Genomic DNA, 57671 nt, shown 5'->3' with positions numbered 1-57671 from the left:
TAGCCGTCATGAAATTGGTACTTATCAACAGTCACACAATTTTGGATTAGCTAAAACAAGCTAACATTTCGTCAAACTCCTATTTAATAGCAAAGATTATTAATAGTCATACACTTTATAGGAAAGTTTGATGGATGCTTTAAGTGAGTTGTAGGTGGACATCAATACTGCTTGTGCTATGCAGGCTAAATCCAGAGCAATTCCAGAAAGCTACTGTTTTCTCTAACCCCTGCACTTGAAATTTCCCAAAAGCCTCTGCTAAGATTATTGATAAATAATTGCAATATTCATCTTTCGTTATGGAAACAACTGCAAGTGAGTGCTTGCTAATGCGTGTATTCCATCTGTCAAAAGAGGGATGTATGAGGCGATGTCTTGAATAAGAAGAAAATTTGCCTCTAATTTAAAATCAGAAAAGTATCAAGAAATGTTGCTAGTTTGAAAAAAATTGTTATATTAATTTACATAGGGCAACAATCATTAGTAAATCGCGTTTGGAGTCCACCATGACAGACACAACAAAAATCTCTGCGCCTGTAGTTGAAGACCGTAATGCTTGGCGTTGGGGCTTTACTCCCCAAGCCGAAATCTGGAATGGTCGTTTAGCAATGATCGGTTTTTTGGCAGCTGTGTTAATTGAACTGCTCTCTGGTCAAGGTTTCTTGCACTTCTGGGGTGTTCTCTAATATCAACTGCACGTAATTTCAATAGATAAAGTATAGATAAATAGAAAACCTGGAAGATTAACTACCTTCCAGGTTTTTATAAGGTTTATTCAAGAGTCCAAAGTCCACAGTCAAATAGTTAGTTGGAGATTTGACTATTGACTATTGACTATTGACTACCGAATGTATTCTTTCAGCACGCTGTTACGGTTAGGGTGGCGTAACTTACGGAGTGCTTTGGCTTCGATTTGGCGAATCCGTTCGCGAGTGACGTTGAAAATTTGTCCGATTTCCTCTAAAGTCTTCATCCGTCCATCATCTAAGCCGTAGCGGAGTCTTAAGACATCGCGTTCACGGGGGCTGAGGCTATCAAGGACTTTTTCTAGGTCTTCCCGCAGCAAGTTTTTGGATACTTGATCTTCTGGGGTTTCACCATCGGATTCAATAAAGTCACCCAAGCGGGAATCTTCTTCTTTACCAATAGGAGTTTCTAAAGAAATTGGTAATTGAGCAGATTTCGCAATGAACCGCAATTTCTCGATGGTCATTTCCATACGAGTAGCGATTTCCTCTTCTGTGGGTTTGCGTCCCATTTCTTGAGAGAGTAACTTGGTAGTCTTCTTGATTCGGGAAATGGTCTCGTAAAGGTGGACTGGTAAACGGATGGTGCGGGATTGATCCGCGATCGCTCTGGTGATGGCTTGGCGAATCCACCATGTAGCGTAGGTGGAGAATTTGTAACCTTTCTCATGGTCGAATTTTTCCGCCGCCCGAATCAAACCCAGACTACCTTCTTGGATTAAATCTTGGAATGATAAACCGCGATTCATGTATTTTTTAGCAATAGAAACTACCAGACGGAGGTTCGATTGCACCATTTTGTCTTTTGCTCTGCGACCGATGTGCAGACGATAACGAAATGCTGATAGTGGTAGTTGGACTGCTTCTGCCCATTCTTTATATTCTGGTTCGCGTTCTAACTGGTCTTGCAAGCGATCGCGCACCCGTTCTAGCTCTAATAAATCGGCAATTTTCCGCGCTAATTCAATTTCTTCATCAGCACGCAATAGCCGAATTCGACCGATTTCTTGCAAGTAAAGACGAATCGAGTCCTCGGTGTAGTGCTTTTTCTTACTTTGTGTCCGACGACGCGATTTAGCGGCTTTTCCAGACTTTGCGTCGTCCTCATCAGACTGAGGCTCTAAAAAATCATCAATTTCGCCTTCATCGGTAAGCAGCAAGTCCTCCTCGTCATCAATTAAGAGGTCTTCTAACTCGATTTCTTCAGGCTGATTCATTATTTCTAGGTCAGGCTGATAAATGCTATCGAGTACGTTGTTAGCCTGGTTCATGCCGCGTTCCTCATGCTCCTTGCAGAATCAATTACTCAAGATTTGGTTACTGCTCTTTTTAAAATGAGCTAGTTAACAAAGAAAAAAATAGGGTTTTAGATGGATTTCCCTGATGTTTGAAAGGAAGTTTTGCTCTTCCATTACGAATGTGAATAGCTTTACTGGATAGTAGCTTACTCACTTCATGCGAAGCCAACATTTTTGCTGTTGTTGGCAACTTTATAACTGGCTTGTATCAAAAAAGACTTGTCTTGATAAAAAAATCTACCACTTCATAGAAATAAATTATGACTGTTGGCATATTTTCCTATAAAGACTGTTCCGATTGTAGCCTGTTTCACAAAAATTGCACTCTTTTTGTGTGTTAATCATGAAGTCATTAAGCAAGGTAAAGCCACTACTATCAAAAAGACATAAAACATGGTAGTGATGCACTTAAATTTTCTCTAAAGTTTTTGGGAATTGCAGTGGCATTATCTTTACATTCGCTGGAATTTAAAGCTGTCTTCACACAATTTCTGGTATTATGTAAAACATGAATCACTTAGAAATAGTGTATTTCATGTTAACTTAGTCCGGCAGCATTGAGTCACCCATTTTTACATTTCCTTCATAAAAGTGTTAGTCCGGAGAATTGGGTAAGACTTTCCACTAAATCAAGACACCAATCGGAGATAGCTCTTGTGTTGAAAGACTGAACTTTTTGTGTGTCAATCTCTTTTACTAGTGAGTAAGGGAGGTGGAAACTACCCTGGTGATAGTTAATTGAGATGTCAGGAATTCAGCCTTATTCACACATTAGCGCAATGCTGAGATTTCAAACCTCTGAATCTTGACAAACTTTGATTATTGTATCCAACGATATTTTAATCAATTCAAAAGAGATTTGACAGTTGAGATTCCGGATCTTTGCCAACTTAAAGCAAAACTTTATCGAATACAGATGAAATGTTAGCTCTCCCAAGTTAAAAAGAGAACATATTAGCCTGCTAGTAACAGACTGTTATTGTCTCTTTGCCTCAGAGAAGCAAAAGCTTGATTTTAGTCATCATATAGATTTGAAAGTGATTTTCTATGCGGTGGTTTGTTAAAAAACGGCAATAAATTCACCTGATTGCCAGGGAAATATTGTGATTTTGTCATCTTCGATGCTGAAGATACTGCACTAGTTAGATTATTTTAATTAATTGGTGGCTTTGCTATATCAGCTTAACAAATACTGTTTCTGATGGTAGCGTTAAACAGCTTAGTAGCCAAAAATTAATACTTTTTTGAATTACTCAAGCAATAAAAAATAATATTCAATCAATTTGATGAAAAACTCTTGACACAAAGTCATTTTTGTGCTTTTTGGCATTGGGAAAGCTAGCATTAAGGTTAATATTTTCTTAATGTATATTATCAAACAATTTTACCTAACGAATAATAAAAAATTCCCCGGAACAATTTTTGAGCAGATTTTCTGCATTCCGAGGATTTTTCGGTTTTGAGGGTATGAGGGTATGAGGGTGTGAGGGTGTGAGGGTGTGAGGGTGTAAGGGTGTAAGGGTGTAAGGGTGTAAGGGTGTAAGGGTGTAAATCAATATAGTTGCAGATAAGCTTTTTTATCTTTTACACGAGAACTTTCTTAACTGAACCGGATTGAGGTATAAATTATTTGAATTTTTACCCCTAAACCCCTAAACCCTTACACCCCTAAACCCTTACACCCCTAAACCCTACAGTTACCGAGGAGTGGTTGGGGTTGTTGTAGGTGCTGTGTTTAGACTATTGGAAAAATCTGGGGGTAGGATGACCTTATCTACTACATGAACGATACCGTTACTGGCGGGAATGTCTGCTTGAGTGACTTTAGCATCATTGACAGTAATAGTCTGATTGCTTGGGTCTACTTTAATAGTAACTGGTTTACCTTCTAGGGTTTTAACCTGCCCTGATTTGAGTTGTTGAGAGGTAAATCTTCCGGGGATGACGTGATACGCTAAAAGCTTAACTAATTGCTGTTTATTAGCTGACTGCAAAAGATTATCAAGTGTGGTTTTGGGTAACTGTGCAAAAGCTGCGTCAGTGGGTGCAAATACAGTGTAAGGCCCTGGTGTGGTTAATTGATCGCTTAAGCCTGCGGCTTGAACTGCTTTAAGTAATGTTTGAAATTGTCCTTGGTTGGCTGCTGCCGTTGCTAGTTCGGCTAAATTGCGATTAGATGTAGTGGTGCTGTTAGGAGTGGGCGAAGTTGGAGTAACGGTAGGAGTAGGCGATACAGGTGGAACGGTTGCTGTGTTTACAGGGGTTGAGGTAGCTTCTGGAAGGTTAGTTGTGGGAGTTTCTGTAGTTGGTTGGGCGCAGGCTGATAGGGTTATCAGACTACCCGCACCTAGAATATTAAACAATGCTTTAACTGCCAAACTGCTGTTTGCTGTCATGGCTTTGGTTTAATTTCATTGCGATAAAGATTTATTTACAATAGTCAATTTCTTTTTTTTAACCTTCCTCATCCCAATGGTGTAGTTTTTAGGGAGGAGGAGCATTTAAAAAGGACTTCCAATTAAAAAAATATACTATCGCGTTGATGGCAAGGGGGCATTGGGCATTGGGCATTGGGCATTGGGCATTGGGCATTGGGCATTGGGCATTGGAGTAGAAATCTACCTTGTCTACCTTGTCCCTAGTTCCCAGTCCCCAGTCCCCAGTCCCCAGTCCCCAGTGCCTAGATATCTAAATCTGTTAGGTTGAGTTTAGAACCATAGGTTTCGATAAATTCGCGTCTGGGTGCGACACGATCGCCCATTAAAATTGTAAAGATGCGATCGGCTTCGGCGGCATCTTCAATTTCTACTTGCTTGAGAGTGCGAGTTTGGGGATTCATGGTGGTGTCCCAAAGTTGTCCAGGCATCATTTCACCCAAACCTTTGAATCGTTGGATGGTATAGTTGGCGTTGGCTGGGAATTTGGCAATTATTTCTTGCAGTTCGCGATCGCTGTAACAATATTCATGATTGCGTCCTCGTTCTACTTTATATAGTGGGGGGCAAGCAATGTAAATAAAGCCTTGTTCGATGAGCGATCGCTGATATCTATAGAAGAATGTCAGCAGAAGTGTTCGGATGTGCGCCCCATCTACGTCCGCGTCGGTCATGATCACAATCCGATGATAACGTAGTTGGGAAGCGTCGAACTCTTCGCCTTTGACACCTAAACCCAAGGCTGTGATTAAGGCTTGGACTTCGTTGTTTTTATAGATTTTCGAGTCGTCAGTCTTCTCGATATTGAGGATTTTACCGCGTAAAGGCAGGATGGCTTGGGTACGGCGATCGCGTCCTTGCTTTGCACTACCACCTGCTGAGTCGCCTTCCACAATAAAGATTTCTGATTCTCCAGGGTCACGGGAGCTACAATCGGCTAATTTACCAGGTAATGGGGAAGATTCTAGTACAGATTTACGTCTGACTAACTCTCTGGCGTGGCGTGCTGCTTCTGCGGCTTTAAAAGCTTGAATGGCTTTATCTAAAATGGAGTCAGCAATACTGGGGTGAAATTCTAGGTATTCGGTTAAAACTTCCCCTACTAAGGAATCAACAATACCTCTAACTTCGGTGTTGCCAAGTTTAGTTTTGGTTTGTCCTTCAAATTCGGGGTCTGGAACTTTTACGGAAATGACTGCTGTTAAACCTTCGCGGACGTGTTCACCACTGAGGTTAGATTCGTTTTCTTTAATTTTATTGCGTTTGCGAGCGATCGCATTTAAGGTTCTAGTTAAAACCGCTTTCAAACCTTCTAAGTGAGTACCACCGTCAACAGTCCGAATGTTGTTAGCAAAACCCAGGACGTTATCTGTATAAGCATCGGTACACCACTGTAAGGAAACTTCTATTTGAACGTTATTGCGTTCTCCCTGTACATAGATGATTTCCTCGTGCAGTGGTTGCTTCTCACGATTCATGTAAGCGATATACTCTTTGATCCCACCCTTATATTCGTAGGTTTCTACCTTGGGTGTATCGCTTTTGAGGAGTTCTAGACGGTTATCGGTGAAAGTGATTTTTACACCCGCATTCAAATACGCCAATTCCCGTAATCGTGCTGCGAGGGTGATGTAATCAAACTCAGTACCAGTGGTAAAGATTTGCTCATCTGGCTTGAATTTAACAGATGTCCCTGTTCTTGCTTCTTTATATGGCTTGGCGATGAGTTCAGTGACAGGAATACCCCGTTCATATCGCTGGGTATGAACCTTTTTATCTCGCCAAACTGTAACTTCTACAACTTCTGATAAAGCATTAACAACAGAAATCCCAACCCCGTGTAATCCCCCAGAAACCTTATAACCACCGCCGCCGAATTTACCGCCAGCGTGCAGTACAGTCAATACAGTTTCTAGAGCCGATTTCCCCGTGCGTGAGTGAGTATCGGTTGGAATTCCCCGACCGTCATCTGTCACCGCCACTGAACCGTCAGCATTGAGGTCAACTTCTATATGAGTACAGTAACCGGCTAAAGCTTCATCAATAGAGTTATCGACCACCTCATAAACTAAATGGTGGAGTCCTCGCGGGCCGGTAGAACCGATGTACATCCCCGGTCGTTTGCGGACGGCTTCCAGACCTTCCAGAACTTGAATCTGATCGGCACTGTAACTGCTCGTCATGAAAATTCTCCTGATGTGTGGGGTTGAAATCGCCCAAGGGCTATAAAGTCAAAACACACCAAAATTTTAACACAAAAGGCTTGATGGCGACTGTAGGGCAATTTTGTGAGAAGTTTATATAGGGGATGTATCCCCATAAGTTTTTTGAATTTATTCCTTGAATATTTCAAATTTCACAGATTTATAACATACACTAGGGGGTTTTGAGTAGAAAAGACAAAAAGCTTGTAGCGTCTGGTATGGGGAGTGGCAAAGGCTTCAAAATTTTAGCATAGTGCGGGGACTGGGGATTGGGGATTGGGGACTGGGTATAGGTGACAAGCTAGAAGTAATGAGTAATGAGTGATGAGTAATGAGTAATGAGTAATGACTAATGACTAATGACTAATGACTAATGACTAATGACTAATGACTAATGACTAAACTAATCGTAATTTGTGGTGCTACGGCGACGGGGAAATCTGGGTTGGCTTTGAATTTGGCGATGCGGTTGGGTTCTGTGATTCTCAGTGCTGATTCGCGTCAGGTTTATCGTGAGTTTAATATTGGGACTGCGAAACCGACTTTGACGGAACAAGAATTAGTTCCTCATTATTTAATAGATATCTGCGATCCCCAGGAAACAATGACGGTAGCAGACTATCAAGAACAGGCGCAAAATTTAATTAATTCTCTTGGTGTTTCTCCACTATTGTTGGTGGGGGGTACTGGCTTATATATTCGCTCTATTGTACAGGGGATGAAGATTCCTAAAGTGGCACCGAATTATGAATTGCGATCGCAGCTCGAATCCTTGGGACAAAATACACTCTACGGTATGTTGCAGCAAGTTGATCCCACAGCAGCTAAAAAAATTCATCCCCATGATCCTGTGCGGACTTTGCGAGCTTTAGAAGTATTTTATGTGACGGGAATTCCCATTTCTGAACAGCAAGGAGAAAATCCGCCGAATTATCCCATTTTGCAAATTGGACTAGATTGTGATGTGGAAAACTTAGCACAACGTATTGCTAAACGTACTGCACAAATGATACAAGATGGTTTAGTGGGAGAAGTTGAATATTTATGTCAAAAATATGGTGCTAATTTACCTTTATTAAATACTTTAGGCTATCAAGAAGTTAAACAATATTTAAATGGAGAAATTTCTTTAGATATAGCTAAAGAATTAACTATTTTACATACAAGGCAATTTGCTAAACGCCAACGGACTTGGTTTAGAGCTTATCCCCAAATTGAATGGTTTGATAATAATGATCCTAATTTATTGGATAATGTATTGCAGCGTGTAGAAAAATTTCTTACTTGTGATTGATTGACTAGTGTGCAATTCAATTCCCATATTTGGGTAAGTATTTGCAGTTAAAATAGCAAAGGTAAAGATGAAGATTGTAAGCTTCACTTTATCCATTTTTACTCAATCAAAACCACGACGCTGAAACCATTGCGGGATTTTAGAGTTAAAATAATCAAGCCTTGGAAGACAGTCCAGTAGGCAGCCCCTAGCCCCGTAAACAAATACAATTCATTATATGAACGCTACACAAGAACAACTAAAGGCAAAACTAGAACAGGCTTTGATGGCTGCTTTTGGCGATGAGTACGCCGGAGTAGATCCGATTTTAGTTCCTGCTAGTAATCCTAAGTTTGGTGATTATCAAGCTAACGTGGCTTTATCGCTGAGTAAAAAATTAGGACAGCAACCAAGGGCGATCGCCTCTGCTATTGTGGCAAAATTGGATGTCTCGGAAATTTGCGAAACCCCAGAAATCGCCGGGCCTGGTTTTATTAATCTCAAACTGAAAACAGCATACTTAGAAGCACAACTTAACTCTATTCACGCAGATTCTAGGCTTGGTGTTCCCACCGCTAAACACCCACAACGGGAAATTGTTGATTTTTCCAGTCCGAATATTGCGAAAGAAATGCACGTCGGACACTTACGTTCTACGATCATTGGTGATTGTATTGCGCGTATTTTGGAATTTCGTGGACATGATGTATTGCGGTTAAATCATGTGGGTGATTGGGGTACGCAATTTGGGATGTTAATTGCTTACCTGCGGGAAGTTTATCCTGAAGCATTAACTACTGCAAATGCTTTAGATATTGGTGATTTAGTGAGTTTTTACCGCCAAGCTAAACAACGGTTTGATGCAGATGAAGCCTTTCAAGAAACTGCACGCCAAGAAGTAGTGAGATTGCAAGCAGGCGCAGAAGATACGCTTCATGCTTGGAAATTATTGTGTGAACAATCACGCCAAGAATTTCAAGTAATTTATGATTTATTGAATATCAAATTAACTGAACGAGGGGAATCTTTTTATAACCCTTTACTTCCAGGAGTTCTAGTAGAGTTAGAAAAGTCTGGTTTATTAGTGGAAAATCAAGGCGCGAAATGCGTCTTTTTGGATGGATTTACCAACAGAGAAGGTGAACCTTTACCATTAATTGTAAAGAAATCAGACGGTGGTTATAACTACGCCACAACAGATTTAGCTGCACTACGTTACCGCATAGAAAAAGACGAAGCTAAACGAATTATTTACGTTACTGATGCTGGACAAGCCAATCACTTTGCTCAGTTTTTCCAAGTAGCACGCAAAGCTGGATGGATTCCCGATGATGTGGAATTAGTTCATGTTCCCTTTGGTTTAGTATTAGGTGAAGACGGCAAGAAATTTAAAACCCGTTCTGGTGATACTGTAAGATTGCGGGATTTATTAGATGAAGCTGTGACTCGCGCGCGTACTGATTTAGAAGTAAGATTAAAAGCAGAAGAGCGGGAAGAAACAGCCGAATTTATTGACACAGTAGCTGGGGTAGTTGGTATTAGTGCAGTGAAATATGCTGATTTAAGCCAAAACCGTACTAGCAACTATGTTTTCAGCTTTGATAAAATGCTGGATCTCAAAGGCAATACCGCCCCTTATATGTTGTATGCTTATGCTCGGATTCAAGGTATTAGCCGCAAAGGTGAAATTAACTTTGCAGAGTTAGGAAGCAATGCCAAGGTAATATTACAACATGAAACAGAATTTGCTCTAGCGAAATTCTTGTTGCAATTAGGTGAAGTGATTAGCACTGTGGAAGAAGATTTACTCCCTAATCGTTTATGTGAGTATCTTTATGAGCTAAGTAAAAAGTTTAATGTGTTTTATGACCGCAATCAAGGAGTACCTGTATTAAATGCAGAAGAACCACTGCGGACATCCCGCTTAGTGTTGTGTGATTTGACAGCCAGAACTTTGAAACTTGGTTTATCTTTGTTGGGGATTCAAGTATTAGAGAGAATGTAGGTTGAGAAAATGCGATCGCTTGCTGCTACATGGAGTATCTTTGCTCTAAACATTTTAGAATGAATCATGTAGAGCAGCGATCGCCTTTATTGATTAATCAATTTAGGGACTTCCAGAAAATAAATTATCCAAGTTCCGAGAGAAGACATTGTTATTTTTCCCCCTGCTCCCTGCCCCCTGCCCCTCCGCCTACACAGTGATAGTATATTTTTTAAGTTGGAAGTTCCTTATCCCTCATCCTCTGTTCCCAGTCCCTAACCCCTGTTCTAAGAACTCACAGACTTGCTCTAATGAGTCTAAAACTTGGTAGGCTAAACATTTAATTTCTGGTGATGGTTTTTCTATATCGGGAATCATAATTGGGTACATTCCTGCGCTGAAAGCAGCTTCTATACCTACACATGAGTCCTCAAATACTAAGCACTCCACAGGTGCAATATTAATTCTGCGACTAGTTTCTAAATAGATATCTGGCGCAGGTTTCCCTTGAGCAACATCTTCACTGGTCACAATAGTAGTAAAGTATTGCAAAATACCTGCATTGGTAAGACGGCGGATAGTGCGATGACGGGATGTCCCTGTAGCTAAGGCAATAACTATACCAAAATTATTTAACCAACGCAGTAAATCTAATACACCTGCTTTTAATGGTAAACCTTCTTGAAGTTCTCGGCGATCGCCAATTTCAATTCGCTGTGCTGTCACTGACTCAAAGGGAAAACTACCCCCATATCGTTGTTTGAGAAATTTTTCCCGCCAAGATAAATCCCGCCCCACAAACTCAAAGTAAAAATCATCACTCATCAGATAGCCATGACTAGCTAAAGCTTGCTTCCAAGCCCAGCGAGCAATGCTTTCTGTGTCAAACAGTAACCCATCCATGTCAAAAATAGCAGCGCGGATATTCGGTAGCACACTTAATCCTCTATTTACACCTTGACAACACTTAATTACAGCAGATAGTGAGTGAGATACAACTTTTAAGAACAGAATTCATACCCCAAGAAGATTTAGATCCTGTTCTCTGTTCCTGCTATGAGTAGAACCACTGGAAAAAACCAAACTATGTTAAGCAATGTAACAATACTAGGATTCAGTTCGTAGTAAGGACTTTAGTCCTTTTCTGTTCGCGGAGCGTGTCGTAGACAGACGCTTGCGCGTAGCTTGCTTAAGAGTAGGGGTACACTACAAACTTTTAATTATTTACCATGTTCTACTTACAAAATTATGCTCTTCATAGGCAAAAATAACTTTTATGTCTATTTATCAGCAAATCCTAATTTAATTATGCACACCTATATTAAATCATTTAAGTACAAAAAGACCCCCGACTTTTTGAATTTGTCGGGGATCTTTGACTAAATATCTTCACCTATAAAATCTGATTAACCAACAGAATCTAGATTGATTTTAACAACCTTATTCTTTTCTTCTTCCGCTTTCGGTAAAGTCAAATGCAAAATACCATCTTTGTAATCGGCTTTGACATTAGTATTTTGAATGCGTGCAGGTAGAGGAATTACACGTTGGAATTTACCATAGTGGAATTCACTCTTAATTTTACCTTTCTCTTCAGTCTTGGTTTGAGATTTCCGTTCACCGCTAATATATACAGATTTGTCGGTGACTTGCAAATCAATATCTTTAGCTTCCACACCAGGAATTTCTAGTTTTAAGTAGACTGCATCATCTGTTTCTTGTAGTTCCGCAGCAGGAACTTTAGTTGCAGTCCGATCTAAAATTGTTGTGCTTAACATATCTTCGTCAAAAATGTGATTGAGTTGACGTTGGATGGTGTTCAATTCTTGTAAAGGATTCCAGTGAATAAGTGCCATATGTTTCACTCCTATGAGAATTAAGTTGGTGTTTAACGGAATGTTTATTGTTTGATTTGTTCTTATCTTATTCAGGAATACTGTAGGTGTAAATTCGGTTTTTATCACCTGTATCATGATGATTACCGAACTCATCTAAACGTTACGGTAAACCAGTTTTATCTTGTTCGGTAAACCCTACAAAGTTATAAAACCAAGTCGTATCTCTCTATATATAGAGATACGACTTGTTAACAGAAATAACAGTTATTAAGTAGCAGTCATAAACTGCTTACACAAGAAAACATAAAAAAGTCTTTCCCTTACACCCCTATACCCTTACACCACTAAACTCCTTTTTTAAGTCAGAGAAAATAGGGATTTACTGAGATATCATTAATTCATGTTTAATTAATTCTCTGTCATCTAAATAGCAGAACTACTTACTAAAACTTTCATACAGTAGAGATTGACGATAACAACGATATTCTTGTCAAAGATTCACAACACATATGTTAATTAATTGGATTTACTTAATGGCAGCAATATTGTTTGAAGTTTTAGGCACAACCTGCATGAAACTATCTGATGGCTTTAGAAACTTAATTCCTTCAATATTGATATTTGTATTTTATGGTTGTGGTTTTACTTTCTCTACTCTTTCCCTAGAGAAACTTGATGTGGGTGTAGCTTACTCAATTTGGTCGGGTTTAGGAACAATGTTAATCGCTGGCATTGGTATTATTTGGTTTCGTGAATCTATGTCACTCACCAAATTTATTTCTATCGCTTTAATTGTGATTGGTGTCATTGGGATTAATGCCAGCAAATAATACTAATTTTTACAATAAAAAACCTCATTCATCCCAAATTGAACGAGGTAATGAACAGAGGAAATCAACAAGAGTTTATCGATTTAAAGTGCATATTCAGCACTTTTAAGTAGCAAGCAACGCCTCAAACCATAGCAGCAGACTTAATCTAGTCTGGCTGCTTTTTTTGGAGAGCAACCAGGATATGCTGCGCTAGATTGAAACAAGCGATCGCTTAACTGCCAACACTCTATCAAAACCCATTTAATCTTTGTCGCCACTTTGACAAATTTTCTCGCTATAAAAATTCAACAATCTTTTTGTAGATATCACCAAAGATAGAAAATGTATAAAATTATTAAAGATTCCAGCAGTCTTGAGATATGAAGCTGTAATAAAATAACGAAACCTACCTGTTGATTACAGTTAACCAACACGCAACTAGTCATATCCAAGGGATTGGAGACTGGGTATTGGGGACTGGGGAGACAAGGAAGACAGGGGAGAGAAAACTAATAACTATTGACTATTGACTATTGACTAATAACTAATTAAAACAATGTCTCCATTCGGTATTGCTACCAGCCATCTTACTCACACCCTAGAAACAGGAGCAGCGAAGCTCTGGTTGTTGCTAGTGGGAGTCAACCAATACCAAGATGAGAGACTTCCCTCGCTGCGTTACTCGGCTGTTGACTGTCAAGGGTTGGCGGCGGCTTTAGCTGATGCGACACAAGGCTTTCCCCATAAACAAGAATGGGTTCATCACGATTTTTTCCCCCAACAGCCCCTATTATCTAAAGTCCGTGATAGTTTAAACCAAATCGTCAGCACAGCCCAACCACAAGACACCATATTATTTTATTTCTCCGGTCACGGAATGCTGGAACCAAACTCCCAACAGGCGATTTTGTGTCTAGCAGATACCCAAACTGATGATTTACTCCACACAGGTTTAAGGTTACAAGAACTTTTACAACTGTTAGGGAATAGTCAGGCACAAACTCAATTAGTTTGGCTGGATGCTTGTCATAGTGGTAGCCTCACCTTCAGAGGCGCAAGAGGCGACACTAGCCAGTCTGCTGTTCCTAACCCCACTCCCCAAATAGTGGAATTACTCCGCCATAGAGCCAAGCAAAGTAAAGGTTTTTACGCTCTACTATCCTGTGACACTAATCAACAGTCATGGGAATTCCCAGAATTGGGACACGGAGTATTTACCTATTATTTGATGCGGGGTTTACGGGGTGAGGCGGCGGATAGTCAAGGTTTAATTGATGCAGACGGGCTTTATCGTTATGTTTATCACCAAACTAAACAATATATAGAACAAACTAACCAGCAATTACGCTTAATTAACCAACAAAATCGCACCAGAGGCGACAACAAACTTTATTCAGAATACCCCCTACAAACGCCTAAACGCATTGTGGAAGGAGTAGGTGAGATTATTTTAGGGGTGAAACCTGCATTACTAGAAGTTGCTGACAGCCGACAAGCGTTAATTATAGAAGGATTAGCTACCAATCAGACTATTTTGGGGTTAAGTAAGCTATTGCAGGCTGTGGGTGGTTTTGAAATAGATTATTGGCCGCGCACTCATACCACCCAAGATTTACAGACGATAATTCAAACTTGTTTACACACAATAGAATCAGAAAAGCAAACTCAACCGCAAAGCTTAACCACGGTGCTGTTCTATTTGCGGGGACGTTTAGCTACCACGGAAGCGGGAGAACCGATGATAGTGCTGGGAGAAGATACCCGCTTGAGTCGTTCTTGGTTAAGACAACAACTCAGACGTTCTCCCTACAACCAACAAATCATTATTTTAGATGTGCTGACTGATAGTCAAGGAACTGTCAAAGATTGGGTAGAAGACCTACAACTGGGCTTTGAGCAAGGACAATGTATTATAGCGGCGGCTTCATCACCAGAAAACTCCGAACAATTTGCCCAAGCTTTATACTCTACTTTACAAGCAGCCCAAGCACAACCAAGTTTATCAGCTGCTAGCTGGATTAGCCAGTTGCAACAAATTTGGACAGCAAATTTACTCCCTTTACAGATTTGGCTATCTGGTACTCAGGGAGTGATTGAAATTATTCCCACCCATACAAGTCATAGGAATAATCAGACACCAGCTAGCATTGATTTAGGCATTTGTCCTTACTTTGGATTACAAGCCTTTACTGAAGAAGATGCACAGTATTTCTATGGAAGGGAAACCCTCACCCAACAACTTATAGCTGAGTTAGAGAAAAAATCCTTTCTGGGGATAGTCGGGGCTTCTGGGAGTGGAAAATCTTCTTTAGTACAGGCGGGTGTGATGGCGCAACTGCGTCGAGGTAAACAATTACTGGGAAGTCAAGATTGGTGGGTGAGAAGCTTTCGTCCTGGAAAACATCCTCTAGAAACTTTATCGCGCCGGATGGTAGATAGCGGAACTGAGCGAGAAAAAGCTTATCAGCAAATGCAGTTAGAGGGGATTTTATATCAAGGTGCGGAAGGATTCAGCCATTGGGTGCATCAGCGACCCGAACCAATGGTAGTTTTAGTAGTAGACCAATTTGAAGAATTATTCACCTTAGCAGCTAGCGAAGATCGGCAAAGATTTCTAGAAATTGTCTTGGGAACAGTCGAGAAAATCCCAGAGAAGTTTAAGTTAATTATTACCCTACGGGCTGATTTTATTGCTTCTTGTTTGGAAGTCACAAAATTAGCTCAATTATTACAAAAATCCAGTGTTTTATTACCACCTTGCTTAACTAAAGAAGAATATCGCCGGATTATTATTCATCCGGCGGAACAAGTGGGTTTAACTGTAGAACCGGAGTTAGTAGAGGTATTATTACAGGAATTAAATTACTCTCCTGGCTATTTACCATTATTGGAATTTGTTTTAGAACAATTATGGGAATATCGGGAAGGTGGTGTAATTACCTTACAGGCTTATCAGCAACACTTGGGTGGAATTAAAGGGGCGTTAGAAAAGAAAGCCCAAGCAGTTTATGAAAGTTTAGAACCGGAAGTGCAAGAATGTGCTAGATGGATTTTTTTAGCCCTGACTCAGTTAGGCGAAGGAACTGAAGATACTAGGCGACGGGTAGGAAAATCAGAGTTAGTAGTGAGTAAATATCCGGTGGCTTTGGTAGAGAGGACATTGCAGATATTGACGGCGGCTAAGTTGGTAGTGGTAAATGTGGAAGAGGGACAAGGGGGACAAGGTAGACAGGGGGGACAAGGGGAGGTTTCTACATTATTTAGTTCATCGCCTGTGACGATTGAGGTAGCCCATGAAATTATTATTCGTCACTGGTCAACGTTACGCTGGTGGTTGGAGGAAAATCGTAGTAGATTGCGATCGCTACGTCAAATTGCACAAGCTGCTAATCTCTGGGTACAAAATGACCGTCAAGCCGACTTTCTTTTACAAGGTGTACGGTTAGCAGAAGCGGAAGAAATTTATATCAATTACACCGATGAACTATCTTTAGATGTCCAAAATTTCATTGCGGCTGGTTTACAAGCTAGACGACAACAGCAACTCAAAGAACAAAATCGCCTCCGACAAGCACAACGGGCTGTAGCGATTATCAGCACCTTGGGGTTAACGGCTTTCGGTTTAGCTGTACTTGCTTACCAACAAACTCAAAAAGCCCAATTACAAGAAATTCAAGCCCTCAATTCCCTTGCAGCTAACTACTTGCTTTCTCATCAGCAATTAGAAGGGCTGTTAACCAGTGTCCAAGCAGGTAGGGAAGTACAGAAAATTAACCTGGGCTTTCCGCCAACAGTCCGCGGACAAACTGCAACTATCCTGCAACAAGCTGTCTACACTACCCAAGAACGCAACCGTTTACTGCATAATTCTTGGGTGACAAGCGTGAGTTTTTCCCCTGATGGGGAAGTTTTAGCCTCTGCTAGTGCAGATAACACAATTCATCTGTGGCGCAGTGATGGGAAGTTACTCAATACTCTTACAGGTCATAGTGATGGGGTCAATAGTGTAACCTTTTCCCCCGATGGTGAAATTTTGGCTTCCGCTAGTGCTGACGGTACAATCAAACTCTGGAATCGTAGCGGTAAATTACTCCATACCTTGCAAGGCCATACTCAAGCTGTTAATAGTGTGAGTTTTTCCCCAGATAGCCAAACTATAGTTTCTGGTAGTGCTGACAACACAGTGAAACTATGGAGTCGTGATGGTAGATTAATACTTTCTCTGCCTGGACATACTGGGGCTGTGAATGCTGTTAGCTTTTCGCCAGAGGGTGATACTATCGCCTCAGCTAGCGATGACGGAACTATGAAACTGTGGAGTATTGACGGACGGACATTAACAACTATACCCGCCCATACCAAGGAAGTAAACAGCATCAGTTTTAGTCCTGATGGTAAAACCATTGCGTCCGCTAGTGCAGACCACACAGTCAAACTCTGGAGTCGTGATGGTACTTTACTGAGAACCTTGGAAGGACATCAGGAAGGTGTGTGGCGAGTGATTTTTTCGCCCGACGGACAGATGATAGCAACTGCCGGTGCGGATAAAAAAATCATCCTCTGGTCGCGAGATGGGAGTATTTTAGGAACATTTTTAGGACATACTCACGAAGTTAACAGCCTCAGTTTCAGTCCAGATAATCGGGTTTTGGCTTCGGCTAGTGATGATAACACCGTCCGACTTTGGAATTTAAATAGAACCATACCCAAAACATTTTATGGACATAAGGGTAGTGTGAGTCATGTAAGTTTTATTAATAATGGTGATACGGTAATTTCTTTGAGTGCTGATAGCACCATGAAGTTTTGGAACTTAGACGGACAGATAACCAAAACCTTAATTTCACCCATTCCTGATGTTACCAGTGTGAGTTTTAGTGGCGATCGCAATTTAGTCGCCTTAGCTAGCAATAGTCAAGGTATTCAAATTCGCAACCAAGACGGGACTTTACTCCGCACTCTGCAAAGTCCTAACCATTGGGTAACGACGATGAGTTTTAGTCCAGACAATCAAATTCTCGCCTCTGGAAGTGCAGATAAAACAATTAAATTGTGGAGTGTGGACGGTCGTTTACTCCGTACTCTGTCTGGACATAACGGCTGGGTGACAGATATTAAATTTACTCCCGATGGGAAAAACATCATTTCCGCCAGTGCGGATAAAACCATCAAAATTTGGAATTTAGATGGTCAATTACTGCAAACGCTCAAAGGTCATAGTGCTAGCATCTGGAGTGTGGCGATTTCTGCTGATGGTAAAGTGATTGCTTCAGGTAGTCAAGATGCGACCGTAAAACTGTGGAGTATCGAAGGTCAGCTACTATACACCCTACAGGGACACACAGATTTAGTGTTGAATGTCAATTTTTCCCCCGATGGTAAAACTCTCGCTTCTGCTAGTGATGACGGCACTATTAAACTGTGGAATGTCACCAACGGAACTTTATTAACTACCTTGCAAGGACATCAAGGCAGTGTCAGGAGTGTGAATTTTAGTCCTAACGGTAAACTATTAGTCTCAGGAGGACAGGACACAACAGTTAAATTGTGGAATTTAGAAGGGATAGAACTGCAAACTTTAGATGTAGATCAATTACTCAATCGAGCCTGCGATCGCCTCAATGATTATCTCACTACTAACCCTAGTGTGACTCCTGAAAATTATCAGTTGTGTTTCGGAGAGTAGGGAGGTAGAGGCAGGGGGCAAATGAGGCAGGGGGGCAGGGGGCAGGGGGCAGGGGAAGAAACAAAATAATTTGAAGATTTAAAACATTAGAATTCCCCCTTCCCTAGTAGGGAAGGGGGTTAGGGGGTTAGGTCTAGCGTTACTTGATAACGTGAAAATTTGGCTTAATATCCAATCAAATGCAACACATCACGCAGAACACTATAACCTGCTAAATCCCAAAGTAAATAGGCGAGAAAACCAATCATTGCCAACCGGCCATTCCAAATTTCTGATTGGGGTGTCCAACCAAACAAAAATGCGTTGCGGTCTATACCGTTATAAGCATTAGCAACTGGTGGTAAATCTGTATTAGAACGAGTTTCCATTGTTGTCTCCTAACTATTTAATCTATCTAGACTGTTGTGATTACTAAATGCAGCAATAATGCAAAATTCATCACCAGATTCCAACTCAAAAAACCTGAGAAAATCTGACTGATTTTGAATTAGTATTAGTAACCAATTAGATGTAAAACATCACGCAGGACGCTATAACCTGCTAAATCCCACAATAAATAGGCGAGAAAGCCAATCATCGCTAACCGACCATTCCAGATTTCTGATTGGGGTGTCCAACCAAATAAAAAGGCGTTGCGATCGCGTCCGTTATACTCTGTAGCAATTGTTGGCAGATTACTACTGGAAGAACGTGTTTCCATTTTTTTACTCCAAACAATTTGTTACTTAACTTAACTTTAGCTAGCGATTATGTGATTGCTTTCCGTCAATAGATACAATCTCTGCACACTTCTTGCGGACGATTAGTGGCAGCATTTGTCTAGTATCAAATCCATCTTCTGGAGGTGATGGATATCATATTTGTAAATAAATATAAATTTTGGTATGTAACTGTAATAAAGCCAGTTAATTCCTAAAATAAATAATTACTGGAAAATTATCAAAAAATAACCTTTTTGTTCTGAAATATTCGGCTTTATTTAGTTATTTTTTCCCATTTATTGAAAATAACCCGACATAAGAAATAAACTTCTATCTCGCGTCAGATATGCTTTCAATCTTTAGGGAGATGATTTTAGCTGTTAATTTTCAGGATTCTAATAATAACCAAAAATGTAGCCAAACCCATAAAGACATACTTAAACCACCATTGCTACTCACAAACTAATTAACCAAATTTTCTAACCGACTAGTGCAAGGAAATACAATGTTTTTTCAAAGTACAGATATCATTACAACACTCTACAAGCCTCTATGGTGGGTGGCACAAGTCCCAATTGATCCTAATCCCTCTAGTGTGTCACCAGCGCAATTATCTTTGTTGACTTCGGGGCCACGCTTTTTTGTGGCTTTACTGTCGGGCGTAATTTTAGCCTTTGCTTTCCAATTGGTATTAACTAATCTCTCCGTTGCGGCGGGGATTTCTTATTTGGGTCGTCCCTCTGATTCTAGTGGTGATTCGGAGGGCAGTTTGGGCGGTACAATTCGCAAAATTGGCACGGCTGTGGGACTTTGGACATTGATTTCTGTCACCATTGCCTTATTAATCGCCTCATTTCTCTCCGTCAAATTAAGCCTTTTGGTATTTGACCCCAGACTAGGGGCAATTCTAGGCTTGGTCATTTGGGGCGCGTACTTTCTCTTATTAGTGTGGGTGAGTTCTACTACCGTCGGTTCATTAATTGGTTCGGTAGTGAATACCGCCACCTCTGGTTTTCAGGCGATTATGGGGACAGCTACCGCCGCCTTGGGTGCTAAAGCTGTGAATCAGCAAGTGGTCGCTACAGCTGAAGCCGCCGCCTCTGCGGTACGTCGAGAGTTAGGCAGTGCCATTGACCCCATCAGTATCAGAGAAAACATAGAAGATTATATTGAAAAGCTGCGTCCACCAGAATTAGACGTAACTCATATTCGTCGGGAATTTGAAAATTTACTCCAAGATCCACAACTCAGAGGCATTGCTGCTAGTTCTGACTTGCGTCATATTGACCGCCAAAAGTTTGTGGAGTTAGTTAGCAGTCGCACAGACTTATCCAAGCGAGATGTTAACCGCATTGCTGATAGTTTATACAGTGTTTGGCAACAGGTGATGGGTCAGCAACAACCGATGCAAGATAGCCTGAGTGAACTGGTGAACTATCTCAAAACTCTCCCAGCAGGACAAACTAAAACTGATGAACTCAATGCCAAACTCGACAGATTAATTGCAGAACTGCGTCCACCTAAAGGCGAGGAACAAAAGGCAGCCCCAGGAGGAATTCAAAGTACACTACAGCAGGGACTATCGGCCTTAACTGGGGTAGTTTTAGGACGGACTGATTTATCAGATTTAGATGTGGAAAAAATCTGGCAGGCTTTGACCACAGCTAAGGAAAAAGCTACAGCCCAAGCTGATAAATTGGGGCTACCCACACCTTCGAGACCCTACAGCCCCATTCGCGCTGATGTGGAAAACTATCTACACACCACCTATGCTTGGCAACTGAGTGAAGAAAGAATTGCCCAAGAATTTCGGGATGTGATCTACGACCCAGCCGCCGACCCTGGAACAGTGCGGCGGGAACTAGAAAGACTCTCTCGCCAAGATTTTGCGAGTATTCTTCAAGATAGGGGATTACTCACTCAAAGCCAAATTCAACATATTAGCGATCGCCTAGAAGCAGTCCGTCAAGAAGTATTATTACTAGTGACGGCGGAGGAAGAAAGGGAAATATCTCAGGACTTAGAACGGCGAGTCGAGAGTTATTTACTGGTGACAGCTAAGGCTGATTTGACCCCAGAGGGAATTGAACGGGATTTTAAACCCCTGATTACAGACCCTAATGCAGACTATGAAACCATTTCCAGACGGTTGGCGATTCTTGACCGTCACGAAATGCAAAAAATCTTGCTGCAACGCAATGATCTTCAGTTTTATGAAATTGAGAGCGTTTTGGATGAAATCGACAAACAACGCGATCGCGCTTTGATAGAATCCAAAAACTTGGGAGAACAAGCCAAATATCAAGCTGAAACTCTCTGGTTAAATATCGAATCATATCTGCGTAACACCGATAAAGCCGAGTTAAACCCTGATGCTATTCGGGCTGACCTGAAAACTTTACTCGCCGACCCCCAAGCAGGTATTGCCGCCATCCGCGCTAGGTTGTCTCGGTTTGACCGTGATACCTTAGTAACATTACTGAGTCAACGGCAAGATATCAGTGAGGAACAAGCACAGCAAATCATCAACACAGTAGAAGACTCTTGGCACAGCATTCGCCATACACCCCAAGCCGTAGTTGACAAAGCCAAAGCACAATATGATTCTGTAACTACCACCATTGCCGATTACTTACGTAACACAGGTAAAACAGAACTCAACCCCGAAGGGATTCAACGGGACTTAAATCGACTGTTTGAAAATCCCAGTGAGGGAGTTGTGGCTTTGCGGCGGCGGTTGTCGCAAGTAGACAGAGATACCTTAGTGAAATTATTGAGTCAGCGTCAAGACTTGAGTGAAGCCCAAGTAAATGAAGTCATTGACTCTGTGCAAACTTCCCTTCGCAATATCGTGCGCGCACCCCGTCGCCTTGCTACCCGCACCCAGCAAAGAGTCCAGAACTTTCAAACTTATCTGGAATCATATTTACGGTACACTGGCAAGGAAGAATTGAACCCAGAAGGCATCAAGCGGGATATACAATTACTTTTGCATGACCCATCTGTGGGGATGGAAAGTTTAAGCGATCGCTTGTCACATTTCGACCGTTCCACAATTATCGCCCTGTTGAAAATTCGCGAAGACCTCAGCGACCAAGAAGCAGCGCAAATTGCCGATAATATCATCGGTGTGCGTGATCAATTTGTGGAACAAGTGCGGAGTATTCAACGCCGGATTCAAGATGTGATTGACGGAATTTTTGCCAGAATTCGTAACTATCTCAATTCCTTAGAGCGTCCCGAACTCAACTATGATGGGATTAAACATGATATCCGTATAGTATTTGAAGACCCGCAGGCAGGATTTGAAGCCTTACGCGATCGCCTCTCATCCTTCAATCGTGAAACTCTCGTAGCCATCATGAGTTCCCGCGAAGATATTTCCGAAGCCGATGCCAATCGGATTATTGACCAAATTGAACGCGCCCGGAACACAGTCCTACAACGTGCTGAACGCCTACAACACGAAGCCCAACGCCGTTTAGAAGAAGTCAAACACCAAGCCCAAAGACAAGCCGAAGAAACCCGCAAAGCCGCCGCCTCCGCCGCTTGGTGGTTATTCGCCACAGCAGTAGTATCCGCTATTTTCTCAGCTTTCGGAGGCGCGATCGCTGTTGTCTGGATTTGACATCTATTCCCCCTAACCGCTTGCACGGTGTAGTGGAAGATTTCAATATCGCTAATGAACTACTCACCCCGACTTCGTTGAGGGGTGAGTAGTTCATTATTCATACCATTTCACGAAAAACCTGATACAGATGTAAACCCTGAAAGTTTTGCTGCATCTAAGTTTTTTAATTGCGTTAGCGTAGCGGGACGTTAGTCCATTGCGAATTGCGAATTGCGAATTGCGAATTGCGAATTGCGAATTGCGAATTGCGAATTGGTATCACACTTCCGCCGGGTGATATTCCTGCTGTCTTTCTACAAAGGTTTGCACCCGTGAACGATAATCCCTCACCGTCTCATCTACCCAATCACGTTCATTGCTGTTAGCATACAGATGTACTAAAGGTTCACTGGCATCTGGTAAAACTAATAGCCAACTGTCATCAAAGGGCTGCCGAATTTTCACGCCATCGATGAGTTCAAGGTTTTGGGCGGGGTGAGTTTCCACTAAGTAGCGCATCAATGCACCTTTAGCCGACCAAGGACAGCGTATGGTGTGGGTTTTGTGGATGACGCGGGGTAATTCTGATCTTACCGTAGCTAGCGATCGCTCCTGAATTGTCAGCATTTCGATAATCTTGGCAATGCAGAACATGGAATCAAAGCCTGGGTGCAAGTGCGGGAAGATAAAACCAGTGTCACCGCTACCACCCAACACCACATTAGAATTTTTCTGGCAAGCTTCCATTAAGGCTGTTGCATTGGCTTTGGTGCGAATTACCCGGCCATCATGACGACGGGCGACTTGTTCCACTGCACTCGATGAATGCACCGGTACAACTACCGTACCTCTGGGGTTAGAGGTGAGAATCATATCAACCATCAGTGCGGTTAACAGTTCACCGCGAATGGGGAAACCAGACTCATCAACTAAGATCAGTTGTTCGCCGTTGGCTGATACCTGCACCCCAAAGTTAGCTTTTAAGGCTTCCACCACATGACCCAACTGAGTTAATAATGCTTCTCTATCAGTTGTAGATACAGCATTTTTATTCAAGCTGGCATTAAGAACCACCGCATCAGCCCCAAATTTGTCTAACATTTGCGGTAGAACTGCCCCAGACACCGCATACACGTAATCAATTACCACCTTAGCCCGACTGTTGCGGAGGGTGGAAACGTGTAATAGTTTCTCAAAAGCTGTGCAGTAGAGGTCTATGACTTGGCTGGGGTAAGCGACATCACCAATTTCGTGGCTGAGGGCGCGGCGCATATCTTCTTTAAAGAAAGCCCCTTCGATTTTCTTTTCTTGGGCTTTGGAGATATTAATCCCTTTTCCATCCATGAATTCTATCAGGATGTAGTCTGGGCGATCGGGATGCACCCGCACATGAATTCCCCCGGCGATTTTCATGGTGGGAATGACTGTCCGCGCAATGGGAATAGCTGTAGAATCAAGGTTTTGGACATCTACACCCACTGACATTAACCCCGCAATTAATGACCTAGTAATCATGCGGGAAACGTTGCGTTGGTCACGGGAAACGGCTACTTTGGATTGGGGTTTTAAAGTTGAACCGTAAGCAGCCCCCAATTTCACCGCAAATTCTGGGGTAATGTCAATGTTGGCTAATCCTTGTACGCCCCGTTGACCAAATAAGTTACGTTGGGCAGTATTACCCCAAATTAAGTTAATGTTTAAGATTGCGCCGGATTCAATTTTTTTACTCGGCCAAACTCTGACACTGGGGCTAATTTGGGCTTCTTCGCCAATGGTGGACAAAGAACCAACCACCGCCGCTTCTAAGACATGGGCGCGACGATCTACACGGGTTCCACGGGAGATGACACAAGCACTCAATTGGGCTTCGTCACCAATGATTGCACCATTCCAAATAATGGGACGTTTGAGATTAGCATCTGCACCTATGGTGACATTATCCCCAATGATTGTTCCGGCTTCAATTTGCACTCTTGCACCAATGCGACAGTTACTCCCAATCATCGCCGGGGTTTCGATATGGGCTGAGGGGTCAATGTAGGTGTTTTGTCCTACCCATAAGCCGGAGGTTTCTTCTTTATAGGCGAAATCTAGTTTGACTTTTTCTTCTAAAGCATCGTATTGAGCTTCCCGATAGGCATCTAAGTGTCCGACATCACACCAGTAGCCTTGGGCGATGTAACCATACATTGGTTCATCTTTAGCTAACAGCAAGGGGAATAAATCTTTAGAAAAGTCGCATTCTGTATGGTCTGGGAGATATTCTAAAACTTCTGGTTCGAGAATATAAGTACCAGTGTTAACAGTATCAGAGAAAATTTCGCTAGTTGAAGGTTTCTCTAAAAAGCGTTTAATTTTACCTTCAGCATCTGTAATTACTACACCAAATTCAATGGGGTTAGGAACTCTGGTTAAGATTAAAGTTGCTTTTGATTGTTTTTGTTTATGAAAAGCGATCGCAGCTGTTAAATCAAAATCTGTGATACTATCGCCACTAATTACTAAAAAAGTTTCATCCAAAAGTTCGGCAATATTCTTTACACAACCTGCTGTCCCCAAAGGTTGGTCTTCTTCTACGGCGTAAGTCATTTGTACGCCAAAATCGCTGCCATCTTGAAAATAATCCCGCAAGACATCAGGTAAGTAATGCAGTGTGGCAATCACTTCTGTGATTTGATGTCTTTTGAGTAAATTGATAATATGTTCAGCGATCGGTCGATTGAGAATCGGCACCATCGGTTTTGGTAGATCGCAAGTTAACGGGCGAAGTCGCGTCCCTGAACCGCCTGCCATCAGCACTGCACGCATAAATCCTCCTTAACTTTTTGCAACTATTAGCTGCTTGTAAACCCGTGAGAGTGTATTGTGTTTTTATCCAGTTTCCTACAAACACTGATTGATAAGGAACTTCCGCTAGAAACATCTAGCAGGTAATAAGTATCAGTGCTGTTTGTATAGGGTTGGCGATACTTACGGTAGACTGTGCCTACCCTAAAAAATCAACCTTATACAACACTCGCTACTAAATGAAATTCCTACTACTCAGGTTTAATTATGTTAGCTACCAGCAGCTTACCAAGCAACCAGGCAGAAGGAAAAAGTAATATAGAAAGTCTTTAACACTGTGCTACAAAATACACACAGTAAAAGAGAAAACCCAAAAACAGAATATTTTGGTCTCTCTATTATGCCCTATGACGGCAGTTGCTCCACTTGGGGAGACCCCAAAACCGCACTGCTTCTCCCATACCCAATTCCAACCGTCTTCTGTATTAGAGATAGAATATTTACATAATGTAGTATGTTTTAGCTTGAGTGTAGTCACTAACTAACGGAGTTAATACCCATGCCTAAGTTAATTATTTTGGGTTTAATTGTAATTTATGTAGGTGGTGTTTGGAAGTTTTGGAACGGTTTCACCAGAACTAATTTCAACCAATCTTTTGCCAATCGCATCAGTTTAGCTTTGCTATGGCCGGTCTTATTTATAGCTAATAAATCTTATCGTAGTAACTTCAGAAAAGCTCTGAAGGGTTAAATTAGCAGGGTAATGATTTTCTAATTTCAGACCCTATCTTCCACAAGAAAATAGGGTCTGAAAATTGGATTATTCTATTTTAGTTACACAAAATCAACAATCAGTTTCAGTGTTGGTTGCAGGGAAATTATCGTCTAGGTCTATTGTTACGCCAGATATGCACTGCTGTACCTGCGGCTGCACCGTTGACAGCATTATTTAGTGGTTTGTTGCATCGACCTCTACCACCAATTACTACTCCTGTCAATGTACTAGCACCAGCACCAACGGCAATATCTTGGCCTACATTACGACGACGGGGATTATTTCTTAAACCATTAGCACCATTTACCGCCGCACCGGCTGCTGCACCCTTAGCCGCATTTCTAACTACATTACAGCCCGTCAACAGTCCGGTAACTGCACCAGCACCAGCACCAACTAGGGTATCTTCTACAATTCTTCTATCAGCAGCAGCAGGCTGTGCTGGTAGTAAAGTCAGACTGGCTAAACTTGCAGCCATGAAGCTGGGTAAAAATGCACGTTTGAGGGTTTTTTTCATAAGTCTCACCTTGTGGGAACACCTACATTTACAGCAAAATCATGCTTTTGCCATTGCAGATGTATATAGATGTTGTTATTCAGAGTATAGACAACTGCGACTATTTTAATGTAGTCACTATATCTCATCATTGCAATTACAAAATAGCAATTTCATCTACTAAAAGCCAGAGTTTTTTAATATTTATTAAAAGAATATTCTTTGATGATTTTAAGCACATCCTGAAAAATGTATATTTTGCTGGGGTTTGAGCAATACTTAACTCTTAATTCTGTGTTAATTTGACGGTTCGGCGCAAAATCATATTAACAAGTGGACAGTAGTAAAACTGGCACATAAAAAGATATTTTATGCGCCGACACTATACCAATTATCCAAAATTAAGCAACAGATGCAAAGCTTGAAACCCATATAGTATCTGACTTTCTTAATTGTGAATTGCGAATTGCGTTAGCGTAGCGGGACGTTAGTCCATTGCGAATTGCGAATTGCGAATTGCGAATTGGTATTATGAGTTGTAGCAGCTTTAAAAAGCTTGAATCCACTCTTTTACTGAGTATTCAGTCCAAATACCATTTTGCCAGTAGGGATCATTTTCGACTAATTGGCGTACAGTAGCTTCGTCTTCTGCTTCGTAAAGAGCAAAAACTTTGGTGACATCTTTGGTAGGGCCAATTGTAATTAGCACACCAGATTCTTTTTGTTTAGCTAAACCGGCTAGATGTGCATCACGATAAGGTGCGCGTTTTTCGAGAACGTCTTCGCAGTAAGAACCCCACATAACATATTTGGGCATGATGTCTTTAGATTGATTAACTACCTGTTGTCATCTTATGGGAAAACGGTATTTGCGCGAATAAGCTATTTTTTATGTATTGCTTTTCCTTGGTTTTAGCCAGGCAAAAATCTGTGTAACAGTTAAATTCAATTCTAAAAATTCCGGTACAGGTAATACTTCATCGCCAGTCATTTCTATAGGTTGTTGTCCTGGCAAAAAGACTAACACCAAACGTTCATCTGGATCTATTAACCAGCCTAATTTAGTGCCGTGTTTTAAACAGTGGAGAATATTTGTAATTACCTTGGTGGTATTTTGTTCTGGGGAGAGAATTTCAATTGTCCAGTCAGGATAAATTCCAAAGGTATTTTCAATTTCCCCGTTCACATCAAAGGGAATTCGTTCCCAAGCAAATACGCTAACATCTGGCACTATCGAACGTCCACCAAACGTACAACGTAATTCTGGGAAGGCTAGGGCAATTTCTTGTTCTTCAGTTGCTTGGTTAACTGCATTACAAAGTTTTAGTTGTAGGCGGGAGTGTTTGCCTTGTGGCATTGGTTTCTGGTAGATACGACCATCTATAAATTCACTAGCAGGTTTAGTTTCTGGTAGTTTAAGGAACTCTACTAATGAGATTGATTTTTGCAGCGCGGTTGACATAGCTGTGCCAATGCCATATTTAGTTAAAATCCTAGCATTTTTCAGTTTTGGATTTTTTGGGTGTGCCTATTATATCCCTGTGCTGCAACGGGCTACAATTTTGGGGGATGAGGAAGGAAAGGGTGATAAGTAACGCTGTGTGCAACTTTTTCTCGAACCTAACCCCCAACCCCTTCCCTACGAGGGAAGGGGAGCAAGAGTCAAAGTTGATCTCTTTGCAGGCTACAAAGAGGGGTTGCTTTTAACTTCTGAGGTTAACGCCGAATTTCTCAACTAAGGCTTCGCGGACTTTGTTGTGAACCGGCTCAACTTCGGTATCGGTGAGGGTACGATCGCTCGCCCGATATACTAGACGAAAGGCTAAACTGCGTTGTCCTTGGGGGACGTTCTCACCACGGTATTCGTCAAACAGTTCTACAGATTCTAGTAAGCCTTTACCAGCTTTGTTAATTGCTTTTTCTAGTTCGGCAACGGAAACTTTCACCGGTGCGAAGAAAGCAATATCGCGATCGCTGGCTGGGTAGGTAGAATAGGCTTTAAATGCTGGTACAAGTATTTCGTCTTGGTCTACTGCATCTAACAGCACATTTAAATCTAGCTGGAACAGGTAAACCGATTCTGGTAAACCTTTATCTCTGCGAATTTGAGGATGGAGTTGTCCGAAGATACCTAAACTATTACCACGAATCCATAATGAGGCGGTGCGGCCTGGGTGCAAGCGTGCGTCACGGCAATCGGGCTGATATTCTACTTGTATGCCTAATTGCTGGAAGACGTTTTCTAAAATTCCCTTGGCTTCAAACCAGGTCATGGGTTGTTCTTTACTGCCCTTTGACCATTTGCCCAGGGTTCTGTCTCCGCCCATGATACCAGCGATCGCATCTTTTTCTAACAGACCCTCTTCTTCTTGCCAGAAAATTCGCCCAATTTCAAACCCATTGAGAGAACCGTTACCTTGTTCGAGGTTGTATTGGAATGCGTCGATTAAACCAGAGATTAAATCGGTACGCAAGGCGGAATATTCGGTGAATAGGGGGTTACTTAAAACGATTTGTCGGCTATCCCCTGGTTTAACTAAGGAGTATTGTATTAACTCTGTTAAACCTTCAGCCCGTAAGGTGGCGCGTAACTTGCGGGTTAATTCTTGTTCTACGGGTAAATAACCGGCTTCGGCTTTGTCTGGTAATGTATCACAGAAGTTATCGTAACCGTAGAGACGGGCGATTTCTTCAATTAAATCAATTTCCCGTTCTAAGTCGCGGTAGCGATAGGGGGGTACAGTGACGTTCCAAACTTTTTCGCCTGTGGTTGTGAGTTGACAACCCAAAGCGGTGAGAATTCTTTCTACGTCTTGTGCTGCTAATTCCCCAGTGTCACCTGAAATTACAGGCCCCAACAGTTCATTTACCCTGTCTAACCGCAGAGAAATGGAACGACTCCAGGTAGAGGGGTCAGGACGGGTATCTGCAATTTCTTGGTGGATGATCACACCATCGGTTAATTCTATAATCAGTGACAAAGCGCGACGACAAGCCACTTCTAATTCTGCACGGTTGACACCGCGTTCATATCTTCCTGACGCTTCGCTTCTTAAACCGACATTGCGGGAAGAACGGCGAATGGCGACGGAATCAAATAAAGCTGCTTCTAAGACTAGGCTTTGTGTCCCGTCGTGGACTTCTGTTTCTTCGCCACCCATTACCCCTGCTAAAGCCACGGGTTTATTGTTGGCAGTAATTAATAAATTTTGGGTGGTTAAATTGCGAGTTTGTCCGTCTAGGGTTTTGAGAGTTTCACCGGAGTTAGCAAAACGCACACCAATACTGAAGTTTTCACTAGCACCGACGGATTTTAAACGGTCTTTGTCAAAGGCGTGTAGCGGTTGTCCCCATTCTAGTAATACATAGTTGGTAATATCTACGACATTATTAATGGGACGCACTCCCGCAGCCCGCAGACGTTGTTGTAACCATTCGGGAGAAGGGGCAATTTTCACATTATCAATGACTGTGCCGATGTAAGCCGGACAAGCTTGAGTATCAGCGATTTTTAAACTCAACGCCCCAGGGTTTTGAGATATGGAGATTTCCCCTGGTGCGGGAATGCTTAACTTAGCTGTAGTTAAAGCTGCAACTTCCCGCGCTATCCCTACCATACTCAACGCGTCTGCACGGTTGGCGGTGGCGGTGACATCTAAAATTACGTCATCTAAACCCAATAAAGGACGGACATCACTACCCAAGGTCATATTTTCTTCAGGGAAAATATGAATTCCATCGACATCGGTGGGTAAACCGAGTTCTTTTAAAGAACAAATCATTCCTTGGGATGGAACACCGCGCAGTTTAGCGGGTTTTATTTTTAAATCAATATTGGGTAAATAAGTTCCTGTCGTCGCTATGGGAACGTAGATATCAGCCCGGACGTTAGCAGCACCACAGACAATATTTAAAGTTTCCGCCGCACCGATATCGACTGTGCAGACACTTAGTTTATCAGCGTTGGGGTGGGGTTGACGCTCAAGCACTCTACCCACTACAACGCCGTCAGCCCATGTGCTGCGGTCTTCAATGTCTTCGACTTCAAACCCTGCCATTGTCAAGGTTTCGGCTAGTTCCGTGTGGCTTAGTTTTATCTCTACCAGTTCCCGCAGCCAATTTAGAGAGATTCTCATGGAGTGTGCTTGTTTTCAGACTTTTACTCTAATGTTAGGTCGCCTCTGGTGTTTTGAGGTTTTCCCGTTCACCATCGTACTACGTTAGTTATTAGTCAATGGTCATTAGTCAATAGTCATTAGTCACTAGTCATTTATGTGGGTTGAATGATTTCTAATATCATCTCGTAGGACAAGCTATCTAACTCTGATCTCTCTACTACTACCTCATAACCGAAATCATAGGCATCAAAGCCCTCATCCGTTAAGCTTATACGGTACTGAAAAGCCTCAATAAAATCCTCAGTTTCGTCTCCGTTCTCATCTTCGGGGGTAATGAAGTCTATGTGCTGGGGTTCTATATCGTACATACCGTTGATTGTTATGGTAGTCATAGCTGGTTAAAGTTTTTGTACCCTTGCTGGGAAGAGGCGATGTTTAACTCGTTTACCTGAGTTTGAACTCAAAGATGGTGCTTGGTTGTTTTCATCCCCTTGCGGGGAAAGGGTAGTGTGTAACCGTTGAATCAGCAAAAGCTAAACTTAAAGCTGATGGTGGGATCAAACTGTTTCCGTCCCCTTGCGGGGAAAGGGTGGTGTTTAACCTTTTTCTTTCTCTCTTGGTGATCTCTACATATACCAAGAGGAGAAAGGTTTCCGTCCCCTTGCGGGGAAAGGGTGGTGTTTAACAACTAGAAGCCGAAGTTGACCGCGATTTACATCATTATGCGTTTCCGTCCCCTTGCGGGGAAAGGGTGGTGTTTAACTTGTTGAACCTCTAGGCGTGTAGTAATAAACTCTTGATCAGTTTCCGTCCCCTTGCGGGGAAAGGGTGGTGTTTAACTTGCGATCGCTATGGAGTGCATAGTACATACCCAGACGTTTTTCAACCAGGAAATATGTTTCCGTCCCCTTGCGGGGAAAGGGTGGTGTTTAACTGGTTTCTTAAGATGCACCGAGAATACAGCAAGGGTAATTTGTTTCCGTCCCCTTGCGGGGAAAGGGTGGTGTTTAACTTATGAGCATTTATTCATCGGTGTTTTTGAAGGCGATCGTTTCCGTCCCCTTGCGGGGAAAGGGTGGTGTTTAACAAACCTGGAGAAGAAGAGAAAGCAAGAGCTAGAAGTTTCCGTCCCCTTGCGGGGAAAGGGTGGTGTTTAACACACTTCTGACAACAGCCCAAATAGGTTAAGACCAGGGAATAAAACGTTTCCGTCCCCTTGCGGGGAAAGGGTGGTGTTTAACAAATTAAGAATTTTAACGGTAACAACTGGAGACTGAAGTTTCCGTCCCCTTGCGGGGAAAGGGTGGTGTTTAACGGTGCTGCGGCAGGTGGTGGCGGAGCAACGGCCGGAGCTGGTGCTGCGTTTCCGTCCCCTTGCGGGGAAAGGGTGGTGTTTAACTTCGCGGCAGTCCGCTCACGACCACGCTATCGAAACGCACGCCGCAGTTTCCGTCCCCTTGCGGGGAAAGGGTGGTGTTTAACCTTATGAATTCTTTAGCTTGCTGAGGAGATTCTACTTCTTTCCGATAGGTTTCCGTCCCCTTGCGGGGAAAGGGTGGTGTTTAACTCCCGCCAGGGTTTCTGGCAGCCGTTCATAATCTCGTACTAGGCGGCGGAAGTTTCCGTCCCCTTGCGGGGAAAGGGTGGTGTTTAACTCTCCAATATTTTTAGGTTTGCTTAATCAAAAAAATAGGAACCTTGTTTCCGTCCCCTTGCGGGGAAAGGGTGGTGTTTAACTTAGCTCTAGGAAAGTTTAAGGGAAAAATAGGTAGAGGAAAGGTTTCCGTCCCCTTGCGGGGAAAGGGTGGTGTTTAACGGCAGTCTTACAAATGTGATTCCTCACAGCAATCTAGTTAGAAAAACAAAGTTTCCGTCCCCTTGCGGGGAAAGGGTGGTGTTTAACATTATCAATGCCGGCGCGGCAAATGCTTTACAGCTAGAGTGTTTCCGTCCCCTTGCGGGGAAAGGGTGGTGTTTAACGGGCGATCGCTCGTAATTTGGATAACATAGGACTATTTGTTTCCGTCCCCTTGCGGGGAAAGGGTGGTGTTTAACCTTCTACTACTCTCAGGTTGTTTAGGTGTATTAAGTTTAGGAGTTTCCGTCCCCTTGCGGGGAAAGGGTGGTGTTTAACCCTACCCTGTGGAAACTATTGATATATTTAGTTTTCAAGGTTCGGTTGCGCCGGAGTACGGAAAACGGCGATGTATCAAAAAAAATAATTACTGAATTGCAGATAATTTTTTCTCAAAAATTAGCAACACAAACAATTTAACGAAAAAATGCTAAGGAGTCAAGACTAAAAACCTATATTAGCTGCTAATTTTTGCAAATTACTCTTAAAATCTTGTAATAACTTGCAGCGACAAATTTCAATTCAACTTTACATTGCGTAACATACCCTCAAAAGCTTATCAATAAGCTATTTTCAAAATTGACAGCACACCAACAAACAACAGCTTTCGTTACAAAAACAAACAATTCACCTTGAGCCAACCCCTTATTTTTATCTCGGTGCCTCATGAGTTCACATACTTCGCGCTCTGGCAAAATTTTAGTAGTCGATGACTCTCCTGATAATGTGTTTTTAATTAAAACCATATTGGAGGAAGAAGGCTATACCATCGCTACAGCAGAAAACGGTTATTCCGCACTAGCACAACTGCAAGCATCTCCTTGTGACTTGGTGTTGCTAGATTTAATGATGCCAGGAATAGATGGTTATGAGGTAACTAGGCGCATTCGTGGGGAAATGCAATTACAGCAATATATCCCCATACTCTTAATTACCGCCCATGATGCACCGAATGTAGCCCAAGGATTAGATTTGGGTGCTGATGATTTTATCCGCAAACCCGTAACAGTGGATGAATTATTAGCCAGAGTGCGATCGCTGTTACGGTTAAAGCATAGTATGGATGAACGGGATGAAATCGCCCGTCAGCGAGAGGATTTTGTCTCTCGTCTCACCCATGATTTACGCACTCCCCTAGTAGCAGCTGACAGGATGTTGACGCTATTTGAACAAGGCGCGCTTGGTACATTATCACCACAAATGCAAGAAGCGATTGTGATTATGGGGCGTAGCAATAGTAATTTGCTATCGATGGTGAATACTTTATTAGAAGTTTATCGCTTTGAAGCTGGGCGAAAAACCTTGGCATTTCAACCGGTGAAATTAAGTCAATTACTCCAAGAAGTAGCGGGAGAACTCACAACCTTAGCCCAAGCTAACAGTTTAAGCATCCATCTAGAGTTTGATGATAGGGAAAATTCTACCACCGTGACAGGCGATCGCTTGGAATTACATCGTCTATTTACCAACCTCATCGGTAACGCCATCAAGTTTACTGAGTCTGGTTCAGTGACTATCCGCCTCAAATCTTCTCCCTATGACAGTAAATATATAAATATAGAGATAGCAGACACGGGAAGGGGAATTTCACCCACAGAACAAGCCACACTCTTTGAAAGATTCCGCCAAGGGAGTCACAAAATTTCTGGTAGTGGTTTGGGGTTATATCTTTCCCGGCGCATCGTCGAAGCTCATCACGGTAATATAGTTGTCAATTCTGAATTAGGAAAAGGTAGTGTATTTATTGTCTCTTTAGCGAAGGGATGAGTAGCACTAAATAAAATTATCTGTGAGGAAACAATGATTACAATTGCAAAATCTAACATTCCAGAAATTTTACAAAAACAAAGAAATTTCTTCCAAACTGGTAAAACTAAAGATATCAATTTTCGCCTCGAACAATTACAAAAGCTCAAGGAATTAGTCATCAATGAGCAACCGTTAATTATCAAGGCTTTAAAAGCAGATTTACACAAACCAGAGTTTGAAGCTTACGCTACGGAAATCGGCGCAGTTAAGGAAATTAGTTACGCTATCAAACATCTCAAAAGTTGGGCTAAACCGAAAAAAGCAGATGTACCTTCGGAATTTTTTCCTTACTCCGCTAAAATCTATCCAGAACCTCTGGGGAATCTGTTAATTATCGGCCCTTGGAACTATCCTTTTCAATTAGTTATTTCTCCCTTAGTAGGTGCGATCGCGGCTGGTAATTGTGCTATTGTTAAACCTTCAGAACTTGCACCACACACGTCTAATTTATTAGCACAATTATTTAGTAAATATTTCCCCCCAGAGTATATCACCATAGTAGAAGGTGGTGTGGAAACTAGTCAGGAATTACTCCAAGAAAAGTTTGATCACATCTTATTTACTGGTGGTACAGCCATCGGTAAAATTGTGATGGCAGCAGCCGCAAAACATCTCACCCCTGTTACTTTAGAATTAGGTGGGAAAAGTCCCTGCATTGTTGATACTGAAATTAATCTCGAATATACAGCAAAAAGAATTGTCTGGGGTAAATTTCTCAATTGTGGACAAACTTGTATTGCTCCTGATTATCTGTTAGTAAATCGCCAAATCAAGCAGGATTTAATAGCAGCTTTGCAAAAAACCATCAAAGAATTTTATGGCGATCGCCCAGAAAACAGTCCTGATTATGGCAGAATTATTAACAAAAGACATTTTGAGCGATTGACACAGTTACTCAATCACGGTGAAATCATCCTGGGTGGTGATACTAATCCTGAGCAATTATATATCTCACCCACATTAATTGATCGTGTCTCTCTGGATGCTCCTGTGATGCAAGAGGAGATATTTGGGCCGATTTTACCCATCTTAGAATACACAGACATTACAGAAGCGATCGCCCTGATCAATTCTCGACCAAAACCCCTGGCTTTATACCTATTTTCCCAAAACAAACAATTGCAAACACGAATTTTGCAGGAAACTTCATCCGGCGGTGTCTGTCTGAATGACACCATTATGCAAGTCGGTGTTTCATCATTACCCTTTGGTGGTGTGGGTGATAGTGGTATTGGTAGTTATCACGGTAAAACCAGTTTCGACACTTTCTCACATTACAAAAGTGTCTTAAAAAATTCCTTCTGGCTAGACTTAAACTGGCGATACGCACCATACAAAGATAAATTATCTTTACTCAAGCGAATTATTAAGTAGACGGTGCGTTAGTTAGAACAATTTAGGTTTAACCTAACCCCCTAACCCCATTCCCTTGTAGGGAATGGGGAATTTTTCGGGTTACTATCGGTGCGTTTATCACTTCCAAAAAATCTATAACTTCTCCCTACACCCTTTATACCCTTACACCCTCACACCCCTACACCCTTACACCCCTGTGTTGCTTAGAACATCATAAGCAACAAAATATTGCTTTTACTTGATTTGCGATCGCTAACCACGATACAACCTTAAACGCATAACACATCATTATTTTTAGCCCTTTACACTCATGCGTTATCAAAAACAAATCTTAGGATTAATTAGCTTTACTCTCCTCATGCAAGCTACTCCTGCATTGTCTGCACCTATTAATTCCTCTGGTATTTGCTTAAAAGAAGCTTATCAATTTCCCCCTTTGTTTCTACCAGCACTCCCCCGTATTCAAGTCTCCCTAGCACTCAATGAGACAGCTTTATTAAATCAAGCTTTGGAATTAGCCAGCAATGGAAAACTTGACGAAGCATTACAACTTACACAAAGTATTTCTGATGGGGAAAAACGCTTTTATATTTGGAATGAAATTGCCAGAAGTTTAGCTGCTGCTAATCAGATTTCTACATCTGTCACCTTTGTGCAGAAAATTGCCGACCCTGCTATTAAGAACGAAATTTTTGGTAATCTGACTAGAAGTATCGCATCAGTAGGCAAAACTCAGCAAGCTTTAGAAGTTGCAGGTAATATTGACAACTCAGGTCAACGCGCTTGGGTGGTGAGTGATATAACTAATCAACTAGTAGCAACAGGTAAACTCTCTGAATCATTAGAAATAGCTAGAAATGGCCAGAATAATTCTGACAAATGTTCAATTTTAAGAAGTATAGCTGTTAAATTAGCAGAAGTAGGTAGAATATCTACAGCTTTGCAGATAGCTGACACAATGGAAGACAACTTTTGGCAAAGTTCTACATTGAATAACATTTCTAGCAAACTGTTAGAGACTCAAAAAATATCTCAAGCTGTAGAAATAGCTAAGAAAATTACCGATGAATACTATCAGAATTCTGCATTAGAGGAGATTGGCAATAGTTTAGCGCGCCAAAATAAATTTCCCCAAGCTTTAGGAATTGTGAAAGTTATCAATAGTCCAGAATATAAAGCTAAACTTTTAGTGACAATAGCAACACAATATAGAAAAGTTGCACGCAACCCTGAAGCTTTAGCTATTCTGGCACAAGCTCTACAAATAACCAATGAGAATTTAGAAAGTTACACTCAAATTTCTTTATGGCGTGATATATCTGACGAATACAGAAGGTTGAAACAGGTTGATAAATCCTTGGAAATTTTGTATAAAATAGATGCTCTAGAAACTCTCTACTAAAAATCGGATGTTCGATTGTAGAGATGTTGTGTTGTCAATTCTCTACAATCAATTAAGACCAATTTAGGGTTTTCCTTTTAAACTTCCTACACCCAACTAAGCCTAAAAACTATAACGTTCTTGCGCCCAAGGTTCACCACGACGATGATAACCGTTGCGTTCCCAAAAACCTAATTCTTCTTTGTCTAAAAACTCTAAACCATTAATCCATTTCGCACTTTTCCAAGCGTAGAGATGGGGTACAACTAGCCGCAAAGGCCTTCCGTGTTCGTGTGGGAGAGGTTCACCAAATAATTTCACTGCAAAAAAGTTTTCTTCTCTCACAAAATCCGCCATTGCAATATTAGTGGTGTAACCGCCATAGCAATGTTCCATAATATGGACGGCTTTAGGATCTACCTCAATTAAATTCATAAAATCTGTGACTTTAATCCCCGTCCACTTGACATCTAATTTAGACCAACGGGTGACACAATGGAAATCTGCGGTGAATTCGTGCTGTGGTAGATTCATGAAATCTGACAAACTCAACACCACAGGTTTAGCTAAACCCCAAACTCGAAATTCCCATTCTTCAATATTGATGTTTGGTGCTTGACCGTATGTTAACACAGGAAAGCCTGTTGCTAAGTGCTGTCCTGGGGGGACGCGATCGCTATTTTCTGGATTTGATTTCTGAAAGAATTTCCCTAGCATAATCCCGTTTTAGGTAGAGGGTGTAAGGGTATGGGGTGTAGGTGTGTAGGGGTTAAGATTACTAAAACTTATATACATCAATTTCAGGCAGTGAATATTATTAATACTATTTTCTTACACCCATACAGCCGTACACCCATTTACCACCAAATATTAATTTTGTTGAAAATAGAAAAATCAGTGACTATATATACTTTACTGTTGATGTGATTATTTGATCATCAGTCATGGGTAAAAGGTGATGAGTAGTCGGACTAGTCCAATTACTCATCACCCATTTTCTCTTATTCTTCTTCGTCTTCTTCTTCAGCAGTAGGATAGACAAATGTAGAACGTCCAGTCAAAATAGATTTACCCAAGGAAAGAGCTTTTTGTGCTTCAACAGCAGCTTTGTGTCTCCAGGTAGCCCGACGTTTATCTCTCTTAGATTTCGATGTTTTCTTCTTAGGAACAGCCATGATAGCCGATATTGCAATTCTTGACAACCTTTCTATTCTAAGCGATCGCTAGCCGAAGTCAAAGAAATTGCGAATAGGGCATGGGGCATAGGAAATTGGGCATGGGGAATTGGGCATGGGGAATGGCTGTAGAGATAGTTGTTACTGAATTTTGAGGAATTTATCTAAAGCTGCAACCATGCTGGGAGGCCAACGGCGGATATTTTTCACCCAGTTCATGTCTTTATAACGGCTATCCAAGCCATAGGCTGCTACCCAATTACTTTCGGCTTCGCCCTTTTGGCCACTTACCCAATAAGCGGCTGTTAAAGCTGCACGCACATCTGCAAAATTAGGATATTTGCGGGTAATATTGCGTAATTCGCGGATTGCTTGGTCTTTTTGCCCATTTTCATAGAGTGCTAGGGCATAATTAGCACGGGCGAAGGCAAAGTTAGGTGCAATTTCAAAGGATTTTTGATAATCTGCGATCGCTTCTGACCATTCTCCTAAACCTGCTTTAGCATTACCGCGATTGTTATACGCCATTGCATCTTTAGGGTCGAGTTCTAAGACATGATTATAATCTGCGATCGCCTCTGACCACTTACCCAAACCTTCTAAAGCTGTACCACGATTTAAATAAGGATCGGTGACATTCGGGGCTAATTCCACCGCTTTATTATAATCAGCCAGTGCCGCCTCTAATTTATTCTGACTAACTCGCGAATTCCCCCGATTACTCCACGCCCCTGCATTCGTGGGGAAATTCTCAATAATTTTCGTCCAATACTTTTCTGCCGTGGCAAAATCACCTTTATTAGTCGCCGCAAAAGCTTGATTTGCCCATTCATCACCCTGGGCTAATTGCTCTTGGGTAATTTTAGCTTGTTGGGTTTGCGCCATCACGGGTGTACCCCAACCCAACACAAGAAACAGACTGAGAACTATACTAATTAATTTAATCATCATCTAGGTTGAGATTTTGTTGTGTGTGGAGGGACTGGGGATTGGGGACTGGGGACTGGGGACTGGGAGACAAGGTAGACAAGGTAGATTTTATACCGATGCCCAATGCCCAATGCCCTATGCCCCATTCCCCATGCCCAATGCCCCATGCCCCATTCCCTATAGTAATGACATCTGCTCATTTGGCGGAGTAAATCCCATGTGCTTGTATGCAGCTTTTGTGGCTGTTCTTCCACGGGGAGTCCGGCTTAAATAACCGATTTGCATCAAGTAGGGTTCGTAGACTTCTTCAATGGTTTGGGTGTCTTCTCCGGTAGCTGCGGCAATGGTTTCTAAGCCTACTGGCCCACCATTAAATTGTTCAATAATCACACTCAACATCCGGCGGTCTGTCCAATCTAAGCCACATGGGTCTACCTGAAATAGTTGTAGAGCCTCGGCTGCAATAGTTTCATTAATTTCACTATGAGCTTTTACTTCCGCATAATCACGGACGCGTTTGAGTAGTCGATTAGCTATCCGTGGTGTTCCCCTGGAACGACGAGCAATTTCCGCCGCACCATCTTCAGTGACTTTGGTTTGCAGTAACTGGGAACTCCGCAGGACAATTTTGCTGAGTTCGTCAACTTCATAAAAGCGCAGTTTTTGAATTAAACCGAAGCGATCGCGCAATGGGGAAGTCAAAGCCCCGACGCGGGTTGTTGCCCCCACTAAAGTAAATTTAGATAAGGGTAAACTGCGAATTTTCGCGCTAGAACCTTTACCCACAGTAATATCTAAACGATAATCTTCCATCGCTGGATACAGAATTTCTTCTGTCATCCGTGAAAGTCGATGAATTTCATCAATAAATAAAATATCTCCTGGCTTGAGGTTAACTAGTAGCCCTACGATATCTCTAGGTCTTTCTAAAGCAGGCGCACTAGTAATTTTATAGTTGACTCCCATCTCCGATGCTAATATCATTGCCATTGTTGTTTTACCCAATCCTGGAGGGCCATACAGTAGCAAGTGATCCAAAACTTCACCCCGCGACTTGGCTGCTTTGATGGCAATCTCTAGAACATCCTTGAGGTCTTTTTGTCCAATGTAGTCGGCAAATTTTTGTGGTCTGATACTCTCTTCTTGTTTACCTTGTTCATCAACAGCAGCTTCAGGTTGCAAAATCTTCTCGTTGGGGGCTGTTTTTGCTGACTCCCGACGCTGTTGTGGTTGTCCATTGGGTTCTGGAGGCTGTTTTTTCGAGGAGATGATCGCCATAATTCAGCTTGCAACCTTACGTTTAGTTCTGGAAGTGGCTTAATCTCCGCCTTAATCATGCGTATCCATAAGCTAGCTAAGATTTTCGGCGGGAATACCCACATCAATTTACAATTTAAATTCCGGACAATTACCCAGGAGTAAAAAAATATATGTTATCTAAAAGAATCTTACCCTGTTTAGATGTCAAGGCGGGGCGGGTTGTTAAAGGAGTTAACTTTGTCGATCTCAAAGATGCTGGTGATCCGGTAGAACTGGCGAAGGTTTATAACGATGCCGGCGCAGATGAGTTAGTATTTCTGGATATTACAGCCACTCATGAAGACCGCGATACGATTATTGACGTAGTTTACCGTACCGCCGAACAGGTCTTCATTCCCCTGACTGTGGGTGGTGGTATCCAATCCTTAGAAAATGTTAAAGCTTTGTTACGAGCTGGGGCAGACAAGGTTAGTATTAACTCTGCGGCAGTACGTGATCCTGACTTGATCAATCGGGCTAGCGATCGCTTCGGTAATCAGTGCATAGTAGTTGCTATTGACGCGAGGCGAAGAGTTGACCCGCAAAATCCAGGTTGGGATGTGTATGTGCGTGGAGGAAGAGAAAATACAGGCTTAGATGCCCTACTTTGGGCGAAAGAAGTCGAAAAGCGTGGTGCAGGAGAACTATTAGTGACCAGTATGGATGCCGATGGCACTCAAGCTGGTTATGACATCGAATTAACAAAAGCAATTGCTGAGTCTGTTGAAATCCCTGTGATTGCTTCCGGTGGTGCGGGAAACTGTGAACATATCTATACCGCACTCAATGAAGGTAAGGCGGAAGCTGCTTTATTAGCTTCGCTCCTACATTATGGGCAGTTAAGTGTATCTGAAATTAAGAATTACTTGCGCGATCGTCACATACCAGTACGTTTGTACGCTTAATTCTAAAGCCATTATAGAGATTGAGTCACATTCCCTTTCCATTCAAGACAGTTCTGCAAAAGGATGTTAGGATTGATTTACAAATATTAACTAATATTAAGAAATATGTTGATTCCTATTTTGTTATTTGATGTGGCTCTGGTGGCATGGTCACTACACCTGATGGAGAAAGCAGTAGAAAACAAAGAATTTTCCCTTATGCTAGCGGGTACACTAGTTGCCCTCGCCGCCGCCGCTATGTTAGTAGTCTATTTTCTCATGGGACATTGCATGAGTTACTTGTTGCAAGTGAACTATTAACTATAATCGAATAACCTTGAGCTATGTTCATATTTCACCTAAATACTTGACATTATATTCAGTCACAAGTTATGCTAATTTACGCGAATTAAGGGGTTATAGCTCAGTTGGTAGAGCACTTCAATGGCATTGAAGGGGTCAGCGGTTCGACTCCGCTTAGCTCCATTTTTACCTTAAAAGCTTACGAGTCGTGAAGCGTAAATCCCCCGTCATTAATGCGGGGAATATTAAGTGAACAGGATGAATAAATTCATCCGTGATGTGGTTCATTGATATACTATAAGACTTTCTGAGTGCTAACCTTTCCTGTAGTGTCAAACATATACGAATGCGTCCACAAACTAGGGAGCTTCATTAGCATTGCTGCTAAATATTGCTTAACCTTATCAAAATCAAAAGACTGAGTTCTATAGGAATCATATTTGAGATAATAATAGAGGCATAACCTTTAAATGCCAGCCCTGTAGGATTTTTAGAATAGATTTAAAAGGTGTAAACACTCTTCTACCTTATCGCTTGTACACCCAATTTACACCACTTTTTGGTCTAAAGGTATTCAAAAATATCCAATATTTAGCTCAAAAATAGAACATTAGTTCTATTTTTATTAGGGGTTAGAAATTTAAAAACCCTTGAGAACATTGGTTTTCAAGGATTTTATAGATATGCCAGGAACCAGACTTGAACTGGTGACACGAGGATTTTCAGTCCTCTGCTCTACCGACTGAGCTATCCCGGCTTGGCGTTTTTCTTAGCCACGATTAATAAATGTAGCAAACAAAAAATGATTTGGCAAGGGGTTTAAGAAAGAAAAATCATTTTTATTTATGGAATAGCTTCATCAAGCTGAACACAGCCATGAATAAGATAAACTGAACCAGCACGATACTAGGGCCAGAACCCAGGTTAAAAGCTCCAGACACCAGAATCCCTGCTAGGCTGCTAGTTGCGCCCATGATTGTGGATAAAATTAAAAAACTACTAAAGTGGTGACTCACTAATTTAGCTGTAGAAGCCGGAATGACTAAAAAGGCGTTGACCAGTAAAATACCCACAGCTTTAATAGCCACAGCTACAGCTAGTGCTAAAAGCACCACAAATCCATAACGGTAAAACGGAACTGCAATACCTTGCACTTTCGCTACATCTGAGTTCAGCGTTAGTAAGATTTGCTGTCGCAAGGTGGACAATAGAAAAATGCCGCTAGCTATGAGTATGATGATTGTTAGTATCAGGTCAGTAGTATCAATAGCTAAAATATCGCCGAATAAGACGTTCATTAAGTTACCTCGATAACCTTTAATGAGGCTGGTCAGCATCACACCGATCGCTAATGCGCCAGAAAGCACTATACTGAGGACGCTATCACTAGCTAAATCGGTCTGATCAATCAGATAAAGGACAATGACTCCAAAGGCTAAGGTAAAAGGTAATAATGTCCAAGTGGGATTGATCTGTAGCAGTACCCCCAAGACTATACCTACCAATGCAGCATGACCAACCGCATGGCTGAAAAATGATAACTGACGCAAAATCACAAAACTACCTAGCAAACCTCCCATTATCCCCATGAGAATAGCACCGGCGATCGCACGCTGCATAAATGGGAATTGCAACAAATTGATTAAATCTCCACCCGTGGCCAACAATAACCAGTGGTGATTGCCATCATATATGAGAGCCATAATATTAGTTTTTACGATTTTTAAAATTATAAATAAAGTATATAATTGTTATTGTTTACAGAATTAATTATCTAAGTTCTTATTATTGAAACTCCAATATCATCTCCTATATAAAATTCCACACCAAGCACCTACAATGCTCCCATCAAATGCTAACTTATCCCTAATTGACAACCAAATTGATCAATCCATAGCGACTGAGATTTTGACAATAGAAAAATCTCAACGCATGGCAGATTTCTTCAGTTTTTTAGGAGATGCTAACAGATTGCGAATTCTCTCTTTTTTGGCAACAAAAGAGTTTTGCGTCAGCGAGTTGGCAGCATTATTAGAAATGAGTGAATCGGCGGTTTCTCATCAGTTGCGGAATTTACGAGCTATGCGTTTAGTAAGTTATCGCAAACAAGGACGTAATGTATTTTATCGCCTACACGATAACCATATTTTTCATCTTTATCAGGCCGTGGCTGAACATTTGGATGAAAAAGATGATTAATGATGGTGTTGGTAGCGGCTAAATCCTGGCCCGTAGGTAGCTAACAGATTTTGGGGTGAAAGAGCGATTTCTGGTTGTCCGGTACAAACAACGGTTTGGTTCAGACAAAGGACGCGATCGCAGTGGTGACTGACCATATCAATATCATGAGAAACTTGCAAAACCGTCCAACCTTCTTCTTGTTTTAATTCATGTAGCAAAGCATAAAAATCCGCCGTACCTTGCATATCTACACCGGCAAAAGCTTCATCTAAAATCAACAATTTCCGAGGAATCACTAAACAATAAGACAGTAATACACGTTTTAGTTGACCGCCACTCAGCGTTCCAATAGCTTGATTTCGCAGTTGATAAACATCTGTTCTTCTTAAAGCTTCAGCCACAGCTAAGGACTTTTCCTGGCTTTGCATCTTTAATTGAGAGAACAAGGAGTATCGGTTCTGCACTTTCGCTACCCATCCTAAACCCACCAACTCCTTAACGGAAATCGGAAAACTGCGATCAAAGATGAAATTTTGTGGCATATAGCCTATAAGATGGCGTAAACTTCCCAACTTATTTAGAGGAAAACCGAATATTTCAATACTTCCCGTTCTGTGAGGCATCAAATCTAGCACAGCTTTAACTAATGTACTTTTCCCGGCTCCATTGGGGCCAACTATAGCCGTATTAGTTCCTGCTATTAACTCAAAGGAAACATCCCTCACAGCTAAATAATTCCCTTGATATACAGTTAGTCCCTCAACTTTTAAAATAGGCGATGTCATAATTAGTCATTAGTCATTAGTCATTAGTCATTAGTCATTAGTCATTGGACATTAAAAATAAGATTCTCCCCTGTCCACCTTGTCTACCTTGCTTCCCCCTGCCCCCTGCCCCCTATCCTATTTACAGGCTGTCTCTAGGGTTTGTAAGTTAGTTCTCATAGCCTTAAAGTAATACTGCGGGTCTTGTTCTCCAGTTTCTATCGAATCTAATGTTTGCACGCCTAGTTTTAGGTCTTGAGCTAGACTAGTGAGCAATTTATTATCTACTCCAGGTTCGCTAAATAAGGCTTTAACACTATACTTTTTGACTGTTTTGACAGTATTCTGCACATCCGCAGGAGAAAGTTGATCTTCAGGAATCTGTACTACGGCTACTTGTTTAAGGTTATAACGTTGCGCTAAATATGGATAAGCGTCATGAAAAGTTATAAAGGTGCAGTTAGGCGTTTTCTGTAGTGTCTGTTGAAAGTCACTATTTAATTTATCTAATTCTTGAATGTAAGCACTGGCATTAGCTTCATATTTATCTTTGTTAGCTGGATCAGCTGCTATTAAGCCATCCCGAATATTGGTGATTTGTTGCTTTACTAGTATAGGGTCTAACCATACATGAGGATTACCTTCTGCATGGTCATGATCATGGTCGTGGTCTGTTTCACCTTTTGTGGCTTTCTCCACAGGGGAAATTTCATTTAATGGCTTGATTCCTGCACTAGCATCTATTTGCTTTAACTGAGAATTTTGGGCATTTTTGATAGTGTCTGTTAAAAATTCCTCGATTCCCAAACCATTTTTAACTAACACATCTGCTGTAGCGATCGCTTTTACATTATCTGGTGTGGCTTGATAATCATGTACTTCTGTCCCTGGAGACACCAGAATACTTACATCTGCTGCGTCCCCGGCCACAGCCTTGGTAAATAGGTAAACAGGTAAAAATGTTGTGACAACTTTAATTTTTTTTTGCTGCGCTACAGGTGTAGATACCGCCTCTTTAGCTTGTGGTGAAGATGATGCTGATGTGTCTTCTGTACTACTAGACTGGTTACAACCTACTGTCAATGACAACATCAGCAAAGCTGCTAAGGATAAAATTCTATTTCTTGTAATGTTTGCTTTCCCCATCTGAACTGTTCCCTCCGCAACTATGCTGATGTTGTTTCAGTTTATATATAAGTTTTAATGATGAGAATCAGTTTATGTTATCTATAATAATAATTCTCATTCTCATTCTCATTTTTAGGATAACATGACTCTGCAAAGGCCAAGAAAAAATATTGTTACAGTATGACTACTTAACCTTGACATAATCAAAAATTTATAAATTCTTGACTTCTACTGTTACAAAATCTGCGACCTACTGGTAATATTTTGAGAATCGTTTTTCAGAGACAACAGGCTCACAAAAGCTTGGTATTTGGTGTGGCCAAGAGAGTAAAAGCCTAATTAAGTGTGAGGAAAAGATGTCAAAAATGTGGAAGTATCTACTAGCTAGCCCAGTATTTTGCGGCACAGTCTTATTTTTTGGGACTTCTGCCTTAGCAGGTGAAACACCTGTACCATCAGAAATGAGTGAGCCAGCAAATGCAGCTCCCATCGTCAAAGCTGATGCGTCTTCTCAAAATCAGGTAATGTCACAAGTTACCTCTGTATCACAATTATCAGACGTACAGCCTACAGACTGGGCATTTCAAGCATTACAATCATTAGTAGAACGATATGGTTGTATTGCAGGTTATCCTAACGGCACATATCGCGGTGAGCGTGCGATGACACGGTATGAATTCGCCGCCGGGTTAAATGCTTGTTTGGATAGAGTTAATGAATTAATAGCCACCGCTACGGCTGATTTAGTCACAAAAGAAGATTTGGCGACATTGCAAAAACTCCAAGAAGAGTTTTCCGCAGAATTAGCGACACTCAGAGGTAGAGTAGACGCATTAGAAGCACGTACATCTGAATTAGAAGCTAATCAATTTTCCACCACAACCAAATTACAAGGACAAGTTGTTACCGTAATTAGTGATGTACTGTCTGGCGATCGCGTCAATGGTGCAGATATCACAGATAGTAATACCACTTTAGGATACAGAGCGCGTCTAGAGTTGGTAACTAGCTTCACTGGTAAAGATACCTTGTTTACCAGAATCCAAGCTAACAATATCGCTAGTCCCAACATTAACACCACAGAAGGCAGACTATTTTTTGCCAATGCCGAACCAAGCAATGATGCTGTCATCGACACCGTTTGGTATAAATTCCCTCTAGGTGAAAAGACACAAGTAATTGCCATTGGGACTGGTGGTGCAGCAGATGACTTGACTAGCACTGTCAACTTGTTTGATGGTGATGGTAACTTTGGTGCTTTATCTACCTTCGGTACACGCAACCCCATTTATGGTCAAGTAGGTGGTGCAGGTATAGGGATTACCCATAACTTTAGTGATAAGTTAGCACTAAGCTTAGGTTATTTAGCTCCTACTGCGAATAGCCCAGTACAGGGATCTGGTTTATTCGATGGTGCTTATGGTGCATTAGCACAGCTCACCGTCAAACCAAGCGATCGCATTACTGTAGGATTAACATATATCAATTCCTACAAACAGCCACTACTCACAGGTAGCAACGCTGCCACCTTCCAAGATTTAGATGCAGCATTTTCCAGCAATTCCTACGGTGTGCAAGCATCCATCGGTATCACTGATAAAATCGTCTTAGGTGGTTGGGCTGGTTATACTACCAGTCGGGTTGTTACAGGTGGTGATGGTGGAGATATTGACATTTGGAACTATGCAGTCACTTTAGGCTTCCCCGACCTTGGTAAAAAAGGTAACTTAGGCGGTATTATCGTCGGTATGGAACCCAAAGTCACCGATTCTAGTGTTGCTGCGATTAGTGAAGATGATGATACATCTTTCCACGTTGAAGCATTCTACCAATATAAAGTTAGCGATAACATCACCATCACACCCGGAGTTCTCTGGCTAACTGCACCAGATCATAACGATAACAACGATTCCGTAGTCATTGGTGCATTGAGAACCACGTTTAGTTTCTAAATTTCTCGATTTCACCTCAAAAGACGCAAAGCTGTTATTTGCGTCTTTTTTTTGCTATCACAGCACAATTAATCCCAATTTAAGTCTAATTTGAATTAAAATCGGGCAATTACACAGACATTTGTAGGGACAGATTCACCAAGATCATCGTTAATTGTTCATGATCAGCTAATCTTCATTTAAATTGCATTATTTTCATACTAGCAAAAGCTGTAATACCAATTCACTAAAATTCTGATACAGATCCAAACCCAAAAACCCTTGTCAAGTCAGGATTTATCAATTGCGAATTGCGAATTGCGAATTGCGAATTGTGAATTGTGAATTGCTATAAACCCTCTCCCTTGCCCCCCGCTCCTCTGCGGCCTCAATGTGCTTTCTTATATGCTGAACAGCTGATTACTTATGAGGCTGTTCAACGGGAATTGTAATGATAAATTCTGCTCCCTGTTGAGGAGATGAAACACACTGTAACGACCCCCTGTGCTGTTCAGTAATAATTTGATAGCTAATTGACAAACCTAAACCAGTACCTTTACCCACATCTTTAGTAGTAAAAAAAGGATCAAATAACTTTTGTCTTACTTGTTCAGGAATAGCAGGGCCATTATTAACGATCCGAATCACTATTTGTTGAGCATTTAGTTGTTGAGTACAAATGTGGATTTGTGGTTGGTTATGTGTAAGTGTTCCTTTAATTAATGAGTCTTCTAAAGCATCGAGTGCATTCGTCAAAATGTTCATAAATACTTGATTTAACTGTCCGGCATAGCACTCAACTAAAGGTAAATCACCATATTCTTTGATGACCTGAATCTGCGGATGATTAGCTCTGGCTTTGAAACGATGTTCTAAAATCATCAAAGTGCTATCAATACCTTGATGAATATCTGCTGATTTTAACTCAGCTTCATCTAGGCGTGAGAAAGTACGAAGAGAAGTCACAATTTGACGAATTCGTTCGGCACCGACTTTCATAGAATCAAGCAGTTTGGGCAAGTCATTGATTAAAAAATCCAGGTCAATATCTTCAATTTCCTCTTGAATTTCCTCTTGAATTTCAACTAAGAAATTTGGGTAATGGCTGCGATAAAGTTGAAGTAAATTTAGTATTTCCTGGGTATAACTTTTGGCGTGAGTTAGATTGCCATAGATAAAATTAACTGGATTATTGATTTCATGGGCAACTCCAGCAACTAGCTGACCCAGGGAGGACATTTTTTCGCTCTGGATGAGTTGGAATTGGGTGGTTTGCAGTTCTTGGAGAGTTTGTGCTAGTTCTATTGCTTGCTGTTGAAGTTGAGCTTCAGCTTGTTTGCGAGCAGTAATATCGTTACGAATAGCTACATATTGTTGAGGTTTACCTTGAGCATCTAGCAAGGGGACAATCGTTGTATCTACCCAATAATATGTACCATCTTTGGCTCTATTTTGAACTTCTCCGTTCCAAACTTTTCCTTGGCCAATAGTTGACCACATCTCTTTAAAGAAGGCTTGAGAGTGATAATCAGAATTAACAATTTTATGAGTTTTTCCAATTAACTCCTCTGGCTGGTACTGTGAGATTTGACAGAACTTATCATTGACATATTCAATAATTCCTAAATTATTAGTTACAGCAACAATAGATGATTGGTCTAAAGCAAATTTGATATCTGCCACTTCTTTAAGAGATTTTTGCAGAGCGATTTCCGCTTGTTTGCGTTCGGTAATATCGTTACGAATAGCTACATATTGTTGAGGCTGTCCTTGAGAATTTAACAAAGGAACAATAGTTGTATCTACCCAATAATATGTACCATCTTTGGCTCTATTTTGAACTTCTCCTTTCCAAACTGTTCCTTGGCTAATAGTTGACCACATCTGTTTGAAGAAAGCTGTAGAGTGATAATTAGAATTAACAATTTTATGAGTTTTACCGATTAATTCTTCTGACTGATATTGAGAAATATGACAGAACTTATCATTAACATACTCAATAATTCCTAAATTGTTAGTCACTGCAACAATAGAGGACTGGTCTAAAGCAAATTTTATATCTGCTAATTCTTTGAGAGATTTTTGCAGAGCGATTTCTGCTTGTTGACAAGCATTAATATCTGTATGGATACCAACTAAACCGATAATATTACCAGTCGAATCTTTGATTGCATCTGCCCTTAACTCAACTTGTATTATCTGCTCTGTCGAACTTTGCATGGTGAGTTGACCACGCCATGATTGACCTCGCTTGATAGTAGTGAAGACATTGTGTGCTAGTTGAGGATTTTTGTAAACTGCGACTGGGCTACCAATAACATTGAGTTGTTCAACAGTGTAACCAAACAAATTGATAAAGGCAGGATTATAATAAATTGCCTGACCTGTAATATCAGCGATCGCAATAGCATCACTAACATTTTCCATAGCCTTGCTAATGCTTAATAAAGTTTCTTCTGCTTTTTTTTGCTCGGTCATTTCATTATTAAGTGCTTTATTGATAACTTCTAACTCGCCTGGGTTAGATAGTATTGGCACTTGAGGTATGAGATAAATTAACGTCGATGCAGTATATATGGCAATAATCGCAGTGAAAGCTTTTAAAATACCTGCAATCCAGTAATCAGGATGCCAAAGCGTCCAAATATCCATCAAGTGTCCAGTACCGTAGGCAAGGATAAAAGCACCAAATAAGAGAAAAACTCTATTGAAATGAATATCTTGACGTTGTGTAATAAGGTAAATTAGTAATAGCAAAATAGAATAATACGCCAGAGCAATAGTAGCATCAGAAATAATGTGCAGCCAAACTATTCCATGCTCATGAGCAATAAAAGTGTTTGAATTCAAGGAAGAGTTACAAAATGCCAACGCCATGCTAGATATTGATGATATTGTCCTAGATGATTTAACTTTAGTATTCCCAAATCATCACTAAAACTAAACTGGCATTTTCTAATCATTGATTTGGCAATTTAGCAGATATTACTCTTTGAGATTTGAATATAATAAAATCCACTAAAAAACTTTAAGTATTATTATATAAATGACTATTAACCTAGATATAAATCCTAATTAGGGCTTGCTAAAAAAGTCTCTTAGTGGAGGTAAGGAACTCTTAATAGGGGACAGAGAACAGCTTTACCCTGATTGTTTGCCTCCAAAAAACTGGAGATGCAAGCTTTTTAAGCCTCCTATCCCAATTCTCTTGTACTTCTTTCCGAGAAATAGCCGCGAATTGGTATAACACCCTAACCCCTATCCCAAATGGATTATCGGCTGGTAATTCTCTGAATACGTATAAGCGTTCATGCTGGAGAAATGCCCATTCGTTATAGTGTGGGTTCCTGGTGTGGTACTGATTAGCCTTCAGGTAGGGTTGCGGGAGAAGCGATCGCTTGTTCATATCGTACCTAAAAGGAAACAATATTCAAAAAAAAGACCAGCCTCCCACAGCTGGTCTAAAAATATTCATTCGCGTTGTCTTCTCAATTAGAGTGAAAGCCCTATTGCGCGTTCCCAAAGCGCAACGAGAAACTTTTCTTAACAATATTGTAACAGCCAACACAGTTTTTTTAGAAAAATTTACCAAAAAAAGATATGACTACTAAAATTCACCTCTATCTTTGAGAATATTTCAAAAAACTCTGGGGAGAGAGAAAAACATCACACGATGGATAATACCAAACCTTCAGAAGCTAGTGAAGCTTGGGGAAAGGCAGATTTAACTTCTGTTTGCACCATATCTAGAAAATCATCATGATCATCTGGATGATGATGGGAAATTACTAACTGTTTGACATCTGCCTTTTGTGCTATTTCCACCGCTACTTGCCACAGAGAATCAGCACATTCATGATCATGAGATGTGGGAGGAGTGTAGGTAGCATTAGCCACTAATAAATCTACACCCTGAACAAATTGCAGGATGTCATCGCGTTCTATTTGATCTGCGCGGTTACTTAAATCTGTAATATATGCAACACTGTAGTTTTTCCAGTTGACCCGATAGCCTATGGAACGTTGAGTTTGATTAATGATTGCTGTTTTAACGGTAACATCGTCAAGTTTAACTTCACTGTTAGGAGTGATGTTTTGGAACTGTAATTCCGACTGCATGACCTGTAGGGGGTAGGGAAAGTGGGGTTGCAGCATTTGGTCACACAGACATTGTTTGATAGACGCACCATTAGAAGCTGCTGCACCGTAAATATAAAAGCAATTTTCGGGAATAAATGCAGGTGCAAAAAAAGGAAAACCCTGAATGCGATTTGATTGAGAATTAGTAAAAAATAAATGGGCTTCTAGTGGTTCTTGCAAATGCTGCCAAGTTTTACCCAGTATGCGTAAACCTGTACCACCGTCAAAAATTAAATTTTTACCAGCTACGTGTATTTCCACACAAGCTGTGTTACCACCGTAGCGATTCGTGTTACCGTCTGGGGTAGGAATCAAACCCCTGACACCCCAAAATTTTAAGACAAAATCACCCATAATGCTAGTTGGCGAGTTGGCTGATTTTTCAGTTAGGTAGACCTGGGAACTTGACAGCTCAAGATTTGACATTTTTTTGTATTTAGACCTTATTGAGCAGGTCGTCGTAGTGGCGGACTTCCAAAATTTGGTTGTGTTCATCCACAAGGACTACAGTAGGAGTGTAACTTTTGATCTCCTCTGGCGTAAACTGCCCGTATGTCATTATAATCACGCGATCGCCGATCATGCCTAGACGGGCGGCAGCCCCATTTAGTTCAATAATTCCTGAATAGGCTGGAGCTGGTATAGCATAAGTAATGAAACGCTCGCCATTAGCACTATTCACTACTTGCACTTGCTCGTAGGGTAAAATCCCAGCCTTTTCTAACAAAATTTTATCAACGCTGATACTACCCACATAATTAATGTTCGCGCCTGTGAGGGTGCAATTGTGAATTTTTGCTAAGAGAAAGTTACGCAGCATTTCTTTTCCAGTTATGTGGCAATTGGTATACTTGGCAACAAACACAAATTCATTAGTGCTGTCAGCATCACGGGGCGTAAACCTGTGATGCTAACAGCACTCATCAAGCAATCAGTTCTGGAGACTCTCTACTTTTTACTTTAGTCTGACCCAATAACGATTGCCCACTATCCCTTATAAGCTCTGATAGATTTGTCTACTAGAGCTGCAACCTTGTCCACATCCTGCCAACCGAGAATTTCAGTGACTTTCTTTTCTAAATTTTTGTAACTGCGGAAGAATTCAGCAATTTCATCCAAGCGGTGTGGTGCTACATCTCGTAGGGATTTGACTTGGCTGTAACGTGGATCTTTGTCTGGTACACACAGAATTTTCTCATCGCGATCGCCACCATCCACCATTTCTAAAAAACCAATTGGTCTAGCAGGAATGATACAACCAGGAAAGGTGGGTTCATCCATAATCACCATACCATCTAGGGGATCGCCATCTTCCGCTAGTGTGTTAGGGATAAAGCCATAGTCATAGGGATACTTGACTGAAGAATATAGCACCCGGTCTAGAGCAAAGGCTTGCAGGTCTTTGTCAAACTCGTATTTGTTTTTACTACCGCCAGCAATCTCAATTAAAACATTGATGACACCGGGTTTTGGCTGGGCTGGAATACGGGATAAGTCCACAAGAAATTCCTCTTTTGTATTTCACTCAAAATTTATTGGGGACATACTCCCCGTGTAAAATTTTATGGCCAAGATGGACATTCTTCCCAAGTATTATTTTGAACTACATTAGTTTTTGATAGTAAAAAGCGTCGCCATATCTTGACAGCGACGCTTTTTACTAACTTTTTCTCCCTAATCAGGGATTTCCCCATTCGTAATGTCAAATTCTAAAGGTTTGAGCTAATAATGCAGATTTAGCTCAAAGTCGTATATACAGGAGTGCTGCTAAATCAAAATTTTTCTCCATATGCTTGAAACTGCTGGCTGGTGAAATTTCATAATTGATGATTTTGCTTATTGTTCACCTGCTGGTAGTTCATAAGTTATGGGTTGTTGACTTGTTGGAACATTGGTGGAATAGTAGGCAATGACAAACACAGGTAGTGTTAGGGTGACTACAGCTATTAATGTTCCCACGAAATCTGCCAAGCGATGGGAATACGTGTCGGGAGGTTTGGCAGACTGACTATCTGAATTCATACAGAATTGGAGTTACTCGCAATTAATGATGGTTTTGCTCTCTAGTAGAGAGTCTCGATCCTATTTTAGCTACTTTCTATTGTCAAATGTGTAGCCGTGAAAAACCTCAACCAATTAGGCAAGTGTCATAATTGAGTATTTCATCCTGGGTACGCTTGATACATAATTGCAAACCAATGTTTTCCACTTGATTGAGTGCATGATATGTCACATCAGGTTAAATTTAGGTTAACAAAATCATTCAATGGGCGGAGATATGACTCTTGCAACCAATGAATTTTTTACCTGAATTTTGTTTATTAAGAAGTATTTTATCATTTCCAAAAGCTTTGTCTAAGCTATTTTTATCGATTTGGCTGGTTATTTACACTGGTGTGTTAACCGAAATTATGCTGAAATTAATATCGTTTTTGATTCATCAGAACATATAAAGACGCAGTTTCTCATACTAGTATAAGAAACAGGCTAGCAGATTTCTATTCCTGAAAAATCCTACCGCAGAAATACATATAAATTACTGATTTTTGCCATTGCCCATTCAGTAATCACACGAAAAATGATATCTATATTCTCAATTAATAAATTTCAGTAATCTTACTTTAAATTTAGTCAACTGATATATAAGTATGTAAATCTTGACTAATGACTAATTGGAAAAAACCGCCACTAAAGGGCGGTCTAGTTAAGCAATCGGAGGGTAATCTATAGACTAACCTCCTGATTGCAAGATTGCTGTAGCAGGTTTTGCACTCGCTTTTGAGGGAATGCTCACGATAAACTACTGTCTACCATAGGCACTCATTGGTTCTTTGATAAACCGAATATATAAATGTTTAAAAGTAGACTTAATTACTCTCGGCATGGCAAAATCAATGGGCATTAACTGATCTGGCAATCGCCAATCTGTGATTTGGAGTAAATCAGGGTGTAAGTTGGGAAAATCAATCTCCGTCAGTTCTGGACAAACGCCTAAGCGTTGAGAAGCAGCAACTGTAGGGACTTGATGCGGTGGAACATTGAGAACTTCCACCATAGCCCTATCTAGGGCAAAAACATTGGTAGCTGCGGCTAATATGCCTAAGTGCCGAGGTTCGCCACCACTGGGGCCATTACCTTCATGACCAATGATCCCATCTAGGATAGTTAAATCAGGATTAATGGCTTTGGCAGTTTCCACTAACATTTCCCCAAAGCGGTTAGCATCTTTACCCGCTTCCATATGCCACCAAGCTTTCATTTTGCCAGGAACGCAACCAAAGAGGTTTTTAACGCCCAAAGTTAAGGTTAATTGGCCATGAGATTTAACTTTAGGTAAGTTAATCACCACATCTGCTTCTATGGCTTCCTTGCTGAGTAGGAGATGATTAAAGTTCTCACTCACAGTTTGATAACGCTGTCCGTGAAACTCTACGATAGGCAGATTTAATTCTTGAATGATGGGCTGATAACCATTGGCTATAGCTACGCCTTTAGCACTACCAAAAGCGGGACTATCGCCTAAAAATGGTTTTCCACCTGCGGCGATGACCATTTGAGCAACGGCATAAACCAATTCAGGGCGAGTGGTACACTCTTTTTGAGGTCGTGAACCGGTGAGTAAATTAGGTTTAAGTAAAACGCGTTGTCCTGGCTTGACAAAAGCCGCCATTCCGCCAAAAGGTTCTAATAAGATGGTTAAAGATTCTTTTAAAGAATCCTTGGCATAAGAATTAGCCCGGATAAGGCTGACAGATGGTTTTAAATTTTGCATGGTAAATAAGTGCGAGTAAGTGATGAGTGCTGAGTAATGAGTGCTGAGTGCTGAGTGCTGAGTAATGAGTAATGAGTAATGAGTAATGAGTAATGAGTAATGAGTAATGAGTAATGAGTAATGAGTAATGAGTAATGAGTGAAGTTTTTCTTCCCCAGTCCCCAGTCCCCAGTCCCCATTCCCCAGTCCCCATTCCCCATCCCCTATTCCCCATTCCCCACAATCATGCTCATCTGTTCTAGATTTAACACAGTAGCTAAGTCAGCTTCACTCATCAGCCCTTTTTCTAAGACTATCTGTCTTAAAGATTTGCCTGTTTCTAGGGATTCTTTGGCGACGGCGGCGGCGTTTAAGTAACCGATATGGGTGTTGAGGGCGGTAACTAAGGCTAAACTGCCTTCAGCGTAGGCTAAACAACGTTCTTTGTTGGCGGTAATTCCCTCAATACAACGTTCTGTGAGGGCGGCGATAGTATTACCGAGAATTTCTGCACTGTGAATCAGGTTATAGGCAATTAACGGCATCATCACATTTAATTCTAATTGTCCGGCTTGGGCAGCAAGAGCGATCGCATTGTCGTAACCCATGACTTGAAAACATACCATTGATGTCATCTCTGCCATGACGGGGTTATATTTCCCTGGCATAATCGATGAACCTGGTTGTACTGGGGGTAGTTGAATTTCTTTTAAACCGGTTTTTGGCCCTGAATCCATGAGGCGCAAATCGTGGGATATTTTAGCTAAATCTTGGGCTAGGTTTCTTAATGCACCGGAAACATTCACAAACGCGCCCATACTCTGCATTGCAGCCATGAGATGGGGCGCAGGTTGCAAAGGAAGATTGAGTAATTCTGAGAGGACTTCTACCACGCGGAAACGATATTGGGGGTGGGTATTTAATCCTGTTCCTGCTGCACTTCCGCCTAAACCTAATACCATTAAGTCCCCAGAGGCGGCGTAGAGGCGGTTTTGATGTTCGGAAAGGATTTGCGCCCAAGCCCGGAAGTTTTCGCCTAAACGTACAGGTACAGCATCTTGGAGGTGGGTTCTGCCAGATTTAACGATATCTTGAAATTCTACAGCTTTGGTTTCTAAGGCAGCGATCGCTGTTTCTAATGCTGGGTGCAATGTCCTTTGCAGTGCTAACAAGCCACCAATGCGAATCGCTGTCGGAATCACATCGTTGGTAGACTGTCCATAGTTGACATGATCGTTCGGACTCACCCGTTTGTAATTTCCCTTTTCATCACCGAGAATTTCTAAAGCCCGGTTAGATAAGACTTCATTAACATTCATGTGGTGAGAAGTTCCAGCACCGGCTTGATAAACATCTACCACAAATTGATCACGAAATTTACCCGCTAGAATTTCATCGGTGGCTTGTACAATTGCTTGACTAACATCTTGGGGAATACAACCAAGTTCACCGTTGACAATTGCTGTAGCTTTTTTAATTAATAGACAAGCATCTACGTAAGTAGGTAATGGTTTAAGTCCGCTAATCGGGAAGTTTTCGATAGCTCGTAGAGTTTGAATACCGTAATAAACATTACTCTGGATTTGGCGATCGCCCATTGAATCGCGCTCGATGCGAAAATCTGTATTGTCGCTCATATTATTGTTTAGATGATCTCAAAATACAGATCATGCCATGCAAATACACAAAAAAACTTGATTATTCTCAAGATATTATGTTTCTTGAAGAGAATAACTCAGACAACATGGCACACTAAAATAAGAATGATGACTACTAGTAATTAATAACTGAACCAGAAAATATTATGATTAAAACACCAACGCGCAAGATATCTTTAGAAGAATTCTTGCAATTACCAGAAACAGAACCAGCCAGCGAATATATCGATGGTGAAATCATTCAAAAACCTATGCCTCAAGGTAAACACAGTAGACTTCAAGGCGAATTAGTCACTACAATTAATGGTGTAGTCAAAGCAAATAAAACTGCTCTAGCTTTCCCAGAATTACGTTGTGCATTTG

General features: G+C 41.3%; 44 protein-coding genes, 2 tRNA genes, 1 pseudogene and 1 CRISPR repeat array. Of the genes and pseudogenes, 17 read left to right on the top strand and 30 right to left on the bottom strand.

Annotated features, from left to right (window positions below):
- The first annotated feature begins 506 nt into the window (after positions 1 to 506).
- On the top strand, positions 507 to 686 hold the full coding sequence (locus tag CV014_RS11795; RefSeq protein WP_236142204.1) for a chlorophyll a/b-binding protein: 180 nt from the start codon (positions 507 to 509) through the stop codon (positions 684 to 686).
- Between the two features lie 155 nt (positions 687 to 841).
- On the opposite strand, the gene rpoD is transcribed toward CV014_RS11795, so the two are convergent.
- From rpoD to gyrB, 3 genes are all read right to left on the bottom strand, one after another.
- Positions 842 to 2017 carry an RNA polymerase sigma factor RpoD gene (gene rpoD, locus CV014_RS11790; protein WP_103139974.1) on the bottom strand — a complete coding sequence of 392 codons (1176 nt, stop codon included), beginning with the start codon at positions 2015 to 2017 and terminating at the stop codon, positions 842 to 844.
- A 1724-nt stretch (positions 2018 to 3741) separates the two neighbouring features.
- Complete coding sequence (locus tag CV014_RS11785; RefSeq protein WP_236142203.1) at positions 3742 to 4440, bottom strand: fasciclin domain-containing protein; 699 nt, start codon at positions 4438 to 4440, stop codon at positions 3742 to 3744.
- Positions 4441 to 4724: 284 nt separating this feature from the next.
- Positions 4725 to 6662 carry a DNA topoisomerase (ATP-hydrolyzing) subunit B gene (gyrB, locus tag CV014_RS11780; protein WP_236142202.1) on the bottom strand — a complete coding sequence of 646 codons (1938 nt, stop codon included), beginning with the start codon at positions 6660 to 6662 and terminating at the stop codon, positions 4725 to 4727.
- Between the two features lie 415 nt (positions 6663 to 7077).
- Here gyrB and miaA point away from each other — a divergent pair, with 415 nt between their 5' ends.
- Positions 7078 to 7977 (top strand): tRNA (adenosine(37)-N6)-dimethylallyltransferase MiaA, encoded by a 900-nt coding sequence (gene miaA / locus CV014_RS11775; RefSeq protein ID WP_236142201.1) that lies wholly within the window; start codon positions 7078 to 7080, stop codon positions 7975 to 7977.
- A gap of 217 nt (positions 7978 to 8194) precedes the next feature.
- A complete protein-coding gene (argS, locus tag CV014_RS11770; protein ID WP_236142200.1) occupies positions 8195 to 9961 on the top strand; it encodes an arginine--tRNA ligase in 1767 nt (588 codons plus the stop codon).
- Between the two features lie 234 nt (positions 9962 to 10195).
- On the opposite strand, the gene CV014_RS11765 is transcribed toward argS, so the two are convergent.
- Positions 10196 to 10876, bottom strand: a complete 681-nt coding sequence (locus CV014_RS11765) for an HAD family hydrolase (RefSeq protein ID WP_236142199.1) — start codon at positions 10874 to 10876, stop codon at positions 10196 to 10198.
- Between the two features lie 470 nt (positions 10877 to 11346).
- On the bottom strand, positions 11347 to 11796 hold the full coding sequence (locus CV014_RS11760; RefSeq protein WP_236142198.1) for an Hsp20/alpha crystallin family protein: 450 nt from the start codon (positions 11794 to 11796) through the stop codon (positions 11347 to 11349).
- A gap of 491 nt (positions 11797 to 12287) precedes the next feature.
- Here CV014_RS11760 and CV014_RS11755 point away from each other — a divergent pair, with 491 nt between their 5' ends.
- Together CV014_RS11755 and CV014_RS11750 are read left to right on the top strand one after the other, a co-directional pair.
- On the top strand, positions 12288 to 12608 hold the full coding sequence (locus CV014_RS11755) for a DMT family transporter (RefSeq protein ID WP_236142197.1): 321 nt from the start codon (positions 12288 to 12290) through the stop codon (positions 12606 to 12608).
- Positions 12609 to 13146: 538 nt separating this feature from the next.
- Positions 13147 to 18276 (top strand): nSTAND1 domain-containing NTPase, encoded by a 5130-nt coding sequence (locus CV014_RS11750; RefSeq protein WP_236142196.1) that lies wholly within the window; start codon positions 13147 to 13149, stop codon positions 18274 to 18276.
- A 164-nt stretch (positions 18277 to 18440) separates the two neighbouring features.
- On the opposite strand, the gene CV014_RS11745 is transcribed toward CV014_RS11750, so the two are convergent.
- On the bottom strand, positions 18441 to 18644 hold the full coding sequence (locus CV014_RS11745) for a chlorophyll a/b-binding protein (RefSeq protein WP_236142195.1): 204 nt from the start codon (positions 18642 to 18644) through the stop codon (positions 18441 to 18443).
- A 125-nt stretch (positions 18645 to 18769) separates the two neighbouring features.
- Positions 18770 to 18976 (bottom strand): chlorophyll a/b-binding protein, encoded by a 207-nt coding sequence (locus tag CV014_RS11740; protein ID WP_236142194.1) that lies wholly within the window; start codon positions 18974 to 18976, stop codon positions 18770 to 18772.
- Positions 18977 to 19482: 506 nt separating this feature from the next.
- Here CV014_RS11740 and CV014_RS11735 point away from each other — a divergent pair.
- Entirely contained in the window at positions 19483 to 22605 is a 3123-nt protein-coding gene (locus CV014_RS11735) for an MFS transporter (protein WP_236142193.1), read from the top strand.
- Between the two features lie 261 nt (positions 22606 to 22866).
- On the opposite strand, the gene CV014_RS11730 is transcribed toward CV014_RS11735, so the two are convergent.
- On the bottom strand, positions 22867 to 25395 hold the full coding sequence (locus CV014_RS11730) for a mannose-1-phosphate guanyltransferase (RefSeq protein ID WP_236142192.1): 2529 nt from the start codon (positions 25393 to 25395) through the stop codon (positions 22867 to 22869).
- Positions 25396 to 25933: 538 nt separating this feature from the next.
- Between CV014_RS11730 and CV014_RS11725 the strand changes: the two genes are divergently transcribed.
- The gene (locus tag CV014_RS11725; protein ID WP_236142191.1) at positions 25934 to 26125 is read left to right on the top strand and encodes a hypothetical protein; all 192 of its coding nucleotides are present in this window, start codon (positions 25934 to 25936) and stop codon (positions 26123 to 26125) included.
- A 127-nt stretch (positions 26126 to 26252) separates the two neighbouring features.
- On the opposite strand, the gene CV014_RS11720 is transcribed toward CV014_RS11725, so the two are convergent.
- The 5 genes from CV014_RS11720 to CV014_RS11700 all read right to left on the bottom strand — a co-directional run bounded on the left by CV014_RS11720 (position 26253) and on the right by CV014_RS11700 (position 31155).
- Positions 26253 to 26666 carry a hypothetical protein gene (locus CV014_RS11720; RefSeq protein WP_236142190.1) on the bottom strand — a complete coding sequence of 138 codons (414 nt, stop codon included), beginning with the start codon at positions 26664 to 26666 and terminating at the stop codon, positions 26253 to 26255.
- A gap of 526 nt (positions 26667 to 27192) precedes the next feature.
- The gene (locus CV014_RS11715; protein ID WP_103140240.1) at positions 27193 to 27462 is read right to left on the bottom strand and encodes a YciI family protein; all 270 of its coding nucleotides are present in this window, start codon (positions 27460 to 27462) and stop codon (positions 27193 to 27195) included.
- A 72-nt stretch (positions 27463 to 27534) separates the two neighbouring features.
- Positions 27535 to 28107: a Uma2 family endonuclease gene (locus CV014_RS11710; RefSeq protein ID WP_236142189.1), complete on the bottom strand. Its 573-nt coding sequence runs from the start codon at positions 28105 to 28107 to the stop codon at positions 27535 to 27537.
- Positions 28108 to 28348: 241 nt separating this feature from the next.
- Positions 28349 to 30781 carry a phenylalanine--tRNA ligase subunit beta gene (gene pheT, locus CV014_RS11705; protein WP_236142188.1) on the bottom strand — a complete coding sequence of 811 codons (2433 nt, stop codon included), beginning with the start codon at positions 30779 to 30781 and terminating at the stop codon, positions 28349 to 28351.
- A 134-nt stretch (positions 30782 to 30915) separates the two neighbouring features.
- Positions 30916 to 31155, bottom strand: a complete 240-nt coding sequence (locus tag CV014_RS11700; RefSeq protein ID WP_236142187.1) for a hypothetical protein — start codon at positions 31153 to 31155, stop codon at positions 30916 to 30918.
- An 87-nt stretch (positions 31156 to 31242) separates the two neighbouring features.
- Positions 31243 to 32897: direct repeats of the CRISPR family, unit length 37 nt; unit sequence GTTTCCGTCCCCTTGCGGGGAAAGGGTGGTGTTTAAC.
- A gap of 387 nt (positions 32898 to 33284) precedes the next feature.
- Between CV014_RS11700 and CV014_RS11695 the strand changes: the two genes are divergently transcribed.
- From CV014_RS11695 to CV014_RS11685, 3 genes are all read left to right on the top strand, one after another.
- Positions 33285 to 34385 carry a hybrid sensor histidine kinase/response regulator gene (locus CV014_RS11695; RefSeq protein WP_236142186.1) on the top strand — a complete coding sequence of 367 codons (1101 nt, stop codon included), beginning with the start codon at positions 33285 to 33287 and terminating at the stop codon, positions 34383 to 34385.
- A 33-nt stretch (positions 34386 to 34418) separates the two neighbouring features.
- Positions 34419 to 35801, top strand: coding sequence for an aldehyde dehydrogenase (locus tag CV014_RS11690; RefSeq protein ID WP_236142185.1), 1383 nt, complete (start codon positions 34419 to 34421; stop codon positions 35799 to 35801).
- A 292-nt stretch (positions 35802 to 36093) separates the two neighbouring features.
- The gene (locus CV014_RS11685) at positions 36094 to 37185 is read left to right on the top strand and encodes a hypothetical protein (RefSeq protein ID WP_236142184.1); all 1092 of its coding nucleotides are present in this window, start codon (positions 36094 to 36096) and stop codon (positions 37183 to 37185) included.
- A 102-nt stretch (positions 37186 to 37287) separates the two neighbouring features.
- Here the strand turns inward: CV014_RS11685 and CV014_RS11680 are convergent, their stop codons facing one another.
- The 3 genes from CV014_RS11680 to CV014_RS11670 form a co-directional block, all read right to left on the bottom strand.
- Positions 37288 to 37881, bottom strand: a complete 594-nt coding sequence (locus CV014_RS11680; RefSeq protein WP_236142183.1) for a sulfite oxidase-like oxidoreductase — start codon at positions 37879 to 37881, stop codon at positions 37288 to 37290.
- Between the two features lie 284 nt (positions 37882 to 38165).
- Positions 38166 to 38339, bottom strand: coding sequence for a 50S ribosomal protein L32 (gene rpmF / locus CV014_RS11675; RefSeq protein WP_011320324.1), 174 nt, complete (start codon positions 38337 to 38339; stop codon positions 38166 to 38168).
- A 141-nt stretch (positions 38340 to 38480) separates the two neighbouring features.
- A complete protein-coding gene (locus tag CV014_RS11670; RefSeq protein WP_236142216.1) occupies positions 38481 to 39287 on the bottom strand; it encodes a tetratricopeptide repeat protein in 807 nt (268 codons plus the stop codon).
- Between the two features lie 41 nt (positions 39288 to 39328).
- On the opposite strand from CV014_RS11670, the gene CV014_RS11665 reads away from it, so the two are divergent.
- A complete protein-coding gene (locus CV014_RS11665) occupies positions 39329 to 39481 on the top strand; it encodes a histidine kinase (protein WP_236142182.1) in 153 nt (50 codons plus the stop codon).
- Here CV014_RS11665 and ruvB read toward each other — a convergent pair.
- Positions 39447 to 40547, bottom strand: coding sequence for a Holliday junction branch migration DNA helicase RuvB (gene ruvB / locus CV014_RS11660; protein WP_236142181.1), 1101 nt, complete (start codon positions 40545 to 40547; stop codon positions 39447 to 39449). The two genes, CV014_RS11665 and ruvB, sit on opposite strands and share 35 nt — an antisense overlap.
- Positions 40548 to 40699: 152 nt before the next feature.
- Here ruvB and hisF point away from each other — a divergent pair, with 152 nt between their 5' ends.
- The 3 genes from hisF (at position 40700) to CV014_RS11645 (ending at position 41938) form a co-directional block, all read left to right on the top strand.
- Positions 40700 to 41473: an imidazole glycerol phosphate synthase subunit HisF gene (gene hisF, locus CV014_RS11655; RefSeq protein WP_236142180.1), complete on the top strand. Its 774-nt coding sequence runs from the start codon at positions 40700 to 40702 to the stop codon at positions 41471 to 41473.
- A gap of 105 nt (positions 41474 to 41578) precedes the next feature.
- Positions 41579 to 41773 (top strand): hypothetical protein, encoded by a 195-nt coding sequence (locus tag CV014_RS11650; protein ID WP_103139901.1) that lies wholly within the window; start codon positions 41579 to 41581, stop codon positions 41771 to 41773.
- 92 nt (positions 41774 to 41865) lie between these two features.
- A tRNA-Ala gene (locus tag CV014_RS11645) sits at positions 41866 to 41938 on the top strand.
- Positions 41939 to 42050: 112 nt separating this feature from the next.
- Here the strand turns inward: CV014_RS11645 and CV014_RS11640 are convergent.
- The 3 genes and pseudogenes from CV014_RS11640 to CV014_RS11630 form a co-directional block, all read right to left on the bottom strand.
- Positions 42051 to 42131, bottom strand: a pseudogene (locus CV014_RS11640) (IS200/IS605 family transposase); the annotation flags it as partial.
- A 308-nt stretch (positions 42132 to 42439) separates the two neighbouring features.
- A tRNA-Phe gene (locus tag CV014_RS11635) sits at positions 42440 to 42512 on the bottom strand.
- A gap of 82 nt (positions 42513 to 42594) precedes the next feature.
- On the bottom strand, positions 42595 to 43458 hold the full coding sequence (locus tag CV014_RS11630) for a metal ABC transporter permease (protein ID WP_236142179.1): 864 nt from the start codon (positions 43456 to 43458) through the stop codon (positions 42595 to 42597).
- Between the two features lie 229 nt (positions 43459 to 43687).
- Between CV014_RS11630 and CV014_RS11625 the strand changes: the two genes are divergently transcribed.
- Positions 43688 to 43954, top strand: coding sequence for an ArsR/SmtB family transcription factor (locus tag CV014_RS11625; protein ID WP_442946904.1), 267 nt, complete (start codon positions 43688 to 43690; stop codon positions 43952 to 43954).
- Here the strand turns inward: CV014_RS11625 and CV014_RS11620 are convergent.
- Together CV014_RS11620 and CV014_RS11615 are read right to left on the bottom strand one after the other, a co-directional pair.
- Entirely contained in the window at positions 43951 to 44721 is a 771-nt protein-coding gene (locus CV014_RS11620; protein ID WP_236142177.1) for a metal ABC transporter ATP-binding protein, read from the bottom strand. The two genes, CV014_RS11625 and CV014_RS11620, sit on opposite strands and share 4 nt — an antisense overlap.
- Positions 44722 to 44838: 117 nt before the next feature.
- Positions 44839 to 45846 carry a metal ABC transporter substrate-binding protein gene (locus tag CV014_RS11615; protein ID WP_236142176.1) on the bottom strand — a complete coding sequence of 336 codons (1008 nt, stop codon included), beginning with the start codon at positions 45844 to 45846 and terminating at the stop codon, positions 44839 to 44841.
- Between the two features lie 338 nt (positions 45847 to 46184).
- Here CV014_RS11615 and CV014_RS11610 point away from each other — a divergent pair, with 338 nt between their 5' ends.
- The gene (locus CV014_RS11610) at positions 46185 to 47780 is read left to right on the top strand and encodes an iron uptake porin (protein WP_236142175.1); all 1596 of its coding nucleotides are present in this window, start codon (positions 46185 to 46187) and stop codon (positions 47778 to 47780) included.
- Positions 47781 to 48179: 399 nt separating this feature from the next.
- Here CV014_RS11610 and CV014_RS11605 read toward each other — a convergent pair whose 3' ends face one another.
- The 8 genes from CV014_RS11605 to CV014_RS11570 form a co-directional block, all read right to left on the bottom strand.
- On the bottom strand, positions 48180 to 50609 hold the full coding sequence (locus CV014_RS11605; RefSeq protein WP_236142174.1) for a PAS domain-containing sensor histidine kinase: 2430 nt from the start codon (positions 50607 to 50609) through the stop codon (positions 48180 to 48182).
- 816 nt (positions 50610 to 51425) lie between these two features.
- Positions 51426 to 52325: an MBL fold metallo-hydrolase gene (locus tag CV014_RS11600; protein ID WP_236142173.1), complete on the bottom strand. Its 900-nt coding sequence runs from the start codon at positions 52323 to 52325 to the stop codon at positions 51426 to 51428.
- A 10-nt stretch (positions 52326 to 52335) separates the two neighbouring features.
- Positions 52336 to 52719 (bottom strand): aspartate 1-decarboxylase, encoded by a 384-nt coding sequence (panD, locus tag CV014_RS11595; RefSeq protein WP_103138868.1) that lies wholly within the window; start codon positions 52717 to 52719, stop codon positions 52336 to 52338.
- A 167-nt stretch (positions 52720 to 52886) separates the two neighbouring features.
- Positions 52887 to 53399: an inorganic diphosphatase gene (locus CV014_RS11590; RefSeq protein WP_236142172.1), complete on the bottom strand. Its 513-nt coding sequence runs from the start codon at positions 53397 to 53399 to the stop codon at positions 52887 to 52889.
- Between the two features lie 336 nt (positions 53400 to 53735).
- Positions 53736 to 53921, bottom strand: coding sequence for a hypothetical protein (locus tag CV014_RS11585; RefSeq protein WP_236142171.1), 186 nt, complete (start codon positions 53919 to 53921; stop codon positions 53736 to 53738).
- A 778-nt stretch (positions 53922 to 54699) separates the two neighbouring features.
- Complete coding sequence (locus tag CV014_RS11580) at positions 54700 to 55671, bottom strand: DUF362 domain-containing protein (protein WP_236142170.1); 972 nt, start codon at positions 55669 to 55671, stop codon at positions 54700 to 54702.
- Positions 55659 to 55871 carry a hypothetical protein gene (locus CV014_RS11575; RefSeq protein ID WP_236142169.1) on the bottom strand — a complete coding sequence of 71 codons (213 nt, stop codon included), beginning with the start codon at positions 55869 to 55871 and terminating at the stop codon, positions 55659 to 55661. Before CV014_RS11575 ends, CV014_RS11580 begins: the two co-directional genes overlap by 13 nt.
- A 3-nt stretch (positions 55872 to 55874) precedes the next feature.
- A complete protein-coding gene (locus CV014_RS11570) occupies positions 55875 to 57287 on the bottom strand; it encodes an aspartate ammonia-lyase (RefSeq protein ID WP_236142168.1) in 1413 nt (470 codons plus the stop codon).
- Between the two features lie 167 nt (positions 57288 to 57454).
- On the opposite strand from CV014_RS11570, the gene CV014_RS11565 reads away from it, so the two are divergent.
- A partial coding sequence (locus tag CV014_RS11565) for a Uma2 family endonuclease (protein ID WP_236142167.1) occupies positions 57455 to 57671 on the top strand: 217 nt, incomplete at its 3' end.

Source organism: Nostoc sp. CMAA1605 (assembly GCF_021596505.1).
In the GTDB taxonomy this organism is placed as follows: domain Bacteria; phylum Cyanobacteriota; class Cyanobacteriia; order Cyanobacteriales; family Nostocaceae; genus Trichormus.
The sequence above is the reverse complement of the archived record's forward strand: the minus strand, read 5'-3'. Positions and strand labels throughout refer to the sequence as shown.

What these genes read in the sequence shown, in the direction of transcription:
- CV014_RS11625 (WP_442946904.1), top strand. Translation starts at nt 43,688, where the DNA reads ATGGCAGATTTCTTCAGTTTTTTAGGAGATGCTAACAGATTGCGAATT.
- CV014_RS11735 (WP_236142193.1), top strand. Translation starts at nt 19,483, where the DNA reads ATGTTTTTTCAAAGTACAGATATCATTACAACACTCTACAAGCCTCTA.
- CV014_RS11750 (WP_236142196.1), top strand. Translation starts at nt 13,147, where the DNA reads ATGTCTCCATTCGGTATTGCTACCAGCCATCTTACTCACACCCTAGAA.
- gyrB (WP_236142202.1), bottom strand. Translation starts at nt 6,662, where the DNA reads ATGACGAGCAGTTACAGTGCCGATCAGATTCAAGTTCTGGAAGGTCTG.
- CV014_RS11755 (WP_236142197.1), top strand. Translation starts at nt 12,288, where the DNA reads ATGTTAATTAATTGGATTTACTTAATGGCAGCAATATTGTTTGAAGTT.
- CV014_RS11610 (WP_236142175.1), top strand. Translation starts at nt 46,185, where the DNA reads ATGTCAAAAATGTGGAAGTATCTACTAGCTAGCCCAGTATTTTGCGGC.
- CV014_RS11785 (WP_236142203.1), bottom strand. Translation starts at nt 4,440, where the DNA reads ATGACAGCAAACAGCAGTTTGGCAGTTAAAGCATTGTTTAATATTCTA.
- CV014_RS11600 (WP_236142173.1), bottom strand. Translation starts at nt 52,325, where the DNA reads ATGTCAAATCTTGAGCTGTCAAGTTCCCAGGTCTACCTAACTGAAAAA.
- miaA (WP_236142201.1), top strand. Translation starts at nt 7,078, where the DNA reads ATGACTAAACTAATCGTAATTTGTGGTGCTACGGCGACGGGGAAATCT.
- rpmF (WP_011320324.1), bottom strand. Translation starts at nt 38,339, where the DNA reads ATGGCTGTTCCTAAGAAGAAAACATCGAAATCTAAGAGAGATAAACGT.
- CV014_RS11715 (WP_103140240.1), bottom strand. Translation starts at nt 27,462, where the DNA reads ATGCCCAAATATGTTATGTGGGGTTCTTACTGCGAAGACGTTCTCGAA.
- CV014_RS11670 (WP_236142216.1), bottom strand. Translation starts at nt 39,287, where the DNA reads ATGATTAAATTAATTAGTATAGTTCTCAGTCTGTTTCTTGTGTTGGGT.
- CV014_RS11585 (WP_236142171.1), bottom strand. Translation starts at nt 53,921, where the DNA reads ATGAATTCAGATAGTCAGTCTGCCAAACCTCCCGACACGTATTCCCAT.
- ruvB (WP_236142181.1), bottom strand. Translation starts at nt 40,547, where the DNA reads ATGGCGATCATCTCCTCGAAAAAACAGCCTCCAGAACCCAATGGACAA.
- CV014_RS11690 (WP_236142185.1), top strand. Translation starts at nt 34,419, where the DNA reads ATGATTACAATTGCAAAATCTAACATTCCAGAAATTTTACAAAAACAA.
- panD (WP_103138868.1), bottom strand. Translation starts at nt 52,719, where the DNA reads ATGCTGCGTAACTTTCTCTTAGCAAAAATTCACAATTGCACCCTCACA.
- hisF (WP_236142180.1), top strand. Translation starts at nt 40,700, where the DNA reads ATGTTATCTAAAAGAATCTTACCCTGTTTAGATGTCAAGGCGGGGCGG.
- CV014_RS11685 (WP_236142184.1), top strand. Translation starts at nt 36,094, where the DNA reads ATGCGTTATCAAAAACAAATCTTAGGATTAATTAGCTTTACTCTCCTC.
- CV014_RS11700 (WP_236142187.1), bottom strand. Translation starts at nt 31,155, where the DNA reads ATGACTACCATAACAATCAACGGTATGTACGATATAGAACCCCAGCAC.
- CV014_RS11580 (WP_236142170.1), bottom strand. Translation starts at nt 55,671, where the DNA reads ATGCAAAATTTAAAACCATCTGTCAGCCTTATCCGGGCTAATTCTTAT.
- CV014_RS11795 (WP_236142204.1), top strand. Translation starts at nt 507, where the DNA reads ATGACAGACACAACAAAAATCTCTGCGCCTGTAGTTGAAGACCGTAAT.
- CV014_RS11725 (WP_236142191.1), top strand. Translation starts at nt 25,934, where the DNA reads ATGCCTAAGTTAATTATTTTGGGTTTAATTGTAATTTATGTAGGTGGT.
- CV014_RS11620 (WP_236142177.1), bottom strand. Translation starts at nt 44,721, where the DNA reads ATGACATCGCCTATTTTAAAAGTTGAGGGACTAACTGTATATCAAGGG.
- CV014_RS11680 (WP_236142183.1), bottom strand. Translation starts at nt 37,881, where the DNA reads ATGCTAGGGAAATTCTTTCAGAAATCAAATCCAGAAAATAGCGATCGC.
- CV014_RS11615 (WP_236142176.1), bottom strand. Translation starts at nt 45,846, where the DNA reads ATGGGGAAAGCAAACATTACAAGAAATAGAATTTTATCCTTAGCAGCT.
- rpoD (WP_103139974.1), bottom strand. Translation starts at nt 2,017, where the DNA reads ATGAACCAGGCTAACAACGTACTCGATAGCATTTATCAGCCTGACCTA.
- argS (WP_236142200.1), top strand. Translation starts at nt 8,195, where the DNA reads ATGAACGCTACACAAGAACAACTAAAGGCAAAACTAGAACAGGCTTTG.
- CV014_RS11630 (WP_236142179.1), bottom strand. Translation starts at nt 43,458, where the DNA reads ATGGCTCTCATATATGATGGCAATCACCACTGGTTATTGTTGGCCACG.
- CV014_RS11695 (WP_236142186.1), top strand. Translation starts at nt 33,285, where the DNA reads ATGAGTTCACATACTTCGCGCTCTGGCAAAATTTTAGTAGTCGATGAC.
- CV014_RS11760 (WP_236142198.1), bottom strand. Translation starts at nt 11,796, where the DNA reads ATGGCACTTATTCACTGGAATCCTTTACAAGAATTGAACACCATCCAA.
- CV014_RS11720 (WP_236142190.1), bottom strand. Translation starts at nt 26,666, where the DNA reads ATGAAAAAAACCCTCAAACGTGCATTTTTACCCAGCTTCATGGCTGCA.
- CV014_RS11575 (WP_236142169.1), bottom strand. Translation starts at nt 55,871, where the DNA reads ATGGGGAATGGGGACTGGGGAATGGGGACTGGGGACTGGGGACTGGGG.
- pheT (WP_236142188.1), bottom strand. Translation starts at nt 30,781, where the DNA reads ATGAGAATCTCTCTAAATTGGCTGCGGGAACTGGTAGAGATAAAACTA.
- CV014_RS11570 (WP_236142168.1), bottom strand. Translation starts at nt 57,287, where the DNA reads ATGAGCGACAATACAGATTTTCGCATCGAGCGCGATTCAATGGGCGAT.
- CV014_RS11710 (WP_236142189.1), bottom strand. Translation starts at nt 28,107, where the DNA reads ATGTCAACCGCGCTGCAAAAATCAATCTCATTAGTAGAGTTCCTTAAA.
- CV014_RS11745 (WP_236142195.1), bottom strand. Translation starts at nt 18,644, where the DNA reads ATGGAAACTCGTTCTAATACAGATTTACCACCAGTTGCTAATGCTTAT.
- CV014_RS11740 (WP_236142194.1), bottom strand. Translation starts at nt 18,976, where the DNA reads ATGGAAACACGTTCTTCCAGTAGTAATCTGCCAACAATTGCTACAGAG.
- CV014_RS11650 (WP_103139901.1), top strand. Translation starts at nt 41,579, where the DNA reads ATGTTGATTCCTATTTTGTTATTTGATGTGGCTCTGGTGGCATGGTCA.
- CV014_RS11730 (WP_236142192.1), bottom strand. Translation starts at nt 25,395, where the DNA reads ATGCGTGCAGTGCTGATGGCAGGCGGTTCAGGGACGCGACTTCGCCCG.